The sequence below is a fragment of the Pseudolysinimonas sp. genome (assembly GCF_051954455.1).
Taxonomy (GTDB): domain Bacteria; phylum Actinomycetota; class Actinomycetes; order Actinomycetales; family Microbacteriaceae; genus Pseudolysinimonas.
Genome location: NZ_JBQCHS010000006.1, coordinates 57,114 through 112,403, shown reverse-complemented (window position 1 = coordinate 112,403; position 55,290 = coordinate 57,114). Strand labels below are relative to the sequence as shown.

Below are 55,290 nucleotides of genomic sequence, written 5' to 3'. Positions count from 1 at the left end.
GACCACGGGTCGCGACGTCCGGGCCGTCACCTGCCGCAGCAGGTCGAGGTTGGGGCCCTGGAGGGTGCCGTCCTTGGTGACGTCGGTCACGACGTAGCGGGCGCAGCCGGCGTCCTCGAGGCGGGCCAGCACCTCCCAGAGGTCGCCGCCCTCCTGGGTCCAGCCGCGCGCGGCGAGCGTCGTGCCGCGCACGTCGAGGCCGACCGCGATCCGCTCGCCGTGGTCGGCGATCGCGCGGGCAGCCCATTCGGGCTGCTCGAGCGCGGCGGTGCCGAGGTTGATCCGGGCGCAGCCGGTGCCGAGCGCCGCGTCCAGCGAGGCGTCGTCGCGGATGCCGCCCGACAGCTCGACCTGGACCCCCGCCGGCACGCTCGCGATCACCTCGCGGATGATGGCGCGGTTGTCGCCGCGACCGAAGGCGGCGTCGAGGTCGACGAGGTGGATCCACTCGGCGCCCTGATCGGTCCACGCGGCGGCGGCTTCGCGGGGATCGCCGTAGCCGGTCTCGCTCCCGGCCTCGCCCTGGGTGAGTCGCACGGCCTGCCCGTCCGCGACGTCGACGGCGGGCAGCAGGATCAGCTTGTCGGCGGTCACGTCTCCAGCGTAGGGGCGACGGCGATGACGAAGTCGATCGGTCGCCGGGTGCGGAAGCCGAGACGCTCGTACAGCGCGATCGCGCCCGTGTTGTTCCCCGCGACGTGCAGGAAAGGGACCTCGCCGCGCTCGACGATGCCCGCCGCGACCGCGCGCATGACCCGGGTCGCCAGGCCGCGGCCGCGGTGGGCGGGGTCGGTGCAGACCGCGCTGATCTCGGTCCAGCCCTCCGGGTGCATCCGCTCCCCCGCCATCGCCGCGAGGATGCCGTCGACGAGGATGCCGCGATAGCCGCCGAGCTCATGGGTGCGAGGCGCCCACGGCCCGGGGCGGGTGCGCTCGACGAGGTCGGCCATGGCGTCGGCGTGGGTCGCGTCGAGATCGACGACCTCGGGGTCGGTCCGCGGCTCGAACGCCTCCCCCGTCAGCTGGAACCCCGAGATCGCCGGGACGCTCTGCCAGGCGGCCGGCGGGGCCGCGGGGGCGCCGGCGTAGACGACCAGGCCCCCGGGGCCGGCGAGAGCCTCGAGGTCCTGCCAGGGGCCCGTCCCGAACACCGAGAACTCCGGCCGGTAGCGCAGCGCGCCGCCGTGGCGCTCGGCGAAGCGGGCGTCGGCGCCCTCGAGCGCGGAGCGGGCGGGATCGTCGAGCGGGTGCCCACTCACAGGGTGCCGATCCAGTTGCGCAGCAGCTGGATCCCGGCCTCCCCCGACTTCTCCGGGTGGAACTGGGTGGCCGACAGCGGTCCGTTCTCGACCGCCGCCACGAAGCGCTCGCCGTGCTGGGCCCAGCTCACCCGCGGCTGCTGCAAACGGCCGTAGGGGTCGAGCTCCCAGCCCCGGGCGGCGTAGGAGTGGACGAAGTAGAAGCGCTCGTCGTGCAGCCCCTCGAAGAGGACCGAGTCGCCCGGTGCCTCGACGGTGTTCCAGCCCATGTGCGGCAGCACCGGCGCCTCGAGCTCCTCCACGACGCCCGGCCACTCGCCGAGCCCCTCGGTGTCGGCGCCGCGTTCGAGGCCGCGCTCGAAGAGCACCTGCATGCCGACGCAGATGCCGAGCACCGGGCGCCCGCCGGCGAGGCGCCGGCCGACGATCTCGTCGCCGTGCGCACGGCGGAGCCCCTCGACGACCGCGGCGAAGGCGCCGACGCCCGGGACGAGCAGGCCGTCGGCCGCCATGGCCCGGTCACGGTCGGCGGTCAGCTCGACGTCGGCGCCCGCGGTCTCGAGGGCTTTCGCCGCCGAGTGCACGTTGCCGAAGCCGTAGTCGAAGACGACGACGGAGGGCCGCTGGCCGGTCATCGGGTGGCCGCCGACGTCACAGCGCGCCCTTGGTCGACGGGATGCCCTGGACCCGCGGGTCGCGGGCGACGGCCTGCCGGAAGGCGCGGGCGAAGGCTTTGAATTCGGCCTCGGCGATGTGGTGCGGGTCGCGGCCGGCGAGCACGCTGAGGTGGACGGTGAGGCCCGCGTTGACGGTGATGGCCTCGAAGACGTGCCGCACCATGGAGCCGGTGAAGTGCCCGCCGATGAGGTGGAACTCGAACCCGGCCGGCTCGCCGCCGTGCACGAGATACGGCCGGCCCGAGACGTCGACCACGGCCTGGGCGAGCGCCTCGTCGAGCGGCACGAGCGCGTCGCCGAAGCGCGCGATGCCCGCCTTGTCGCCGAGGGCCTGACGGATCGCCTGGCCCAGGACGATGCCGGTGTCCTCCACGGTGTGGTGCACGTCGATCTCGACGTCGCCCTCGGAGCGGACCATGAGGTCGACCACGGCGTGCTTCGCGAAGGCGGTCAGCAGGTGGTCGAAGAAGGGGACGGTCGTGCGGATGTCGGCGCGGCCGCTGCCGTCCAGATCCAGGACGAGCTCGACGCTCGACTCGCTCGTCTCCCGGCCCAGTCGCGCGACGCGCGCGCCGTCCGATGCGCTCTCTCCGCTCATGATCCGAGGGTAGTGGGCGACGCGGCGCCGAGCTCGGCGAGCGCGTCGAGGAAGAGCGTCGTCTCCTGCTCGGTGCCCGCCGTGACGCGGAGCGAGTTCGGCAGCCCGACGTCGCGGATGATGATGTCGCGCTCGAGAAGCGCCTCGAACGTCGCATGCGGGTCGGCAACCCGGTCGAAGAGGACGAAGTTGGCCCAGCTGTCGTAAGCCCGGAACCCGAGGACGGGCAGCTCCGCCAGCAGTCGGTCGCGCTGTCCGCGGATGTCGTCCACCATCGCGAGCATCTCGGGCGCATGCCGGAGCGCAGCGACCGCGGCCGCCTGCGTGAGGGCCGACAGGTGGTACGGGAGCCGCACGAGTCGCAGGGCGTCGATGACCGCCGGGTCCGCCGCGAGGTAGCCGACCCGCGCGCCCGCGAATGCGAACGCCTTGCTCATGGTGCGCGAGACGACGAGCCGGTGCCGGTCGGGCAGGAGCGAGACCGCGGTCGGGGTGCCCGACGGCATGAACTCGGCGTACGCCTCGTCGACGAACACCATCCCGGTGCTCGCCTCGTACGCGGCCTCGATGACGTCGAGGGCGACGGGGGTGCCCGTGGGGTTGTTCGGGGCGCAGAGGAAGACGAGGTCGGGCCGGTGCTGCTCGATGGCCGCGACGACCGTGTCGGCGCTGAGCGCGTAGTCGGCGTCGCGCTCCGCCGTCAGCCAGGTGGTGCCGGTGCCGCGCGTGATGATGCCGTGCATCGAGTAGGTGGGCGGGAACGCGAGCACGCTGCGACCCGGTCCGCCGAATGCCTGCAGCAGCTGCTGGATGATCTCGTTCGAGCCGTTCGCGGCCCAGATCTGCTCGGATCCGAGGCCCTGGCCGAGGTACGCGGCCAGGCTCTCGCGCAGCGCGGTGAACTCGCGGTCGGGATACCTGTTAAGCGTGAGGACCGCTCCGGCGAGCGACTCGACGATGTCGCGCGCGACGGCCTCGGGGATGGGGTGGCTGTTCTCGTTGACGTTCAGCTGCACGCGCACGTGCTTCTGCGGCGCACCGTAGGGCGACTGCCCTCTCAGATCGGCACGGAGGGGGAGGTCGTCGAGCGATGCCACCGTCCCAGCCTATTTCGACGCGACGCCCGCCCGACTCGCGGGTCGGCGGGCGTCCTACGGCGGATCAGCGGGCGTACTGCGGCGGGATCGCGAGGCGCTGGCCCGGCTGGATCACACCCGAGTCGAGTCCGTTCAGGCTCGAGATGTCGGCCACGACGTCGCGCGGGTCGGCCTTCGGCGCGATCTCCTGGGCGACCTGCCAGAGGGACTCCCCCGCCGTCACCGTCGTGTAGCTGTAGTGGCCCGTGCGGGCGGCGTCCGACCCGTCGGCCTTGACCGCGCCGATGCCGCCGACGATCGCCGCGAGGGCGAGCGGGACGGCGACCACGAGCGTCAGCACGGCCCGACCCCGGGGGGTGATGCGCAGCCGCGGCTGGGTGGGGCGGGTGTGGTACGAACCGCTGATGCTGATGGCGCTCATGTCGACTCCTCGATTAGAAGCTCTGTTCCGAACATACCTTCGATCGAACATCTGTTCAACCCTCGGCTCGGTCCGGGCCCTCGGATCCGCCGACACACTCGAACAGGTGTTTGTCGCGAGGCCCCGAGGCGGATACAGTTTCGATCGCTGGGACGATCAGACCAGCGACCACCGACATCGGGGAGGCAGCGGTGAGCGAGACCGAGGAGCGCGCGGCGACGACGCGGCGGCGCACGAGCCTGAGCGAGAAGCAGCAGGCGATCCTGGAGGTCATCCGGCGCTCGACCGCGACCCGCGGCTACCCGCCGAGCATGCGCGAGATCGGCGACGCGGTCGGCCTCTCCTCCCTGTCGAGCGTGACCCACCAGCTCAACCAGCTGGAGCTGAGCGGGTACCTCCGCCGCGACCCCAACCGTCCGCGCGCGCTCGAGATCCTCATCGACCTGCCCGCGAGCGACAGCCCGGAGAGTGGGCCGTCGGTCGGCGACGCCGCCATGGTGCCGCTCGTCGGACGGATCGCGGCGGGCATCCCGATCACGGCCGAGCAGCAGGTCGACGAGGTCTTTCCGCTCCCCCGCCAGCTGGTGGGCAAGGGCGAGCTGTTCATGCTCAAGGTCGTCGGCGAGTCGATGATCGACGCCGCGATCTGCGACGGCGACTGGGTCGTCGTCCGTGCCCAGAAGACCGCGGAGAACGGCGAGATCGTCGCCGCCATGCTCGACGGCGAGGCCACGGTCAAGGTCTTCCGCCAGCGCGACGGCCACACCTGGCTGCTGCCCCGCAACACGGCGTTCGAGCCCATCCTCGGCGACGACGCCGAGGTGCTCGGCAAGGTCGTCGCGGTGCTGCGCTCGGTCTAGCGCTCGGCCACGGTCGGTGCGACCCGCGCCAGCCAGCCCTCCACGACCGTCATGAAGTCGTGGTGCTCGTCGCGGAACACCGTGTGACCCGTCCCGGGGATCCGTGTCACGACCATCCCCTGCGCTGCGAGCCGGGCCGCGACGTCGTCGGAGATCAGCCAGCTGCGCTCGGCCAGCACGACGAGGCTCGGCGCGACGAGCCGCTCGGGCGGCATCAGCCGGCGGGTGTTCGCCAGGCCGAGGATCGTCCGCTTGTCCCAGTCGGCGAGCGTCGCCAGCTCGATCTCGACGTCGGCCGGATCCCACTTGGGATTCCAGCGCACGAGCGACGCGCGCGACGGGCGCGGCGCGAGCGCGAAGAGCGCCTTCAGCGCGACGCCGCGCGGGCCGCCCGGGAAGGCGAACGCCGGGTCGACGTAGACCGCGGCGCGGGGCGCGAGCCGCTCCGCGACCAGGCTCGCCACCAGTCCGCCCAGGGAGTGGCCCATGACCAGGTCCGGCGGGCCGGCGAGCACCGGCGCCACCGATTCGACGACGTCGTCCGCCCACGCCTGCGGGGAGTACCGGCTCGATCGCGGGCTGCGCCCGTGCCCGGCGAGGTCGACGGCCACGACCCGGTAGCCGAGCTCCCCCAACCGGGCGCTCACCCGGTGCCAGGCCCGATGGTCGGACATCAGCCCGTGGACGAGGAGCGCCGTGCGCGATCCGGTCCCGCTCTCGTGCACCGCCAGCCGCATGGGGCGAGGCTAGGTGGGGATGCTGAGCGCCGCCTCGGCGGAGCCTTGGGGATGTCCCCCACCCGCCTCGGCGCCCCCGTCAGACCCTGTCGGCGATCCGTCGAGCAGCGCGATGCCGAACTCGGCGACGACGGACCGCACCTCGGTGAGATACCGCAGCGCCTGCTCGGTGAGCGGGATCGCGGCGTGGCGGATCCAGCCGATCTCGATGCGGTCGTCGACGTCGAGCGGGATGGCCACGATCTCCGGATTCAGGTCGTCGCTGATGATGCCCGTGGAGATGGTGTAGCCGTCGAGGCCGATCATGAGGTTGAAGATGGTCGCGCGGTCGGAGACCCGGATCTCCTGCGCGCTGGACAGGGTCGAGAGGATCTCCTCGGCGAGATAGAAGGAGTTGTTCGCCCCCTGGTCGAACGTGAGGCGCGGCAGGTCGGCGAGGTCGGCGAGCGAGACGCGATCACGATCGACGAGCGGGTTCGTGCGGGAGATGAAGATGTGCGGCTCGGCGACGAAGAGCGGCTGGAAGACCAGCCCCGCATCCCGGAGCAGCTTGTCGACGACCTTGCGATTGAAGTCGTTCCGGTACAGGATCCCCAGCTCGCTGCGGAGCGAGCGGACGTCCTCGATGATGTCCCAGGTGCGGGTCTCGCGCAGCGAGAACTCGTACTCGACGGCATCCGTCGCGCGGACCATCCGCACGAACGCATCGACGGCGAACGAGTAGTGCTGCGTGGAGACGCCGAGCAGACGCCGGGAGGGCGGCCGGCCCAGGTAGCGGTGCTCGAGGAGCGCGACCTGCTCCACGACCTGGCGGGCATAGCCGAGGAACTCGGTCCCGTCGGCGGTGAGCGACACCCCGCGGGCGGAGCGGACGAGGAGGGGCAGGCCCACCCGCGCCTCGAGATCCTTCATGGCCGCCGACATGGTCGGCTGCGCCACGAACAGCACGTCGGCGGCGGCGCTGATCGACCCCTCCGCGGCGACCTCGACGAAGTACTGGAGCTGCTGGAGGGGGATGCCGCTCGACTCACGCGCCATAGGAAGAATCTATATCAGGACATAGATAGAGCGAGTTCCCCGATGGCCCGGGTCCCGCGGCAGCATGGTCACCACCACCGCCGCCGGCGCGATCGACCCCCGGGAGTATCTCCTCCATGACGAACGACTTCGACTATCGCATCACGACGACGCGATTCGACGAGGACTACGCGCCAGCCGAGACGTCTCGGATCACCACGAACTTCGCCAACCTCGCCCGCGGCGAGCACCGGCAGGAGAACCTCCGCAAGGCCCTGACGATGATCGACCACCGGTTCAACTCGCTCGCCGACTGGGACAACCCGAACGGCGACCGCTACGCCGTCGAGCTCGAGATCGTGTCGGCGAGCCTCCGATTCGTCGGTGCGGACGCCGATCAGGAGTTCCCGCTGCTCGAGGTGCTCGACATCCGGATCCTGGACGCCGCGACCGGACGGCGCACCCAGGGGATCGTGGGCAACAACTTCTCGTCGTACGTGCGCGACTACGACTTCAGCGTGCTGCTGCCCGCGCTCACGCAGGCCGCGCCCGACGATCCGGCGCCGGAGGACTTCGGCGCCCTGCACGGCAAGCTCTTCGACCACTTCCTCGACTCGGACGCGTACCGGGAGCGGTTCACGGCGCCGCCGGTGATCTGCATCAGCGTCTCGACCAGTAAGACGTACCGCCGCAGCGGCAATCGCCACCCGATCCTCGGCGTCGAGTACGAGAATGACGACGTCTCGTTGACGGACGAGTACTTCAGCAGGATGGGTCTGACGGTGCGCTTCTTCATGCCGCCCGGGAGCGTGGCGCCGCTGGCGTTCTACCACCGCGGCGATCTGCTGGGCGACTACACGAATCTGCAGCTGATCGGGACGATCAGCGTGATGGAGACGTTCCAGAAGATCTACCGGCCGGAGATCTACAGCGCGAACTCGCCGGCTCCGGCCGTCTACCGCCCGAGTCTGGAGTCGCAGGACTACTCGCGACCCGGGATCACCTACGACCGCGAGGAGCGCAGCCGGCTCGCGAAAACGCAGGGTCAGTACGCCGAGGAGCATCTCATGACACCGCACCGATCCACGCTCGAGGCGTGGGCGGCCGACTACCCCGCCCCCGTCGCATGACCGGCGGAGCAGCGCGCCCCGCGCCGGGACTACTGCCGACGTCGACCGCCGGCAGCCTGCCGAAGCCGTCCTGGCTCGCGGAGCCGGAGACGCTGTGGCCCGCCTGGCGGCTCGAGGGCGACGCCCTGCGCGAGGGCAAGCAGGACGCCCTGCGCATCACCATCGAGGAACAGGATCGCGCCGGCATCGACATCGTGAGCGACGGGGAGCAGACCCGCCAGCACTTCGTCACGACGTTCATCGAGCACCTCAGCGGGGTCGATTTCGCCGCACGCGAGACGGTCCGCATCCGCAACCGGTACGACGCCAGCGTGCCCACCGTGACCGGCCCGGTCCGCCGCGAGAAGCCGGTGTTCGTCGAGGACGCCGCCTTCCTCCGCGCGCAGACCGACCGCCCCCTCAAGTGGGCCCTCCCGGGACCGATGACGATGATCGACACGCTCTCCGACCGCTACTACGGCAGCCGGGAGAAGCTGGCGTGGGAGTTCGCGGCGATCCTCAACGAGGAGGCGCGGGAGCTCCAGGCCGCCGGGGTCGACATCGTCCAGTTCGACGAGCCCTCGTTCAACGTGTTCTTCGGCGAGGTGAAGGACTGGGGCGTGGCGGCGTTGGAGCGCGCCGCAGAGGGGCTGGAGATCGAGACCGCCGTGCACGTCTGCTACGGCTACGGGATCAAGGCCAACACCGACTGGAAGGCGACGCTCGGGCAGGAGTGGCGGCAGTACGAGGCGATCTTCCCCCTGATCCAGCAGTCCTCGATCGACATCGTCTCGCTGGAGTGCCAGCACTCGCACGTCCCCATGGACCTCATCGAGCTCATCCGCGGCAAGAAGGTCATGCTCGGCGCCATCGATGTGGCGAGCGAGACCATCGAGTCTCCCGACGAGGTCGCCGAGACCCTCCGGAAGGCTCTGGCCTTCGTCGACGCGGACAAGCTCATCCCGAGCACGAACTGCGGCATGGCGCCGCTGACCCGCGAGGTGGCGCGCGGCAAGCTCGGTGCGCTCAGCGCCGGCGCCGAGCTCGTCCGCCGGGAGCTGGCATGAGCATGCCGCACTCCGTGGCGCAGGTCGCGGACGAGCAGCGCGACCGACAGCTGGATGCCGGATTGAGCCCGACCGAGTTCAAGCGCGCCTTCCGCCACCACGCGGCCGGCGTCGCCGTGGTGACCGCCGACGCAGGCGACGGACCCGTGGGGATCACCGCGTCATCCCTGTTCTCGGTGAGCGCTGAGCCCCCGCTCATGGTGTTCTCCATCTCGAATCGCTCCTCGAGCGCGCCGACGATCCGTCGGGTCAACACCCTCGTCGTGCACCTGCTGGGGCGAGATCAAGTGGAGATCGCCCGCCTGTGCTCCACGAGCGGGATCGACCGGTTCGCCGACACATCGATCTGGCGGCGTCTGCCGACCGGCGAGCCGCACTTCCCGGGCGTTCCGGTGTGGATCCGGGCCCGGGTCGTCAATCGGATGGCCGCGGGCGAGTCGACCGTCATCGCGATGCATGCGCTCGAGGCGGTGTACACCGACAGCGGGTCGACCGAGCCGCTCGTCTATCACGATCGAACCTGGCACGGCCTCGGGACGGGCTCGCGCCTGCAGGCCTGACCGCGTCGGCTCAGCGGAGGGCGTGCAGAAGCTCGTCCGCCGCGCGTCGCGTGGCGAGGAGGTGCAGCCGCGTCCCGCCCTCGTCGTAGCCCGTCTCGAGCACCCGCGTGGTGCGGTGCGCGAGGGCGACCAGATCGCCGCGGTCGTACGGGACGACGACATCGAGCGCGACGTCCGGCTGCGGGAGCAGGTCGGCCATCCGGCGGGTGAGCTCCTCGATGCCCTCGCCGGTGCGCGCGCTCACGAAGAGCGCCTCCGGCTCGAGGCCGCGGAGCACGATCCGGGTGTCGGGGTCGATCAGGTCGGCCTTGTTGAAGACCACGATCTCGGGCAGGTCGCGTGCGCCCACCTCGCCGATGACGTCGCGCACCGTCGCGAGCTGCGCCGCGGGGTCGGGGTGCGCGCCGTCGACGACGTGCAGGACGACGTCGGCCTCGGCCACCTCCTCGAGGGTCGAGCGGAACGCCTCCACCAGCTGGTGCGGGAGGTTGCGGACGAAGCCCACCGTGTCCGCGATCGTGAACTCGCGGCCATCCGGTGTGCGTGCCCGGCGCACGGTCGGGTCCAGCGTCGCGAACAGAGCGTTCTCGACGAGGACACCCGCCCGGGTCAGCCGGTTCAGCAGGCTCGACTTGCCGGCGTTGGTGTATCCGGCGATCGCCACGGCCGGCACCTCGTACCGGTCGCGATTGGCGCGCTTCGCCTCGCGGGCGGGCGCGAAGCCCTTGATCTGCCGGCGCAGCTTCGCCATCCGGGAGTGGATGCGACGCCGGTCGAGCTCGATCTTCGTCTCACCCGGGCCACGCGATCCCATGCCCTGGCCGCCCGCCGCCTGACCGCCCGCCTGGCGCGACATCGACTCGCCCCAGCCGCGCAGACGCGGCAGCAGGTACTCGAGCTGCGCGAGCTCGACCTGCGCCTTGCCCTCGCGGCTCTTCGCGTGCTGGCTGAAGATGTCGAGGATCACGGCCGTGCGGTCGATGACCTTGACCTTGACCGCGTCCTCGAGGGCGCGGCGCTGGCTCGGCGCGAGCTCGGTGTCGGCGACGACGGTGTCGGCGCCGAGCGCGGCGACGATGCCCGCGAGCTCCTCGACCTTGCCGCGACCGAGGTAGGTCGACGGATCGGGGTGCGGCCGCCTCTGCAGCAGCCCGTCGAGCACGACGGCGCCCGCGGTCTCGGCGAGCGCGGCCAGCTCCCGCAGGGAGTTCTCCGCCTCCTCCAGGGAGCCGCCCGAGTAGACGCCGATCAGCACGACGTTCTCGAGACGCAGCTGGCGGTACTCGACCTCGGTGACGTCCTCGAGCTCGGTGCTGAGCCCGGCGACGCGACGGAGGGCCGCCCGCTCCTCGCGATCGAACTGCTCGCCGTCGGTGTCGGGTGTCAGCCCGGCGAGGTCGTCGTCCTGCAGCGCCGCGGCGCGACCGTCGAAACGGCGCACGGCGGCACGGGTCCCGTCGGTCGCGAGCACGCGGTCGAGGATGCGGTCGTCATCGGTCATATGGTCGTTCAGCCTAGTTTCTCGATAGGTTCGGTGGCATGGCCCCCGCGGAGCATTACTTCACTTCCGCGCCGGGGGGTGATCCGGGATACCGCCAGATCGCCGTCCGGCTCGCCGGGCGGGACGTCGAGGTCACCACCGGCAACGGCGTGTTCAGCCCGGACCGGGTCGATGTCGGCACCCAGGTGCTGCTCTCTCACGTGCCCGCCCCGCCGCCCGGGGGCGACCTGCTCGACCTCGGCTGCGGATGGGGCCCCGTCTCCCTCAGCCTCGCCCTCGAGTCGCCGCACGCGCAGGTGTGGGCGGTCGACGTCAACGAGCGCGCCCTCGATCTCGTGCGCCGCAACGCCGCGGCCCTCGGACTCACCAACGTCAACGCCGTGCTGCCGCAGGATGTTCCCGACCGCGTCCGGTTCATGACCATCTGGTCGAACCCCCCGATCCGCGTCGGCAAGAACGAACTGCACGCGATGCTGCAGCACTGGCTGCCGCGTCTCGAGCCGGGCACCGACGGTTGGCTCGTCGTCCAGCGGAACCTCGGCTCGGACTCCCTCCACCGCTGGCTGCAGGCCGAGTTCCCGTCCGACTTCGCGTTCCTCCGCGCCGCGACGAGCAAGGGCTACCGCGTGCTTCGCTGCCGTCGGCGGAGCGGCTCCACCGAGGCGATCGACGTCGTCGCCGGCTGAGCGGTCGGCGCGCCCGTGATGCACGAGCACGAGCTCGCGGTCGACGTCGAGCTGGTGCGGCGACTGGTCGCCACGCAGTTCCCCGCGTGGGCGGATCTGCCGGTGCGTCGCGTCGCGGGCACGGCGACCGTCAACGCGATCTTCCGCATCGGCGACGACCTCACGGCGCGGCTCCCGTTGCGCGCGGACGCGGTCGCCGACGTCGCGGAGCACCTGCGCGCGGAGGCGCGGGCGCTCGAGGCCTTTGCCGCCGTGTCACCGTTCCCGGCGCCCCGGCCGGTGGCGGTCGGTGCACCCGGTGCCGGCTACCCGCTCCCCTGGTCGGTGCAGACCTGGCTGCCGGGCACCGTGGCGACCCCGGACGGATCCGCCGGATCGACGGAACTGGCCGACGATCTGGCGATGCTGGTCGTCGAACTCCGGCGGGCTCCCGCCGACGGCCGCGTCTTCGCGGGATCGGGGCGCGGCGGGGTGCTGACGGACCACGACGACTGGATCGCGACCTGCTTCGCCGAGAGCGAGGACCTGCTCGACGCGCCCCGGCTCCGCCGACTGTGGGCGGCCCTGCGCGCACTCCCGCGTCGCGGGCCGGACGTCATGACGCACGGCGACCTGCATCCCGGCAACCTGCTGCTCGACGACCAGGGACGGCTCGCGGGCGTCCTCGACGGGGGCGGCTACGGTCCGGCGGACCCGGCGCTCGACCTCATCGTGCCGTGGACGCTCTTCGAGGAACCCGCGCGCGAGCGGTTCCGGGCCGCCGTGGGAGCCGACGACCTGGAGTGGGCGCGCGGCGCCGCGTGGGCGTTCCAGCAGGCGATGGGGCTGGTCTGGTACTACGCGGAGACCAACCCCGGCATGAGCGTGCTCGGTCGGCGCGTCCTGGGGCGGCTCCAGGACGATCTGTTCGTCCGGGGGCTGGTGCGCGGCCTCTAGAGCTCGTAATCGCCGTCGAAGACGAGCTCGGCGGGCCCGGTCAGCAACACCCGGCCGTCCTCGATGAGCACCTCGAGCTCGCCGCCCGGGACCTCGACGGTCCAGCGGTCCGGCGCCTGGTCGCCCGCGTAGTGATGGAACGCGATCGCCGACGCCGCCACGCCGGTGCCGCAGGAGAGCGTCTCGCCGACCCCGCGCTCGTGCACCCGCATCCGGATGCGGCCCACGCCGTTCTCGATGAGCGGGTCGCCGGGCACCACGAACTCGACGTTGGCGCCGTCCGGCGGCCTCGGGTGCACGACGGGAGCCTCGTTGAGGTCGAGCTCGTCCAGCTCGGCGGCGTCGTCGAGCACCACGACGACGTGCGGGTTGCCGACGCCGACCGGGAGCCCGGGCCGCGCCACCGCGAGGTCGCGAGCCGAGACGGTGACCTCGGCGTCGTCGAGGACGACGAACGGTCCGAGGTCCACCGTGAAGCCGCCGGCGTGCCGGGTGACCGGGTGCACACCGCCGCGGGTGCCGATCTTCACGGTCTCGCCGACCTCGAGTCGGAGGAGGCCCTGGTCGAGGAGGTACCGGACGTAGACGCGGATGCCGTTGCCGCACATCTCGGCGGCGCTGCCGTCGGCGTTGCGGTAGTCCATGAACCACTCGGCCGCAGGGTCGTCCGCGAGGGCGTCGTCGCCCTCCGGCAGATTCGCGGAACGGACGGCGCGGATCACGCCGTCGCCGCCGACGCCGAAATGCCGGTCGGCGATCGCGGCGATGCGCTCCTCGCCGAGCTCGATCCGCCCCTCGGGATCCGCGAAGAGGACGAAGTCGTTGCCCGTCCCGTGGCCCTTCGTGAACGGCAGCGAGGTCATGCGCCTCAGGCTATCGGGGCGCGGCCGTGCATCGCCGCGAGGGCGCGGTCGACGCGGTGGGCGTCGTCCGCGTCGATCCAGGCGGTGCCGGCGTACCGGCGGAACCACCCGACCTGGCGGCGGGCGTACCGCCGCGTGAGGGCGGCGGTCTGCTCGATCGCGGCCGCCACGTCGAGCAGACCGTCGAGCTGGGCGAGCGCCAGGGCGTACCCCATGGCGCGCGAGGCGGTGACGCCGAGTCCCGCCGGGCGGAGCGCGGCGACCTCGTCCAGGAGGCCGTCGCGCCACATGCCGGCGGCGCGCCGCTCGAGCCGCTCGACCAGCACCGACCTCTCGCTGCGCAGCCCGATCGTGACGGTCGGGCGCCACGTCGCACCCTCCTCCGGCAGCCCGGCGCCGAACGGCTCCCCCGTGATCTCGATGACCTCGAGGGCGCGGACGAGCCGGCGACCGTTGTGCGGGCCGATCCCGCTCGCCGCGGCCGGGTCGAGCCCCGAGAGTCGGGCGTGCAGGGCGCCGGGACCACGCTCCGCTAGCTCCGCCTCCAGGCGGGCCCGGATCCCGGCATCGGTGCCCGGGAACCGGAAGTCGTAGACGACGCTCGACACGTAGAGCCCGCTGCCGCCGACGAGGATCGGGATCGCGCCCCGGCCCGCGATGGCGTCGATGGTGTCGCGGGCGGCCGTCTGGTACGCGGCGACACTCGCCTCCTCGCTCGGGGCGAGCACGTCGAGCAGGTGGTGCGGGATGCCGCGGCGCTCCTCAGGGCGCAGCTTCGCGGTGCCGATGTCCATGCCGCGGTAGAGCTGCATCGCATCGGCGTTGACGATCTCCGCCGGGGTCCCCTCGGCGGCCAGGCGCTCCGCGAGGTCCAGCGAGAGCGCCGACTTGCCGGTGCCGGTAGCACCGACGACGGCGATCATCGGCGCGGCGGTCGCCACGCGGCTAGGCGCCGACCCGCAGGGTCGGCAGCCCGATGGAGACGGGGCCGCCGGCGGCGCCGCCGTGGCCGTGGTCGGAGTCGGCGTGCGGATCGAGCGCCATCGCCTGCGCGCGGTCCCACGCGTCGCCCGCACGGGTGCGCCGCACCGGCAGGATCGCGCCGGCCGGTCCGGCGATGAGGAAGTGCGGAGTCGCCCGCGTCACGACGGCGCTCACGACGTCGCCGGGACGCGGTGCCTCGGCCCCGGCCGGGAGGTCGACGTGGACGAGACGGTTGTCCTCCGCACGCCCGGAGATGCGGGCGGTCTCGCTGTCGCGCCGCCCCTCGCCGGGCGCGACGAGCACCTCGATCGACGTGCCGACGAGCTTCTGCGACTCCTCGCCGGAGATCCGCTCCTGCAGCTCGATGAGCCGGTCGTAGCGCTCCTGCACGACCTCCTTGGGCACCTGCGCGTCCATGGTGGCCGCCGGGGTGCCCGGACGGATCGAGTACTGGAAGGTGAAGGCGGAGGCGAAGCGCGCCTGCTCGACGACCCGCAGGGTCTCGGCGAAGTCCTCCTCCGTCTCGCCGGGGAAGCCGACGATGATGTCGGTCGAGATCGCGGCGTGCGGGATCCGATCACGGACCCGGTCGAGGATGCCGAGGAAGCGCTCGGATCGGTACGAGCGGCGCATGGCCTTGAGGATGCGGTCGGAGCCGGACTGCAGCGGCATGTGGAGCTGCGGCATGACGTTCGGGGTCTCGGCCATCGCGTCGACGACGTCGTCGGTGAACGCCGCCGGGTGCGGGCTGGTGAAGCGCACGCGCTCCAGCCCCTCGATCTCGCCCGTCGCCCGCAGCAGCTTGCCGAACGCCAGCCGGTCGCCGAACTCGACGCCGTACGAGTTCACGTTCTGCCCGAGCAGCGTGACCTCGATGGCGCCATCGTCGACGAGCATCCGGATCTCGCTGAGGATGTCGCCCGGGCGGCGGTCGCGCTCCTTGCCGCGCAGTGACGGGACGATGCAGAAGGTGCAGGTGTTGTTGCACCCGACGGAGATCGACACCCAGCCGCTCGCGGCCGACTCCCGCCGGGTGGGGAGGGTCGACGGGAACACCTCGAGCGCCTCGAGGATCTCGACCTGCGCCTCCTCATTATGGCGAGCCCGCTCGAGGAGCGTGGGCAGGGATCCCATGTTGTGGGTTCCGAAGACGACGTCGACCCACGGCGCCTTCTGGACGATGACGCCCTTGTCCTTCTGAGCGAGGCAGCCGCCGACCGCGATCTGCATGTCGGCGTTGAGGCGCTTGGACGCCGCGAGGTGGCCGAGGGTGCCGTAGAGCTTGTTGTCGGCGTTCTCGCGCACGGCGCAGGTGTTGATGACGACGATGTCGGCGTCGGATCCCGCGTCCGCCCGCACGTAGCCCGCCGCCTCGAGCGAACCCGAGAGCCGCTCCGAGTCGTGCACGTTCATCTGACAGCCGAAGGTGCGCACCTCGTAGGTGCGCGGGCGTGCGGTGACGTCGGTCATGGTGCCGAAAGTCTACGTTCGTGCGGCGGCACGAGATCTCAGCGGAAGGTGACGCGCGACGCCGCTCCCGACGGTAACGCGGCCTCCACGGCGGCGCGCAGCGTGCTGCCGCTGTAGCCGCGTCGCATGAGGAAGCCGCTGAGGCGTCGGACCGCGGTGGCGTGGTCGTAGGAGCTCAGCTGGCCGGCCCGCTTGATCGCGATCTCGCGGGCGCGGGCGAGCTCGTCGCTCGTGTCGATGAGCTCGAGCGCGTATTCGATGGCGGCCGGGGAGAGCAGACGTCGGGTCAACTCGGCCGCGACGGCCTGCCGGCCGTAGCCCTTGCGCTCCTGCAGCACGCCGACGAGGTTCTGCGCGAGCGCCATGTCGTCGATGAGGCCCGACGCCTCGAGCCGCTCGACCTCGGCCGTGATCGTCTCCTCGTCGAGATCGCGCGACCGCAGCGTCCGCTCGATCTCGCGCCGTGACATCCCGCGGCGGGTCAGCGCGTGCAGCGAGACGTTGTGGGCCCGGGTCGTATCGACCGTCGCCGCGATCTCCGCATCCGGCTCGTCGCCGAGGGCGAGTCGGGCCGGGACCGCGGCCGCGCGGTCCTGGCTCGACGCCCCGCTCGACAGGGTCGGGCGCTCCGACGGCGGCTGCACGCCGGGCAGGTAGGTGACCGGTGCCAGACCGTCGGAGCGCTCGGCCATTACTGCCCGACCGCCTTCTTGGCGGGCAGCTCGGTCACGTTGTCGGCCGCGGCCGCCTTCGCCTCCGCGCCGATGCCCAGCTTCACGAGGATCTTGCGCTCGATCTCGGCCGCCACATCCGGGTTCTCGAGGAGGAAGTTGCGGGCGTTCTCCTTGCCCTGACCGAGCTGGTCGCCGTCGTAGGTGTACCAGGCGCCCGACTTGCGGACGATCTCGTGCTCCACGCCGTAGTCGATCAGGCTGCCCTCGCGGGAGATGCCGACGCCGTAGAGGATGTCGAACTCGGCCTGCTTGAAGGGCGGTGCCATCTTGTTCTTGACGACCTTGACGCGGGTGCGGTTGCCCACCGCCTCCGTGCCGTCCTTCAGGGTCTCGATGCGACGGATGTCGAGGCGGACCGAGGCGTAGAACTTGAGCGCCTTGCCGCCCGCGGTGGTCTCGGGCGAGCCGAAGAACACACCGATCTTCTCGCGCAGCTGGTTGATGAAGATCATCGTGGTCTGGGTCTGGTTGAGACCGCCGGTGAGCTTGCGGAGCGCCTGCGACATGAGGCGGGCCTGGAGGCCGACGTGGCTGTCGCCCATCTCGCCCTCGATCTCGGCCTTCGGCACGAGCGCCGCGACGGAGTCGACGACGATGAGGTCGATCGAGCCCGAGCGGACGAGCATGTCGGCGATCTCGAGCGCCTGCTCCCCCGTGTCGGGCTGCGACACGAGCAGCGCGTCGATGTCGACCCCGAGCTTCTTGGCGTACTCGGGGTCGAGCGCGTGCTCCGCGTCGATGAATGCCGCGATGCCGCCGGCGCGCTGGGCGTTGGCGATCGCGTGCAGCGTGAGCGTCGTCTTCCCCGACGACTCCGGGCCGTAGATCTCGACGATGCGGCCGCGCGGCAGCCCCCCGATGCCGAGGGCGACATCCAGGGCGATGGAGCCCGTGGGGATGATGGCGACCGGCGCACGCTCGTCCGAGCCGAGCCGCATCACCGTGCCCTTGCCGAACTGACGATCGATCTGGGCGAGTGCGGTCTCGAGGGCCTTCTCGCGTTCCTGCGGTGTGGGCATTGCGGTCTCCTTCTGCGTCGTGTGCTGCCGCCCATCGGCTGCCGTTCCTGACCGGACCGATGAAGCAAGGTCCGAACTCTCCCGGCAGGGCTTTCGTCGTGGACGCTACGCCCGGGGTCCGACATCGCATCGGATCGACAGGCGGAACGGCGCACAACTCGCGTTCGAAGAACGCTGTGAAGGAGACTACGCGCGTTCGAACGGATATTCGACGAGAGACGCGCGGCGTGTCGTGCGGCTCAGCGGTCGCGCGGGTCGGGCCGACCGGCCCCGTACCAGCGCGACGGCGGCACCTGCTCGGCCCGACAGAGCGCGAGCCAGACGTCGCGCGCGGGCACCCCCGCCGCGAGCGCCTCGTCGGGGGTGCGGTTGCCGAGCTCGACGACGACGCTGTCGCGCATGAGCACCGGGCCCATCGGCCCGAACTCGTCGTCGATCGCCCGGCGGAACTCCTGGAGCTTCATCGAGATCCATCCTGACAAGAAGAAGGAGCCCCGACCGACCGGCCGGGGCTCCCCACGTCTGAGATCTAGCGCACCGCGAGGTCCGCGTCGAACTCGGCCACGAGCTCGTCGGGCAGCGTGTCGGGAACCGACGTCACGCCCTCGAGGACCGCGAGGCGGTCGCCCACCTCGCGCATGATGACCGAGATCGGAGTGTCGAGCGCGTCGGCCACCGAGGCGAGGATCTCGGAGCTGGCCTCCTTCTGACCGCGCTCCACCTCGCTCAGGTATCCGAGGGCTACACTCGCCCGGCTGGCGACCTGACGCAGGGTCATGGCCTTCTGCAGCCGGAAGTCGCGGAGGACGTCGCCGATCTCCTGTCGAACCAGAACCATGGTGTCCTCCATCTCCCCGATCAACCGGGCTGGCCACGTTACGCCATCCGGTATCGGAACTCTAAGCCGCGTCGCCTGCGCATCCGCTGAGGCGACACGATCTGTAACAGGATCGGAACACCCGCTATTCCGGTGCTCCGGCCCGCAGCTCCTCGCGCAGCCACGACAGGGATTCGGAGACGGCGGCCGCCCGGATGGCCGCCCGGTCGCCGGTCAGATCGAGGCGCCGCGCCCGCACCTCGTCGCCGAGCGCGAGCCCCACCCAGACCTCGCCGACCGGGTGGCCGTCCTGCGGATCCGGGCCCGCCACTCCCGTCGTGGCGAGACCGACCGCGGCGGGGTCGTCGTCGACGGCGAGCCGCTCGCGGACTCCGGCGGCCATCTGGCGGGCGACCTCGGGATCCACCGCCCCGTTCGCGGCGAGGAGGGCGGCGTCCACGCCGAGCAGCGAACGCTTCAACGGCGTCGCGTAGGCGACGACGCCGCCGCGCACCACCGCGGATGCTCCCGGCACCGAGACGAGCTCGGCGACGAGCAGCCCGCCGGTCAGCGACTCCGCGACGGCGATCGACCATCGGCGCTCGACGAGGAGGCCGACGACGTCCGCCGCGAGCGTCACGCCTTCGCGGCCCGGCCGGCCCGCGAGGCGGCCACCAGATACGAGGCGCCGCTGACGAGCGTGAGCACGAGCGCGGCCCCGAGGAGGACCCAGACCACCCACGAGTACCAGGGGCCGACGACGCGGTCGAGCGGCAGGAGTGCCAGCGTGACCGCGATCGACTGCACCCAGGTCTTGATCTTGCCGAGCAGATCGGCGGGCACCACCCGGCTGCGGATGACGACGAAGCGGTAGACCGTGATCCCGACCTCGCGGACGAGGATGACGATGGTCACCCACCACCACACCTCGCCGAGTATCGACAGCGCGACGAGGGCTCCCCCGACCAGCACCTTGTCGGCGATCGGGTCGAGGATCTTGCCCGCGTCGGTGACGAGGTTGCGACCGCGGGCGAGGAAGCCGTCGACCGAGTCGGTGAGGATCGCGACGACGAACAGCGCCGCGGCCAGCCAGCGCACCCATCCGTCCCGGCCGCCGTCCTCGAGCAGCAGCCAGATGAACACCGGGGCCAGCAGGATGCGGACGACCGTGATGATGTTCGCGATGTTGCCCCAGCTCGCCGGGGTCTCGCCCCGCGCGGTGACCCGGCCGCGCATGGGATTGGGACGCGCAGCGCTCATGCCCTACTCCCTGCCCGTCAGCCCCCAGGCATCCTCGTCCGAGGGCCCCTCATCGACAGGATATCCGTCGAACTGGGCCTCGACGGGGTCGCCGGGCACCTTCCCAGCGCCGGCCGGCGCAGCGCCGGAGGCGGGGACGTCGCCGCGCAGCTGCGCGAGGACGCCGGCGAGCTGCTCCGGCGCGACGAGCACGTCGCGCGCCTTCGAGCCCTCGGACGGGCCGACGATCTCGCGCGACTCGAGGAGGTCCATGAGCCGCCCGGCCTTGGCGAATCCGACGCGCAGCTTGCGCTGCAGCATCGACGTCGAGCCGAACTGCGTGTTCACGACGAGCTCGGCCGCCTGCAGCAGCAACTCGAGGTCGTCGCCGATGTCGGCGTCGATCTCGCGCTTCTCGGCCACCGCCTCCACGTCGTCCCGGTATTCGGGGCGGGCCTGGGCCGTGACGAACTTCACGACCGCCTCGATCTCGTCCTCCTTGACCCACGCGCCCTGCACGCGGATCGCCTTGGAGGCGCCCATCGGGAGGAAGAGCCCGTCGCCCTGGCCGATCAGCTTCTCGGCGCCGGCCTGGTCGAGGATGACGCGGGAGTCGGTCATGCTCGACACCGCGAAGGCGAGGCGCGACGGCACGTTGGCCTTGATGAGCCCGGTGACGACGTCGACCGAGGGTCGCTGCGTCGCGAGCACGAGGTGGATGCCGGACGCGCGCGCGAGCTGCGTGATGCGCACGATCGAGTCCTCGACGTCGCGCGGGGCGACCATCATGAGGTCGGCGAGCTCGTCCACGACGACGAGGAGATAGGGATACGGCTGCAGCACCCGCTCCGAGCCCTGCGGCAGCACGATCTCGTTCGCGAGCACGGCGCGGTTGAAGTCGTCGATGTGGCGGAAGCCGAACGACGCGAGGTCGTCGTACCGCATGTCCATCTCCTTGACGACCCACTGGAGCGCCTCGGCGGCCTTCTTGGGGTTCGTGATGATGGGCGTGATGAGGTGCGGCACGCCCTGATAGGCGGAGAGCTCGACGCGCTTCGGGTCGACGAGCACCATCCGGACCTCGGCGGGCTTCGCCCGCATGAGCACCGAGGTGATCATCGAGTTGATGAAGGACGACTTGCCGGATCCGGTGGAGCCGGCGACCAGCAGGTGCGGCATCTTGGCGAGGTTCGCGACCACGAAGCCGCCCTCGACGTCCTTGCCGAGGCCGATCGGCAGCGGGTGCACGGAGCGCGTCGCCGCGGGCGAGCGGAGCACGTCGCCGAGGGAGACGATCTCGCGGTCCTTGTTGGGGATCTCGACGCCGATCGCCGACTTGCCGGGGATCGGCGAGAGGATCTGGACCTCGTTCGAGGCGACGGCGTAGGCGAGGTTCTTCGCGAGGGCCGTCACGCGCTCGACCTTCACGCCGTGGCCGAGCTCGATCTCGTAGCGGGTGACCGACGGCCCGCGGGAGAAGCCGGTGACCTTCGCGTCGACGCCGAACTGGGTGAGCACGCTCGTGATGGAGGCGATCGCCTCGACGTTCGCGGGGGTCTTGGTCTTCGGCGGATCGCCCGCCTCGAGGAGCGACACGGCGGGGAGCCGGTAGGGCCGCTTCGACGCGGCGGGAGCGGGGACCGCGGGGGGCAGCGCCACGTCGTCGGCGGCGTCGAAGAGCGTGACCGGCCCGTCGTCGCGGAGGGACGTCGGCGGGATCGCGGGGGCCTCGCCCGTGAAGCGGCGGACGGCGTCCTCGGCCTTGGCGAGCTCGGCCAGGAGGTCGGCGTCGTCGTGCACGGGCGAGTGCGCGATGACCTCGGTCGCCTCGGTCGGGTTCTCGAGCGCGGAGTCGTACGCGGGCTCGCTGGACTTCTTGCCGCGACGCCACCACGGCATCGTGGACGGGTCGTCCATCTCGAGGCCGAGGTCGGTGAGCGAGCCGAGCTCCGGCTCCTCCGGCTCCTCGACCGTCGTCTTCGCCGGCCGCTCGCCGATCTCCGCGCCGAAGAGGTAGGCGTAGGCCTCGCGCAGCCGGTCGCCGGTGCGGTTCGGCGGCGTCTTGCTGATGATGAACAGCGAGAGGATCCCGACGGCGCCCACGATCGGGACGGCGAGCCACGCCGCGCCGATCGCCACGAACGGCTGGCCGATCACCCACCCGACGACCCCGCCCGCGTGGGAGAGGGCCGGCATCCCCTGCGACGGCTGCGGGTGATCGCTGAAGACGTGGCAGAAGGCGCTGATGCACGCGATGAGCAGAGCGAGCCCGATGCCGACGCGCGTGTTGTCGTGGACGCTCGACGGGTGGCGGAACAGCCACACCGCGAAGATCAGCATGATGACCGGGAGGCTGAACGCGACCCGGCCGAGCAGCCCGCCGAACGTGTAGGCGTCGAGAGCCTGGGCGATGTCCGACGAGGGGTTGAACCACTCGACGACGGCCCCGGCGATCGCGAGGACGACGAGCAGCATCGGGAAGCCGTCGCGCCGCTCCTCCTTGGCCAGGGTCTCCTTGCCGAAGACGCGGGCCCCTCCCCCGACGATGTGCGCGAGGCCGAGCCACGCCGACGTGAGAGCGCCGGGACGGTCGTCCTGGAAGACCGGCTGCTTGCCCTTCGGGTAGCGCTTGGTCGGGGTCGCCTTGGTGCTGTGCGCGCGCGGGCCCTGCACCTTGGTGGCGTTCCGGCTCGATGCGCGGGCGCGCGTGCTCGACGACCGGGTGCTCGTGGCCATGACGCGACGGTACCCGCGCGGGCGGACGACGGCGGGGAGGCGGGGCGGGGTGTCCGGATCGAGCGGCGTCAGACCGGGCAGCCGAGCAGGCCGTCGCCCGGGATCAGGGCGAAGGGTGCGGTCCCCGGCGGGACCACGCTCATCAGGGCGACTTCCGACCGACCGCCGGCGTCCTCGGACCCGTCGTAAGCTTCGATGAGGAGCCGGCCGGACGGTCCATCGACCGCGTAGACGTCGGTGTCGTAGCCGTGGCGGTGATCCGCGAATCCGCCGGGGTAGGCCGCCTCCAGCTCGGACACCGAGCTGCCGATATGGACACCTGTCGTAGTCCGGATCTGCGGAGAGAACACCTGGACCGCGCTCACCGCGCCGCCCTGCTGCGCATCGATCGTCGCGATACGGAACGGATCCTGCTGGATCGGGCCGCTCGGATCGTCGGGATAGGTGGTGATCCACAGACCGTGGGTGGGCGGGGCTCCCTCAGGAGCGACGTTGGCCTCGCAAGCGTCGGCGTGCCACGCGACGAGCGCAGTTCGGGAGGGTTCGGCCGGCACCGGTTCTCCGAGAACGACGGAGCCGAGGCCGGCGGGTCCCACCACCAGTGCATCCAGCGCGGGGCGCGTCGGGGCCGGGGCCGCAGCGGGATTCGATGTCGATGTCGATGTCGACGAGGCCGAGGGATGCGAGTGGATCGTGGTGTCGGTGCAGCCCGCGAGGGCTCCCGACAGGATGACCCCGACGAGGATCCAGGCGGCGCGAGGGGATCTCATGATCCGATGATCCCAGATCGCGTCCGTCCGGCGGGCTGGAGACGGTCACGATGCCGTCACGGCTGGATCGCGTCACCCCGGCCGGTCCGGCGGAGGAGCACCACGAGTGCGATCGACACCGCGGCCACGGCGAGCGCCGCCACCGCGAGCACCACCCCCGGCCACCCGGCTCCGACGAATGCCAGCCCGACCCCCCAACCGACGATGCTCGAGCCGGCGTAGTACGCGAGGTTGTAGAGCGACGACGCCTGCGCCCGGCCGCCCGGGGCGATGACGGGAGCCCAGCCGGCCGCCGTCGAGTGCGCCGCGAAGAACCCGGCCGTCAGCACGAGGAGCCCGACCACGATCACGGGGAGCGACGGGACGAGCGTGAGCAGGACGCCGACCGCCAGCAGCACGGTCGCCCCGACCAGGACGGGGAGTCGGCCCCGCCGCGCCGCGAGGGCCCCCGCCCGCGCCGAGGCGACCGTCCCGGCGAGGTAGGCCAGGAACAGCAGGCCGAGAAGGATCGGCGGCACGGAGAACGGCGGCTCCGCCAGCCGGAAGCCGAGGTAGTTGTAGACGGCGACGAACCCGCCCATGAGCAGCAGCCCCTGCGCGTAGAGGGCGAGCTGGCGCGGCGAGCGCAGGTCGTCGACGAGGCGTCGCGCCACCCCGCCTCGCTCGGGGCGGGGTGCCCGCGCCGGGGGGACGAGCACGACGAAGAGCACCGCGGACGCCGCGCACAGGAGCGCGACGGAGAGGACCCCGACGGGCCAGCCGACGAGGTCGGCGATCGGCGCCGCGACGATCCGCCCCACCAGGCCGCCGACGGAGGTGCCGGCGATGTAGACCCCCGCGGCGCGCGCGGTGTGCGCGGGGGCGACCTCCTCGCTCACGTACGCCATCGCGATCGCCGGGACGGCGCCGGCCATCGCCCCCTCGACGAGGCGGGCGCCGAGGAGCGCGGCGAAGTCCGGCAGGAAGGGCACTGCGATGCCGACGACGGTCGCCACCGCGATCCCGACCGCCATCGCGGGCACGCGCCCGACCCGGTCGGCCACGATCGACCAGGGGATCACGCCGATCGCGAGCCCGAGGGTCGCGGCCGAGACGGTGAGCGCCGCGGCCGCCGCGTCGACATGGAACGTCCGGCTGACCTGCGGCAGCACCGCCTGGAACGAGTAGAGCTGCGCGAACATCGCGATGCCCGCGAAGAACAGGGCGACGAGCAGCCGTCGGTAGGAGCGCTCCCCCGGAGCGTGCCCCTCGACCATCCCTCCCATCGTCGCACGGGCGGGGATGGTCGCCGCTCAGTACCGGATCGCGTCGATCGGCCGCACCCGGACCGCCACGAGCGCCGGGAGGAGACCGGCGAGCGCGCCGACACCGACCGCCACCAGCATCCCGAACCCGGCCGCCGAGAGCGGGAACGCGGGGACGTCCTGCAGCCCGGCCCGATGCAGGAACCCGGCCACGAGGGGGTTCTCGAGGGCGAGGATCGCGACCATCACGCCGACCACGCCCGCGGCCGCGGTCGCGACGACGCTCTCCATCATCACGCCGGCGAAGACCCGGCCGGCGGTCGCGCCGAAGCTGCGCCGGATCCCGATCTCGCGGATGCGTGCCCGCACCGTCACCATCGAGATGTTGAGCAGCCCGAGGGCGCCGAGCACAAGGATGAGGCCGGCCGCCGCGCCGCCGATGATCTTGAGGAAGAGCAGGGGATCCGGCCCGTTGAACGCCTCGTAGTCCTGCCGGTGCACCTCGACGTGCGCGCCTTGCCCGATCGTCCGCGACAGATCGGAGCCGATGCGCGCGGAAAGGGCCTCCGACTGCGGGGTCGGTACCCACGCAACCCACTGGGTCGACCCCTGCTGTTGCGAGGTGTCGCCCGCGGGCACGAGCGCCTGGTAGGCGTCGTAGAGCATCCAGAGCTGCGCCGATTGGGCGTCGCCGCCCGAGGAGACGCCGATGACGACCGCGTCGACGCTCGACGGCGCGACGAGGTGGACCACGGGATGCGTCCGGAGATCCGGGCTCCCGAGGGCGTTCCAGAGCCCCTCGTTGACGACCACGGCGGGGACCAGCCGGCGGGTGTCGCGGTCCGAGAACCAGGAGCCGTGCAGGATGCGGGTGCGGAACATCACCCCGTAGGACGGGTCGACGAGCTGCGCGCTGAGGTTCGCCTCCGGCGACAGACCGCGGATCGCGGGGGTCGCGTATCCCTGACGGCTCCAGTAGCGCACGTCGTAGCGGCCGAGCTCCGCCCTGAGGGCGGCGCCGAACTCGGCGTCCGAGGCGAGCTGCTGCCCGTTGTCGGAGTAGGGCGCGCTGATGCCGAGCATGGCCGGCCGACCCTGGCCGCGCTCCATCTGCTCCACGACGCCCTGCTGCGCGACCGCGGAGAGCGCGGCGATGGCGGTGAGCGCCATGATGGCGACCGCGACACCGATGATCGACATGAGCACGCGCGCCCGGTAGACCCGGAACTCCGCCCAGGCCTCGACGAGGACGCTGGAGGCGGCGGTGACCGCCTTCACCGGAGGGCCTCCGCCGCGACCGGGTGCAGCACGCCGCCGTCGAGGCGGTACCGGCGGTCCGCGAGCGCGGCGATGTCCGGGTCGTGCGTGATCGTCACGAGCGCCGCGCCGGTGTCGTGCGCGACCCCGTCCAGGAGCTCCATCACGGCTCGGCCGGTGTCGACGTCGAGCGCGCCGGTCGGCTCGTCCGCGAGGATCACTCGCGGGCCGCGGACGAGCGCCCGCGCGATCGCCACGCGCTGCTGCTCGCCGCCCGACAGCCGACTCGGGAGGCCGTCGGCGCGGTCCGCGAGGCCGACGCGGTCGAGCATCTGGAGCGCCAGCCGGCGCCGACGCCAGAAGCGCGCGGGTTCGGCGTAGAGCAGCGGCGTCGCGACGTTCTCGGCCGCCGTGCGCCCCGGGAGCAGATTGAACTGCTGGAAGATGAAGCCCACCTCCCGGCCGCGCCGCTTGTCGCGCGCGGCGGCGGACATGCGTTCGACGGGGACGCCGTCGAAGACGAGACGGCCCCCGCTCGGCTCGTCGAGCAGCCCGAGGATGTTGAGCAGCGTCGACTTGCCCGATCCGCTCCTCCCGACGATCGAGACGTGCTCCCCCGCGTCGACGAGGAGGTCGACGCCGCGCAGGATGTGCAGCGGCTCGTCGTCGGGGATCGGGACCACCCGGGTGACGCCCTCGAGCTCGAGGATCGCCATCAGCGGGTCGACCCGGTGGCCTGCGCCGCCTGCTCGTCGGCCTTGGAGGGCACGAACTGCAGGATCTGGTCGCCCTTCTTCAGGCCCGACACGATCTGGACGCGGCGCCCGTCGAAGATGCCGAGCTGCACCGGGACGGCCTTCGGCGCGCCCCCGGACGCCGCCGGCTGGTAGACGGTGCCGTTCGCGCCGGAGCCCTCGACCGCCGTCGCCGGGACGAGGAGGGCGTCCGCCGCGGAGCCGGCGGAGATCGTGACCTTCGCCGCGAGGCCCGCGAACACAGTGACCCCAGCGGGGACCGCGCAGCGGACCGTGGGACCGCCGCTCGCCCCCTGGCCGCTGCCGGAAGCGGTACCGGACCCGGTCGACGGATCGGCGCCGGTGGAGTCACCGGTCGAGCCCGCCCCGGCGAGCGGCGCGCTGATCGTGAGGCCGGTGCAGGTGAACGGCGCGGGCCCTCCGGCGATGGTGACGGTCGCCTCCGTCGGCTTCGAGAGGAGCCGGTACTGGTCGACGGCGGCGATCGACCCCGAGACGTTGAACGTCGGCGGCGCGACCTGCGCGATCACGTCGCCGACCGCGACCTGCTGGCCGACGAGCGCGTTCAGGGCCGAGACCGTGCCCGCGGCACCGGCAGTGATCGTCACCGATCGGAAGCCGGGGGCCGCGGCGGGGTCGGTCGAGGTGAGCGGGTGCTTCACGACGACGACCGGGGTGCCGGAGTCGGCGCCCGCGCCCACCGCGATTGCGACCTTCGTGATCTCCCCCGCAACGGTCGCGCGGACGGGGACCGCCGGGTCCGCGTAGACGGTCGCGTCCAGCGCGACGTCGTTCCTGATCGAGCCGGTCTCGACGACGGCGAGCGGGTCGCTGACCGCCCCGGTCGGCGTCACGCCGTCGCTGCCCGCCGTGGCGCCGCTGAAGAAGGCGAGCTTGACGAGGGCGATGCCGATCGCGGCGAAGACGACGATGCGGAGGATGGGGAGGACCCAGCGGCGGCCGATGCCGGGGGAAGCAGCGCTCATGCCCGCCAGTCTTCCTCACGGGGTGAGCAGACCTCGTCATCGTCGCTGAGGATCAGGGGACGATCCGGGAGAACCCCGACCCGGCCACGGGGTGGATGGCGCGAGCGCGACGTCGGCGTCGCCGAGACCGCGCGCTCGTCCCGCGCTACGCCTCGATCACGACCGGGATGATCATGGGGCGCCGGCGGTGCTGCGTGTTCACCCAGCGGCCCACGGTGCGGCGCACGACCTGGCTGAAGCCGTGCTGATCGCGTGTGCCGTTGGCGGCGGCGTCGGCGAGCGCCTTCACGATCTGCGGACGCACGCTGTCGAAGACCGACTCGTCCTCGGCGAAGCCCCGCGCCTGGATCTCGGGGCCGACGATGACGCGCCCGGACTGGGTGTCGATCGCCACGAAGATCGAGATGAACCCCTCCTCGGCGAGGATGCGGCGGTCCTTGAGGTCGGCGTCGGTGATCTCGCCCACGGTCGAGCCGTCGACGTAGACGTAGCCCAGGTCGAGCTGACCGACGACGCGGGCGACGCCGTCTACGAGGTCGACGACCACGCCGTTCTCGCCGATGAGGGTCTGGGCCGCGGGAACCCCGGTGTCGATCGCGAGGGCCGCGCTCGCCACCAGGTGCCGCGCCTCGCCGTGCACCGGGAGCACGTTGCGCGGCTTCACGATGTTGTAGCAGTAGAGCAGCTCGCCCGCGGCCGCGTGCCCGGAGACGTGCACCCGGGCGTTGCCCTTGTGCACGACGAGCGCGCCGAGCTTGGTGAGCCCGTTGATGACGCGGTACACGGCGTTCTCGTTGCCCGGGATGAGGCTCGAGGCGAGGATGACCGTGTCGCCCTCGCCGACCTCGATCTGGTGGTCCTGGTTCGCCATGCGCGCGAGGACCGCCATCGGCTCCCCCTGCGATCCGGTCGACATGTAGACGACCCGGTCGTCGGGCAGGTCGAGGGCGCGCTTGAGGTCGACGAGCACCCCCTCGGGCACCTGCAGGTAGCCGAGATCGGCCGCGATGGTCATGTTGCGGAGCATCGAGCGACCCACCAGGGCGACCTGGCGGCCGTTCTTGTGCGCGGCGTCGAGCACCTGCTGCACGCGGTGCACGTGGCTCGAGAAGCTCGCGACGATGACCCGCCGCTTCGCCTTCGCGATGACGCTCTCCAGCACCGGGCCGATGTCGCGCTCGAGGGCCGTGAAGCCGGGGACGTCGGCGTTCGTCGAGTCGGGGAGGAAGAGGTCCACTCCCTCCTCGCCGAGCCGGGCGAACGCGCGCAGGTCGGTGATGCGACCGTCGAGCGGCAGCTGGTCCATGTTGAAGTCGCCGGTGTGCAGCGCCGTGCCCGCGGGCGTGCGGATCGCGACCGCGAGCGCGTCGGGGATCGAGTGGTTGACGGCGATGAACTCGAGCTCGAACGGCCCGAGCCGCTCCTGCCGCCCCTCCTTGACCGCCATCGAGTACGGCTGGATGCGGTGCTCCTTGAGCTTCGCCTCGACGAACGCGAGCGTGAGCTGCGATCCGATCAGCGGGATGTCGCGCTTCAGCTTCAGGAGGTAGGGCACGGCACCGATGTGATCCTCGTGCCCGTGCGTCAGCACGACCCCCACGACGTCGTCGAGGCGGTCGCGGATGGGCGCGAAGTCCGGGAGGATCAGGTCGACGCCCGGCTGGTGCTCCTCCGGGAACAGCACGCCGGCGTCGACGATGAGGAGCTTGCCCTCGAACTCGTAGACCGTCATGTTGCGGCCGATCTCGCCGAGACCGCCGAGCGGGACGACGCGGAGCGTCCCCGGGGCGAGGGCGGGCGGAGCGACGACGTCGCGCTGGGAGCTCATCGGATGGTTCCTGTCATCGGGTGGTGCCGGCGACCTTCGGGAGGGCGCCGCCGGCGGCCGCGTTGCGGTCGGGGCGGAAGTTGGAGAAGTCGACGTCGGCGCCGGGACCCACGAGGGCGATCTCGTCCTCGATCAGCGCGGCCTCCGACTCCTCGGGCCCCACCAGCGGCAGGCGAACGCGCGGGCTCGAGATGCGGCCGAGGCCGTGGAGGATGTACTTGGTCGCGACGGTGCCGGGCACGTGCGTCATGGTCGCGCGCACGAGCGGCTCGAGCGCCTGGTGCGCAGCGGTCGCGGTCGCGAGGTCGTTGCCGTTCACGGCGTCCACCATGCGGCGGTAAGGCGCGGCCGTGATGTTCGCGGTGACGCCGATGAGGCCGGAGCCGCCGATCGCGAGGGTGGGGAGGGCGTTCGCGTCGTCGCCCGCGAAGTAGAGCAGGTCGGTCTGGTTCATAACGCGGCTCACCTCGCTGAGATCGCCCTTCGCGTCCTTGACCGCCCGGATGTTGGGATGCTTCGCGGCGCGCAGCAGCGTCTCGTAGCGGATCGGCACGCCCGTGCGGCCGGGGATGTCGTACAGGATGACCGGCAGGTCGGTCGCGTCGGCGACCATGCGGAAGTGCGTGAGGATGCCCGCCTGCGTGGGCTTGTTGTAGTACGGGGTCACGATCATGATCCCGTCGGCGCCCGCCTTCTCGGAGTGCTTGTAGAGCTCGATCGCGTGCGCGGTCTCGTTGCTGCCGCCGCCGGTGATGACCTTGGCGCGGCCGTCGGCGACCGACTTCGCGACCTCGACCAGGCGGATCTTCTCCGGGTCGGTCAGCGTGCTGGTCTCGCCGGTCGTGCCGGTGACGACGATGCCGTCGGCCCCCTGGCGGATCACCGAGTCGATGTGCTTCTCGACGTCGTCCCAGTCGACCTCGCCGTCGGCCGTGAACGGGGTCACGAGCGCGACGAGCACCTGTCCGAACGGGTTCGCAGGTCTGGCCACGGGTGCAAGGCTACCGGGGCCGCGTGATCCGGCGTGCGACCACCGGGACCACTCGTAGGGCGGGCGGGACTTGAACCCGCGACCGAGGGATTATGAGTCCCCTGCTCTAACCGGCTGAGCTACCGCCCCGTGCCGGCTCAGGCTACCGCCCGCGCCGTGCGCCCCCGCGGCCATCAGGCACAGAAGCACGGTCCGAGGACACCGGCACAGGGCTTGTCCGCCCACCGAGCGCGTGGGATTCGGGACACGCCACGCCCATCGGGCGCAGAGACACGGTGCGGCGGCGCCGCCACAGGGCTTTTGTGCCCGACGGGGCGACGCGGGAGCGGGGCGGTCAGCGGGAGGTGCGGTCCGAGTCCGCGGCGGGTTCGGCGGACGCCGCGGGAGGGATCGGCGCCGACGGGATCGCCTGATCCAGGTAGATCGCCTCGAACACGTCGAGCGTGTGGGCCATCGAGTGCTCGGCGACGATCGCGAGCGACGCCCGCTTCATCGCGTCGAGGCGCTCCGGCGTCGCCGTGAGCACGTCGGTCAGGCCGCGAACGAAGCCGTCGATGTCACCGGGCTCGTAGAGGTGGCCGTTGACACCGTCGCGCACGAGGTGCGGGAGCGCCATGGCGTTGGCCGCGACGACCGGCAGCGCGGACGCCTCCGCCTCCATGGCGGCGATGCACTGGAGCTCGGCGCGCGACGGCATCGCGAACACGGTCGCCGAGGTGAGGGTGCGACGCAGCTCGGCGTCGGAGACCTTGCCGAGGAAGTGGATGCGCTCCGCGATCCCGAGCTCGCGTGCCTGCGCCTGCAGCTTCTCGCGCGCCTCCCCGGCGCCGATGATGTCCACCTGCACGTCGAGCGCCGGGTCGAGCCGGGCGGTCGCCTCGACCAGCTCGTCGATGTGCTTCTCGTCGTCGAGGCGCCCGACGAAGACGATGCGGTTGCCGGTGCGGGGCGCGAACGAGGGGGTGTAGTCGGAGGTCTCGATGCCGTTGGAGACCGCGATCACGTCGGTCAGGCCGGTCATCTTCTCGAAGTAGTCGGCCGAGCTCTGGGTGGGACTCGTGACGACGTCGGCCATGCCGAAGAGCTTCCGGGCGGAACGCCACTGGGCTCCGACCACGAAGTCCACGAACCACTGCGGCGTGTGCGGCGGGGCGTGCTGGACGATGTTCTCCGGCATCGAGTGGCTCGTGCCGGCGAGGCGGATGCCGGCCTTCTTCGCGACCGGGAACAGCCCGCGGCCCGCGACGATGTGCGACTGCACGTGCACGACGTCGGGTTTCGCGGTCCGGACGGCCTGCTTCGCGTGACGTCGGATCGTGAACGGCATCATGAACCGGAACCACGGGTGCGTCGGCCACGAGTAGCTCGGGATGCGGTGCACCGTCATCGATTGGCCCTCATGCTCCTCGGCGAAGACGCCGGGGCCGGCCTCCCTCGTCGCGGGGGCGAGCACGTGCACCTCGTGGCCGCGCTGCACCATCCCCGCACCGAGCCGCTTGGCGAAGGCCGCCGCCCCGTTCAGGTCGGGGGCGAACGTGTCGCAGCCGATGAGTATGCGCATCGGAGGCACCCTACCCGAGGGGCCCGCGAGACCGGCCTCGACAGGCGGTCAGCGGACGGTCTGCGGGTGGTGGCGGGCGAGCTGGATGACGCCCGCGATCGCGATCGCCGCGCTCACGAGCCAGACGAAGAGCACCCACACCGGGGTCCGTGCGCCCTCTCCCAGCACCGTGAGGCCGATGACCACCGCGACGATCGGGTCGACGACGGTGAGGCCCGCGATCACGAGGTCCGGCGCGCCGATCGAGTAGGCGTTCTGCACGAAGTACGCGCCGAGGCCGCCGGACGCGAGGATCCCGAGCAGCGCGAGGATCACCAGCCAGTCGACGTCGCCGGCCAGGAACCGGTTGATGGTGACCTTCGCGATCGTCGCCACGAAGCCGAAGCAGACGCCCGCCGCGATGACGTAGAAGATCGCCCGGAACTGCCGACGGAACAGCAGGTAGGCGAGCCCCAGCAGGAAGACGACGATGACGAGGATCGACAGGACGATGATCATCTGGCCCTGGTCGATCCCGGGGTCGTCGGTGTTGGCCGCAGCGAACCCGACGAAGATGCCGACCCCGAGGACGCAGAGCACGATCGCGCGGATGGTGGGCCGGGTGAGCTCGATGCGCGACATCCGCGAGTTCACGATCGAGGTGATGACGAGCGCGACGACGCCGATCGGCTGGACCACGGTGATCGGCGCGAAGCCGAGGCTCGTGAGCTGGCACAGGATCGCGATCGCGTAGAGCACCGTGCCGAGCAGCCACCAGGGGCTCTTCAGCAGGCGGAGCGTGCCGGCGAGGATCGCGCCGAGCCCCTTCGCGGTCGTCGGCAGGTCGTCGCCCGCGTCGTGCACGCGCTCCTGGTGCCGGGCCTCCGCCCGCTGCACCCCGCGGTGCTGGAACTGGGCGCCGAGCGCGAGGAACAGGCCGCCGACCAGCGCGATGGCGATGCCGACGATCGGCAGGCGACCGGGGAGGCTCAACGCCGAGAATGCGTCGAGGCTCGGATGCACCCGTGCAATCTACCCGGCGGTTGCGCCGATACCCTGGCCGGATGGCCGTGTTGCCCATCCGGATCACAGGAGAGCCCGTCCTCCACACCGTCGCCGCGCCGGTCGAGGCCGTGGACGACGAGCTGCGCACCCTCGTCGCCGACATGGTGGAGACGATGCACGCCGCCCCCGGCGTGGGCCTCGCGGCGCCCCAGGTCGGGGTCGGGCTGCGTCTCTTCGTGTGGTCCTTCGAGGTCGCGGACGGCGAGCTGAGCGAGGGTGTCGCGATCAACCCGCGACTGTGGATCGCACCGATGCCGCTCGGCCCGCTCGACGAGGAGGTCGAGTCGGAGGGCTGCCTCTCGATCCCCGGCGAGCGCTTCCCCCTGCGCCGCTCCCCCGCCGCGATCCTGGAGGCCACGGACCTCGACGGGCAGGCCTTCGAGATCCGCACCTCGGGCTGGCTCGCGCGCATCTTCCAGCACGAGTACGACCACCTCGACGGCGTCCTCTACGCCGATCGCCTCGCCTTCGACGAGGCGCGCTCGCTCGGCAAGGTCGTCAAGAGGAAGGCGTGGGGCATCCCCGGCCGGTCGTGGACCCCGGGGGTCGACCAGATCGAACCGTGAGGCCGGGGTCGCGGCGGCGTGTCACGCCATCCAGCCCAGGAGCCGCAGGACCGCCGCCACGACGGCCGCCGCCAGCACCACGACGATGAACGGCGCCCGCACCGCGAGCAGCAGCGCCGCGACGCCGAGGGCCGGGAGCCGCGCGTCGATCGACACCGGGTGCCCTCCGTTCCCCTGGATCGTCTGGGTCACGACGAGCGCCGACAAGAGCGCGACGGTCAGGAGCGTCGCGACCCGGGCCGGCGTCGGCTTCTCGAGGAGCCGCGCGGGCACGAGGTAGCCGGCGATCTTCAGCGCGAGCACGAGGATCGACGCGAGCAGGACGACGTTCCAGGCGGTCACAGGCCCGCATCCCGATCGAGGACCGACTCCGCCGCCGGGTCGCCGGGCCGCGGGCCGAGCCAGTTCGTCATCCCGACCACGACCGCGACGGCCGCCGCGAGCAGCACCGGCACGCCGGGCGGCAGGAACGGGAGCGTCAGGGCCGCGACCACCGCCGCAGCGGCCGCGACGGCGATCGGCTGACGCGATCGCAGGCGCGGCCAGAGCAGCCCGAGGAAGGCGGCGGCCGCGGCGGCGTCGAGCCCGTACATCCGGACGTCGCCGAGCAGGTCGCCGACGAGCGCGCCGATCAGGGTGGTGAGGTTCCAGCCGACGTAGATCACGGCCCCGGTCATCCAGAAGCCGATCCGCTGCCCGCGGAGCGTCGGCTGCGCCGTGCCGACCGCGGTCGACTCGTCGATCGTCCACTGCGCCGCGAGGAGCCGACGCCACCACGGTCCGCCGATGATCGGCGCCATGCGCATCGAGTAGAGCGCGTTGCGGGCGCCGAGAAGGGTCGAGCCGGCGATCGCGGCGGGCGCGGCGGCGAGGCCGCCGGTGGCGAGCACGCCGATCACGGCGAACTGCGATCCGCCCGAGAACATGAACAGGCTCAGCACGCAGGTCTGCCACACGTCGAGACCGGAGGCCGTGGCGAGCGCGCCGAACGACAGGCCGTAGGCGGCCACCGCGATCCCGACGGCGAGCGCCGCCCGCACGGCGCGCGACCGCTCGGGATCCCGGGCCGCGGGCGACTCAGCGCGCATCGCGGGCGGGCGCCGGGATCACAGGGGCACGCCGTGCACGCCGTTGTGGTGGGCGAGCGCGGGGAACACGGCCGAGACCGAGAAGCCGATGCCGGGCACGGCGTAGGCGCGGAAGACGCCGCCGTAGATCTCGGTGCGCTCCCGCATCTCGGTGATGCCGCGCCCGACCGGCTCCCCCGTGAGCGCGGCGAGGTCGTCGTCCTGGCCGTAGCCCCGGCCGTCGGACGCGGCGTCGCGGCGCGCCCCGTCGTCGTCGACGAGGACCTCGAGGCCGCGGTCGGTCCAGCGGAGCGTCACCTTCGCCTCCGTGCCCGCTCCCCCGTGGGCGAGCGCGTTGGCGAGCGCCTCCTGCAGGATCCGGTACACGGCGAGCTCGGCGCCGGGCGTGAGCGAGAGCCGCTCTCCCGACTCCTCGACGCGGATCCCGAGCCCGGCATCGCGCATCACTGCGAAGAGGTCGCCGAGGCTGTCCAGCCCCGGCTGCGGGCCGGCCTCCTCCTCGCCGTCGCGCGCCACGTCGACCACGCGGCGCAGGTCGCCGAGCGTCGTGCGCGCCGACTCCGCGATGCCGGCGGCGGTGCGCGCGGCCACGGCGGGGTCGGCGGTGGCCGCGAAGCGGGCGCCGTCGGCCTGGGCGACGATCGCGGTGAGCGACGGGACGATCAGCTCGTGCAGTTCGCGGATGATGCGGAGCCGGCTGGTCTGCTCGGCCGCCAGCAGCTCGAAGTCGAGGCGGTCGCGGTCGGCCTCGACCCGCTCGCGGAGCGCCCGGCGGTACCGGCGGCGCGTGACCAGCCAGAGGACGAGGAGCACGAGGGCCGCGAGGAGCAGCCCCCCGACGACCACGGCGAGCGCCGGGACGAGGAGCGCCGAGTTCTCGCGCAGCCACCCGTTCACGCGATCGAGACTAGCGGGAGGGCCGCTCGCTCCCCGACCCGGGCGGGGTGCGGGGAGCGGGCGATTCAGGACGCGGGGTTAGCCCTGCGGCGGCGTCGGCCCATTGGCGGCGCGGAGCACCTCGAGGCGCGCGCGGTACTCCTTCTCGTCGATGTCGCCGTTGGCGTAGCGCAGCGCGAGGGTCGCCTCGGCGCTCCGCGTGCCGGCGCTGCCGTGGCCCCACGGGCCGCCCCACGGGCCGTAGCCGCCTCGGGCCCAGGCGCGCCGGCGGCCGCGCGTCACCAGCACGACGATGAGCGCGATCACGAGGATCCAGAACACCGGGATCAGGAAGAAGAGCGGGAAGAACGCCAGGTGCCACGACGGCCCGTGGGCGAACAGGGCGGCGCTGGCCAGCGCGGGCGAAGCCGCGGCGGACGAGATGAGTGCGGTGAGCACGGGCGGATCCTTTCGACGGGGGCTCCCTCCGGAACCCGATGACCCGACTCTCCTCGGATGGCGCGGCGCGGGGATCTGCCCGGCGGAGCGAACCGCGTACTCCGTTCGGAGCAGGATCCGGCGCTCGGGTACTCCCGCCGAGCCGGTCAGCGACCGGGGGCGACCAGACCCGTCTCGTAGGCGACGACCACGAGCTGCACCCGGTCGCGCGCGAGGAGCTTCGACATGATCCGCGAGACGTGCGTCTTCGCGGTGAGCGGGCTCAGGAAGAGCCGCCCGCCGATCTCCTCGTTCGTGAGGCCCTGCCCGACGAGCGCCAGCACCTCGCGCTCACGGTCGGTGAGCACGGCGAGCGCGGAGTCGTCGGCCGGGGCGGAGAGCGAGCCGGCCACGCGCTCCAGCAGACGCTTCGTCACGCGGGGGCTGAGCAGCGCGTCGCCGGCCGCGACCACGTGGACCGCGCGGATCAGCTCGACGGGTTCCGTGTCCTTGACGAGGAATCCGCTCGCCCCCGCGCGGATCGCCTCCGCGACGTACTCGTCGAGCTCGAAGGTCGTGACGACGATGACGTGCGTACCGTCGAGGGCGGGATCGGCCGCGATCCGCTCCGTCGCCCACAGCCCGTCGCCGTCGGGCATGCGGATGTCCATGAGCACCACGTCGGGCTTCTCGCGGGTCACGAGTGCGACGGCTTCGCGTCCGGTCGCGGCTTCGCCGACGACCTCGAGGTCGGGTTCCGCCTCGAGGAGGCTGCGGAAGCCCGCGCGGATCAGCTGCTGGTCGTCGGCGAGGGCGACGCGGATGGTCATGAGGGGGCTCCGATCCGGGCGGGGAGTTCGGCGACGACCTCGAAGCCGCCGCCCGCGGCCGGCCCCGCCGTGAGCCGGCCGCCGAGCAGCTCGGCGCGCTCCCGCATCCCGAGGACGCCGCGGCCGCCCGACTCCGCGGCGACGCCGCTCGCGGGGGCCGCGTGCCCGTCGTCGCGCACCGCGACGCGGTAGCCGTCGTCGTCGCGCCGCAGCGCGACCCGCGCGACCGAGGCCCCCGCGGCGTGTCGGCCGACGTTGGTGAGCGACTCCTGCACGATCCGGTAGATCGCGAACTGCACCGGCTGCGGCACGTCGGCGTGGTCGAGTCGGTCGTCGAGCTCCACGCGCACCCCCGGCACGGTCAACGCGCCGAGGCGGTCGAGCCCGGGCTCCGGCACGAGCGGGGCGGAGGGGTCGGCGCCGTTCTCGGCCCGCAGCACGCCGAGCACCGACCGCACCTCCTCGAGCGCGGTCTTGGAGGTGTCCTTGATGCTGGCGAGCGCCTCCGCCGCCTTCTCCGGCTGCTTCTGCATGAGGTGCAGCCCGACGCCCGCCTGCACGTTGATCTGGCTGAGGGAGTGCGCGAGGACGTCGTGGAGTTCGCGAGCGATGCGCACGCGCTCGGCCTGCAGCTCGCTCTGCCGGGCCTCCGTGGCGCGGCGGCGGAACTCCGCGTAGCGCTCGCGCCGGGCGCGCAGCCCCTCCGCCAGCCCGACGACGATGAGGATGCCGAGGGTCGTCGCGACCAGCCGCGGGCCTTCGAAGCGGGGTCCGCCGAAGTGGAGCGCGACGATGATGCTCGCGCTCCAGGCGACGGAGATCGAGACCCATGCCCACACGCGGGCGCCGCGCACGATGGCGCCGACGATCGCGAACGCGAGGGCGATGTACGGCGGGCCGCCCGTCTGGTTCACCACCACGTCGGCGGAGGCGGCGACCGCGGTGATCGCGACGACCGGCCCCGGCCAGCGCCGGGCGGCGATGAGCGCGAGCGGCCCCACGAGCGCGATACCGACGAGGAGCAGCAGCATCGCGTGCGAGCCGCCCTGCGACGCGGCGATCCAGACGGCGGACGGCACCTGCACGGCGAACGACGCCAGCACCGGCGCCCAGAGCGTGAACGCGCGCGGCAGGCGGACGTGGGGCCCATGCCATCCCGGGCCGCCCTCCGCCCAGGCGGGAGGACCGCCGGGCCCGCGCCCGCGAGGGACGTCGGGGCCGGGCATGCCCCGATGCTACGCGGCGGGGTGCGAGCGGGCGTCGGCCCGCGGGATGCCGCCGGTACTCCCGGAGGAGTACGACATCGGCACCCCGACAAACCGCGAGCCGTTCACCATCTGGTCGCCCGCGTCTGCTTCGATGTTCGCCATGGTCGTGCGCGACGCCGAGTACCCGAGGCCGGATCACACGCTGGTCCACATCAGCGACACCCATCTTCTCGGCGGCGGCCGACGGCTCTACGGCCGCGTCGACGCGGAGCAGCACCTCCGCGAGCTGATGTCCCGGCTCGAGGAGACCGGGCGCCGGCCGGACGCCCTCGTCTTCACCGGCGACCTCGCCGACCTCGGCGAGCCGGAGGCGTATGCGCGGATCCGGCGCATTGTGGAGCCGGCGGCCGAGCGCCTCGGCGCCGCGATCGTGTGGGCCATGGGCAACCACGACGACCGCGCCGCGTTCCGTGCGGGTCTCCTCGGCGAGCCGGGCGACGCCCCCGTCGACCGGGTGCTGCACCTCGACGGCCTGCGCATCATCACGCTCGACACCTCGGTCCCCGGCGCGCACCACGGGGAGCTCTCCCGGTCCCAACTGGAGTGGCTGGCGGCGGAGCTCGCCACGCCCGCGCTCGACGGCACGATCCTGGCCCTGCACCACCCGCCGATCCCGAGCGTGCTCGACCTCGCCGCCTCGGTCGAGCTGCGCGACCAGCCGTCCCTCGCGCGGGTGCTCACCGGCACCGACGTGCGCGCGATCCTCGGCGGCCACCTGCACTACTCCTCGACGGCGACGTTCGCCGGCATCCCCGTGTCAGTCGCCTCGGCGAGCTGCTACACGCAGGACCTCCTCGTCGACGCGGGCGGCACCCGCGGCCGCGACGGCGCCCGATCGTTCAACCTCGTGCAGGTGTACCCGACGACCGTGCTCCACGCGGTCGTGCCGATCGAGCGGACCGAGGCGCTCACGCACGTCGACGCGGTCGAGAGCGCGCGGCGGCTCGCGGCGCTCGGCATCCGGATCCCGGGCGACCCGCTCGGGCCGGACGACGACACCCGCACCCGGCCGATCGACCTCGTCGGCGCCGGACGCTGACACCGCCGCTCAGCGGCCGGGGATCTCCCACGGCGCGCGGACCGGGAAGTACCGCTCGAGGAACCGGGTCACGAGCCGCACGCGGGTCTCGTCCGGGATCTCCGGCACGCTGCCGTCGTTGAGGCAGAACATGTCCTCGCGGCGGTGGCGCTGGATGTCCCGGAGCGATGCGGCGGTCGCCGCGAGGGTGGTCTCCACGTAGCGCACGCGCGCGTCGGTCTGCGGCACCGCGCGCCCGGTCAGCAGTGCGTAGTAGTGGTAGAGCGAGTTCGTCACCGAGATGTCGGTCGCGGAGCGGAAGCGGGTCGCGGCGGTGCGCGCGAAGTCCTCCGGGAACTCGGCCTCCAGCTCCTCGAGCACGCTGCGGCGGAGCGGGGCGGCCGCGTGCTCCAGGTGACGCGTGATCGTGCGTCCGAAGCGCCGCTGGAGGAGGGCGCGGTTGACGCGCATCGCGTTGTCGTGCCCCGTGCGGTCCGGGTGGGCCGCGCCGAGTCCGATGCGGGAGGTGGCCTCGATGAAGCGCGAGACGCCGCCGGGCGAGAAGAAGGTGATGGGCGCGAGCGGGCGACCGAAGAACATGTCGTCGTTCGAGTAGAGGAAGTGCTCCGACAGCCCCGGGATCCGGTGCAGCTGCGCCTCGATGGCGTGCGAGTTGAAGGTCGGCAGCACCGCGGGGTCGGCGAAGAAGTCCGCACTGCGGACGATCCGGATGTCGGGGTGGTCGACGTCGAGCCAGGCGGGCGGCGTGGAGTCGGTGACCAGGTGGATCCGGCGCAGCCACGGCGCGTAGGCGCGCGCGCTGCGCATCGCGTAGCGGAGCTCGTCGATCTGCCGGTAGCGCGCCGCGCCCTCGTCGGGCGGCCGGACCCCGGCCTCCTCCATGTAGCGACGGCGTTCGGCGAGGTAGCCGGGCTCCGTGCCGTCGACCCAGGAGAAGACGATGTCGATGTCGAAGTCGATGTCGTCGACCTGCTCGTCGAACATCCCGGCGAGGGTCGGCCACTGCTCGCCGTAGCGCTCGGTCGTCGCGACGACCGCGTCGTCGCGACGGATGTACGGGCGGGTCAGTGCGCTCGGGCGGGGAGCGACGATCTCGGTGTCGCCGAAGTGCCAGAGCTCGAGGCGAACGGCCGCGTCGGCGGCCCGCCACACCCCGCGCATGGCGCGCTCGCGCGGTCGATAGAGGAGGAAGACGTCGGCGTCGTCGCCGGGCAGGCGCCCCCGCCCGAGCAGCCGCTCCGCGCGCTTGCCGGCGCCGAGCTCGCGCGCGTACATCGGTTCGGTGGCGAATCCTTCCGCGAACGCGCGCGCGAGGTCGTCACGCCGCGCGCGGTCGACGGCGAGCACCGCGATGTCGCGCTCGCCCCGAATGAGCAGGTAGTCGATGTCGGCCGCGTCGAGCGCGGCGCGGACGAGCCGCAGATCCTCGATCGTCGCCTGCTCGCGCGTGATCGGTTCCCCCGTCAGCACGAGGCGGCGGCCGTCGCGCACGACGTCGCGGTTCGCGGCGAGGATGCGGTCGACGGCGCCCGCTCCGGGCGGAGCGGGACGGTCGTCGGGCGGTGTCATTTCGGCACGTCCCCCTGTTGCTCCCCGACTTGGACTCGAACCAAGAACCTGCCGGTTAACAGCCGGCTGCTCTGCCAATTGAGCTATCGAGGAATGCGGTGATCAGCCGGATTAGCTTAGCAGCAGCAGTCAGCGTCGCGTGACCTCGGCGAGCGCGGCGACGTAGGGGTGGAGGGGCGCGGCGAGCACGGCGTCGACCTGGCCGTAGCCGACGAACAGCCCACCGTGCATGATCGCGATCTGCTCGGTCATGGTGCGCAGCTCGCGGATGTCGTGACCGATCACCAGCGCCGAGAAGCGGCGCTCGCGCTGCAGGTCCGCGATCACCGTGAGGATGCGTCCGCGCACGAGCACGTCGACGCCCATCGTCGGGTCGTCGGCGACGAGCAGTTCCGGCTCGAGGATGAGCGAGCGCGCCAGGGCGATGCGCTGGCGCTGTCCGCGGCTCAGCTCGTGCGGGAACTTCGACATCACCGAGAGAGGCAGCCGCACCGCGTCGACGAGCGAGGCGACGGCGGCGCCGGCCTGCGTCCGATCGAATCTCCGGTCGCGCTGGTAGATCGGCGCGGCCACGTTCTCGCCGACCGTCAGGTGCGGCACGAGCGTGGAGCCGCCATCCTGCGGCAGGTAGCCGACGCGGAGCGCGAGCCCCGCCTGCTGCCGCGCCGGCGTGCGGGTGATGTCGTGACCGAGGACTTCGAGCCGACCGCCCTGCACGTGCGGGTTCTCGCCCTCGCCGAAGACGGACTGCGCCGCGACGGCGCGCGCGAGGGTGCTCTTGCCCGAGCCCGCCTCGCCGACGACCCCGAGGATCCCGCCGACCGGGATCTCGAACGTCGCCCCGGAGACGGCGACGTCGTCGGCCCCGTAGGCGAGCGTCAGATCGTCCGCATGGACCGCCACGCGCGGCTCGGAGCGAGCGGATGCCATTCGACGACCCTACCGATCCGCCGGGGCGGTCACGGCATCCGCAGCGAGCCGAAGCGGAGGGTCAGGGAGCCGTCGAACACGACCCCGGTCACGCCGCTCGCGGTGGCCGCGAGCTGACGGTGCTGCACGAGCGGCAGGACGGGCAGGTCGGTCGCGAGCTGCTGCTGCACGAGCAGGAGGTCGGCCGCGCGCTTCGTGGGGTCCGACTCGGTCGCGGGGCGCGCGAGCAGCCCGAGAGCGACGGGGTTGGTGTAGTGCGAGCCGAGGTGCGCGTCGTCGACGAGGTACGGTGCGCGGTAGGTCTCGGGGTCACGGCCGCGGGGCGACCAGCCGCCCTGATACGCGGCGACGTCGCCCTTCTCGCGCCCGGTTGCGAGAACGGCCGGCGAGACCTTCGACAGGACGATGTTGAAGAGGCCGCCGACCTGCAGCTGGCTCTGGAGCGCCTCGTACTCCGCGAGCGTGCCGGTCGCGGCGTCGTCGGGGACGACGGTGATGGTCAGCGAGACCGGGGTGTCGACGCCGGCCGCCCGCAGCACGCGCCCGGCCTCCGCGGAGTCCGGTCCGCCTCGGCCGTCGCCGAACATCGAGCGCAGCACCGGCGAGGCGCCCGGCAGGTCGTCGGAGGTGAAGCCGTACAGCGGGGAGGTCGCCCCCGCGTCGACCCGGTCGGCGAGGTCCTGGCGGTCGACGAGGTCGGCGAGGGCCGTCCGAACCGCGAGCGCCCGCTTCGGGTCGTTGCTGTGCTTGGTGCCGTAGGGCATCTCGGCGAAGTCGAAGACGAGGTACCGGAGGGACCCGCCGGGCTCCGAGATCAGATCGAGCCGGTCGTCGCGCAGGCGGCCCGTCTGAGCAGGCCCGAGACCGCCGTAGGCGAGGTCGATCGCGCGGTCGGCGACGTCGGCAGCGAGGCTGTCCGCGTCGGAGTACAGCTTGAGTGTGATGTCGGGGCTGACCGGCGCGCCCAGCGCGCCCGCATAGGCGGGGTCGGCCCGGAACGTGAGCAGCTCCCCCGGATTGAGGCTCTGCAGGACGTACGGCCCCGCGAACGGGCGCGCCGACAGGATCTCGCGGTCGGTCGCGAGCCGCGTCGCGGGGAAGGTCTGCTCGTCGACGATCGCCCCCGCGGGGCTCGCGAGGATCGCGGGGAAGCCCTGGTCGCCGGGCTTCTTCAGCTGGAACACGACGGTGCGGGCGTCGCGCATGGTGATGCTCGCGATGCCGGCGAGGAGCGGCGCCGGGCCGCCCTTCGCCGCGATCGCGGTCTGGCGCCGGAAGCTGTGGACGACGTCCCGCGCGTCGAGCACGTCGCCGTTCGCGAACAGCAGGTCCTTCTTCAGCGTCACGACGTAGGCGCCGGCGGCGTCGAACCGGGCCGACCGGGCGATGTCGGGGACCAGCTCGTCGCCGCCCGGCTTCGTGGTGAGGAGGTGCGGGTAGATCTGCTCGGCGACCAGCTCGCCGCCCGCCCCCTGGTCGGCGGCGGGGTCGAGCGCGGTGACCGGGAGCGCGGTCCCGATGACGATTCCGGTGCTGCCGAGCGACGGTCCGGCCGCGCAGCCCGCGAGCAGAGCGGCGACCGCGACGAGCACGATGGGCAGCCCCCAGCGCCGTCCCCCCGTCATGCCGTCCACTCTGACACAGGCCCCTGAGAGGATCCGCCCGGCGCGGTCGTCACACCGGCGTGTCGAGGATCATTCACGGCGAAGTCGTCGGCGCTCCATCTCCAGCTCCGCCGACTGGCGCGACAGGGACTCCCATCGCGCCCGGTCTCCCTCGGACTGCGCGCGCTGCATGGCACCGACCAGCTCCCCGCGCCGACGGAGCAGATCGCGCACGACGAGGTCGGCGACGACCGACTCGCAGTACGCCGCGAGGCGGTCGGGGCGCGTCGGGATCGGCGCCACCGCGAGCTGGCGGACGAGCGACGCGAACTCGGCGGGCACCGCCTCGGCGACCCGGTCGACGAAGGCGGCGTCGGCCGGCAGGCTCACCGCGATGCCGTCTCGCACGACGCCCAGCGTGGCGTTCGTGAACCGGACCTCGCTGAGCCGCTGCAGCAGCTCCTCGCCCACCGGGTCCGGGTGCTGCAGCACCGCCATGAGCGCGTCGCGCTCCCCCCGGGTCGCGGGATCGGTGGGCAGGTCCATGAGCCCGGCGCTCGGGCGGGCGGGAGGCTGCTCCGGTGCCGCGCCCCGGGAGATGTCGCCCGCGGGCCGGCGTTCGTCGGTCTTCGGCGTCGCGCGCGCGGCCGATTTCACGGCCCGGCCGACGTCGACGGGATCGAGGCCCAGCCACCCGGCCAGGCTGCGCACGTAGCCGTCCTTGAGGGCCGGATCCCGGATGTCGGCCACGACCGGCGCCGACGCCCGCAGCGCCGCCGACCGGCCCTCGACCGTCTCGAGGTCGTGGCCGGCGAGCCGCCGCTTGATCATGAACTCGAACATGGGCCGTCGCATCGTGATGAGCGTCCGCACCGCGTCCTCGCCGCGGTTGAGGCGCAGGTCGCAGGGGTCGAGCCCCTCGGGCGCGATCGCGACGAACGTCTGCGCCGTGAACCGCTGCTCCTCGGCGAACGCGCGGGAGGCCGCGCGCTGGCCCGCCTCGTCGGGGTCGAAGGTGAAGATCACCTCGCCGCGGCCGGCGAGCTCCGTGCCCTCGGAATCCCCGAGCACCCGCCGGATCACCTTGATGTGCTCGACCGTCAGCGCCGTTCCGCAGGTGGCGATGGCGGTCGCGACGCCCGCGAGATGGCAGGCCATGACGTCGGTGTAGCCCTCGACCACCACGACCTGCTTGCCGCTCGCGATCGCCCGGCGGGCGAGGTCGAGACCGTAGAGCACCTGGCTCTTGCGGTAGATCGGGGTCTCGGGGGTGTTGAGGTACTTGGGGCCCTTGTCGTCGTCGTCGGAGAGCAGCTTGCGGGCGCCGAACCCGACCGTCTGGCCGGTCACGTCGCGGATCGGCCAGACCAGCCGGCCGCGGAAGCGGTCATAGGCGTTGCCGCGGTCGTTCGTGGAGAGGAGGCCGGCCTCGATCAGCTCGGCTTGCGTGAATCCCTGCCCCTTCAGCGCGTCGCCGAGTGCGGAGAAGGACCTGGGCGCGAATCCCACCCCGAAGCGGTCGGCGGCGGCCCTGTCGAAGCCGCGGCCGCCGAGGAAGTCGCGGCCGAGCTGCGCCTCGGGGGTGGCGAGCTGGGAGCGGAAGAACTCCTCGGCCGCCTTGTTGGCCGCGAGGAGCCGGGCGCGGTTGCCGTGGTCGGAGGACGGGCCACCGCCCTCCTCGTAGTGCAGCTCGATCCCGACCCGGGCTGCGAGCCGCTCGACCGCCTCCTGGAAGCTGACCTGATCCATCTTGACCAGGAACTCGAAGACGTCACCGCCCTCGCCGCAGCCGAAGCAGTGGTAGCGGTTGATGGGCGGGAGCCGCACGTTGAAGCTCGGGCTGCGCTCGTCGTGGAAGGGGCACAGGCCCTTCAGGGAACCGACGCCGCCGGTCTTGAGCGTCACGTAGTCGCCGATCACGTCGGCGATGTTCACGCGGGCCCGGACCTCGTCGATGTCGCGTCGCGAGATCCGGCCGGGCATGGGTCAGATCCTACGGTCGGGCTGCACCGCCCCGCCGGGCCGCGTGCCCCACCTGTCGAAACCGCGGCGGAGCTCACTCGGCGGGGAGCTCGAGCGCCTTGCTGAGGAGCGACCGCCGCCGCGTCGCGTTGCCGGCGAGGTCCGCCGCGCGCAGCAGCTCCGCCCGCGCCTCCGCGCCCCGGCCGAGGCGCGCGAGCAGCTCGCCTCGCACCGCCGGGAGGAGGTGCGAGCTCGTGAGCGCCCCCTCCGCGACGAGCCGGTCGACGATCGCGAGCGCCCGCTCCGGTCCCGCCGCCATCGACACCGCGACCGCGCGGTTGAGCTCGACCACCGGGCTCGGCGCGACCCGGCCGAGGGCCTCGTACAGCAGCGCGATGCGCTCCCAGTCGGTGTCGTCGGAGCGCGGGGCGACGGCGTGTGCCTCCGCGATCGCGGCCTGCAGGCCGTAGGCGCCGCGGCCGCGTCCGAGCGCGTCGACGGCCCGCAGCGCCGCGCGTCCGCGCCGGATCGCCGAGCGGTCGAAGCGGCGCCGGTCCTGGTCCGGCAGGAGGACGGGCTCCCCCGCGGCGTCGGTCCGCGCCGGGAGGCGCGCCGCCTGCAGCTCCAGCAGTGCGAGCAGACCCAGCGCCTCCGGCTCGCGTGGCACGAGCTGCGCCACGATGCGCGCCAGCCGGATGGCCTCGCGGGCGAGGTCGTCGCGAACCCACGACTCGCCCGTCGTCGCGGCGTATCCCTCGGTGAAGATCGAGTAGAGCACCGCGAGGACCGACCCGAGCCGGGGCTGCCACTCCGAGGGGTCGGGCACCTCGAAGGGCACGCCCGCGGCCGAGAGGGTCTTCTTGGCGCGGGTGATGCGCGCCTGGATCGTCGGGACGCCGACCAGGAACGCCGCCGCGATCTCCTCGCTCGACAGCCCCGCGACCACCCGCAGCGTGAGCGCGACCTGCGCCTCGCGGGCGAGCACCGGGTGGCAGGCCGTGAAGATGAGTCGCAGCACGTCGTCGGGGATCGGCTTCCACTCGTCGTCGGCGGTCTCCGAGAGGTCGTGCGCGATGGCGGCGTAGCGTTCGTCGAGGCGGGAGCGCCGGCGCCATCCGTCGATCGCGCGCCGCTTGGCGACCGCGGTCAGCCAGGCGCCCGGGTTCTCGGGCACCCCGTCGCGCGGCCAGGCGACGAGCGCCTCGGCGAGCGCGTCCTGCGCCAGATCCTCCGCGACCGAGAAGTCGCCCACGACGCGCGCGAGGGTCGCGACGATGCGGGCGGACTCGGTCCGCCACACCGCCGCGACGCTCCCGTGCGCGTCCACGGGCCGCTGCCCCTGCCGGCCTCAGAGGTTGCCGGTGCGCTCGCGCCAGGCCCGCTCGGCGCGCGTGTAGCCGTCGTCCGGGAACTCGTCGAGCGACGGCACCCGGCGCACCTCGATCTTCACGCCGGCGCCCACCGGGATGCGGCGCGCCCAGGCGACGGCCTCCTCCTGGTTCGCGACGTCGACGATCCAGAAGCCGTCGAAGAGCTCGTGGGTCTCGCCGTAGGGGCCGTCGGTGACGACGGGCGGCGTCGACGAGAAGTCGAGCACGACGCTCTCGACCGCGGGCGCGAGCCCCTCGGCGGCGACGAGCACGCCCGCCTCGATGAGCTCGTTGTTGTAGCGGCCCATCGTCTCGAGCATCTCGGCGAAGTCGACGTCGGCGTTCGCCGCGTTCGCCTCGTCGCTGGACCGCAGGATGAACATGTACTTCGACATCTCGGAATCTCCTCCGTCACGGGGCGCGAGGTGCGCCCTCACACCTGCGTCGAACGAGGATCCCGCAGATCGACAGCCCGCCGGAAGACCGCCCCGGTTTCCGTCTCCCGCCGACGTGCACCCGGCGCCCCTTCCGTCCGCCCGCCGCCCCTCGTCCGGCGCCCACCCCCTGCCTCCCGTCTCTCTCTCCCGGCGAAAGTTCAGGCAGCCGCTGCGCGCGGCGCCTTTTCGCGAAGCGGCGCGCCGTGAGCGCCCTGAACTTTCGACCACGGGGGCGGGGCGGGCCCGGAGATCCGAGGTTCGCTGCCGATCCTCAGCCGACGAGGCGCTCGTGCCAGGCGACCGCGGAGACGTCGGTGAGCGATGCGACCTGGTCGACGACGACCCGGCGGCGCGCGGTGTCGTCGGGGGCCTCCGCCCAGTCCTCCCGGAATCCCGGGTCGAGGTGCTGGTCGCCGGTGGCCCAGAGCCGATCGGCGAGCTCGGTGAGGATGCCGCGCTGCCGCGAGTAGATCGGCTTGCGCGCGTTGGTCGACATGACGTTCGCGGCGACGATGCCCTTCAGCACCGAGATCTCGGCGCGCGTCTCGGGCGGCACGACCACATCGGCCCCGAACCGGGCGAGGGAACCCGCCCCCGCGGCCGCCGCGCGCGTCGCGCTCGCCGCCGACCCGGCGAACCGGCCGATGAGCTGCGAGGTCAGGTTCTTCAGCCGCGCCAGGTCGCGCCGGCCGCCGTCCCAGGTCTCCAGCCACGACCCGAGGGAGTCGAGCCGGTCGAACGCGGCGATGAGCGCGTCCTGCGGCACCTCCTCGCCGATCCAGTCGACCATCGCGCCCACGAGGTCCTCGTGGTCGACCCGCGAGCTCAGCGCCGCCACGTCGATGAAGCCGTTGACGATCGCGTCCTCGAAGTCGTGCACCGAGTAGGCGATGTCGTCGGCGAGGTCCATGACCTGCGCCTCGATGCAGCGCCGGCGCTCGGGCGCGCCCTCGCGCAGCCAGCGGAAGGTCTCGGCGTCGTCGGCGTAGAAGCCGAACTTGCTGCGGCCGGACGGGTCGAGCTCGCCCGACGCCTGCGGCCAGGGGTACTTGCAGCTCGCGTCGAGGGTCGCGCGGGTGAGGTTGAGGCCGTAGCCGCGGCCCTCCGCGTCGAACACCTTCGGCTCGAGCCGCACGAGCAGTCGCAGGGTCTGCGCGTTGCCCTCGAAGCCGCCGATCGGCTCGGCCCAGGAGTTGAGCGCCCGCTCGCCGTTGTGCCCGAACGGCGGGTGGCCGAGGTCGTGGGCGAGGCAGGCGGTGTCGACGACGTCGGGGTCGAGGCCGAGCAGGATCGCGGTCTCCCGCCCGATCTGGGCCACCTCGAGCGAGTGGGTGAGCCGGTTGCGGGCGAAGTCGAGGCCCGCGGTGGGGCTCAGCACCTGGGTCTTCTGCGACAGCCGGCGCAGTGCGCTGGAGTGGATGACGCGGCCGCGGTCGCGCACGAAGTCGCCGCGGGCGTTGTGGTGCTGCTCGGGCAGCCGGCGGGCGGCGTCGTGCTCCCCGTACCCCGGGGTCAGCTCGGCCACGCGGTCAGCCGCCGCTGTGGTGCAGCTCGGCGGCGGCGATCTCGGCGCGATGGTCGGCCCCGACCTCGCGGCTCTCGAGCCAGCGGTCGGGCAGCGACGGGGTCTTGGGCGTGCCGGCCCGGCCGCGCTGGCCCTCCGCCGCCTCGCCCGGGTAGGGCTGGTCGGCGTCGAGCCGGCCGAGCAGCTCGTCGATCTCGGCGAGGCTGGAGCTCATCGCGAGTGCCGCGCGCAGCTCCCCGCCGACGGCGTAGCCCTTGAAGTACCAGGCGACGTGCTTGCGGATGTCGCGACAGGCGCGCTCCTCGGAGTCGAAGAACTCGACGAGCAGCTCCGCGTGCCGGCGGAACGCGGCGGCGACCTCGCCGAGCGTCGGCTCCGCCTTGACGACACCCTCGGTGAACGCAGCGGCGAGGTCGCCGAACAGCCACGGCTTGCCGAGGCAACCACGGCCGACGACGACACCGTCCGCACCGGTCTCGTCGACCATCCGCAGCGCGTCCTCCGCGCTCCAGATGTCGCCGTTGCCGAGCACCGGGACGCTCGTCACGGTCTCCTTGAGCTTCGCGATCGCCGACCAGTCGGCGTGCCCGCTGTAGAATTCGGAGGCCGTGCGCGCGTGCAGCGCGATCGATGAGACGCCCGCGCCCTCCGCGACCCGCCCCGCCTCGAGATAGGTCAGATGGTCGGCGTCGATGCCCTTGCGCATCTTGATGGTGAGCGGCAGCGGCCCGGCGGCCTCGACGGCGGCCTCCACGATCTCCCGGAACAAGTCGAGCTTCCAGGGCAGGGCCGCTCCCCCGCCCTTGCGCGTGACCTTGGGCACGGGGCAGCCGAAGTTGAGGTCGATGTGGTCGGCGCGATCCTCGGCGACGAGCATCGTCACGGCGTCGCGGATGGTCGCCGGGTCGACGCCGTAGAGCTGGATGCTGCGCGGCGTCTCCGACTCGTGGTGGCGGATGAGGCGCATGGACTCGGGGGTGCGCTCGACGAGCGCGCGGCTCGTGATCATCTCGCTGACGTAGAGCCCGGCTCCGTACTCGCGGCACAGCCGACGGAATGCCGTGTTGGTGATCCCCGCCATGGGCGCGAGCACGACGGGGACGTCGAGCGCGAGCGGTCCGATGCGCAACGGCGCGGGAGCGGTGGTGAGCGACATGACCCGTCCAGTCTCTCAAACCCCGCCCCCACTCTGCCGAGGAGTCGCGTGACGGGGCCTTCGCGGCGCGGAGGGCCCGCGAAGCGACTCCTCGAGATGAGATGGTGGTGGGGTGAGTGGGGTGAGCGGGATGAGCGGGGTGAGTGGGGAGAGCGCAGCGACGGGACGCGCGCGGGTCGAGGTGGATGCAGCGTCGCGCGGCATCCCCGTGGAGATCGTGGCGCGGCCCGCGGCGGGCTCGCTCGAGGAGGCCGCCGAGCTCCTCGGGATCACCCCGGCGGACATCGTGAAGTCGCTCGTCGTGAAGCGCCACGACGGGACGTTCCTGTTCGCCGAGATCCCCGGCGACCGGCAGATCTCATGGGCGAAGCTGCGCTCCGTGGTCGGGGTGAACAAGCTGCAGCTGCCCGACAAGGACGTCGCGCTCGACGCGACCGGCTACGAGCGCGGCACCATCACCCCGCTCGGCTCGACGACGGCGTGGCCCGTGTTCGTCGACGAGCGGGTCGTGGGGCGCCGCGTCTCGATGGGTGCGGGCGAGCACGGGTTCTCGCTGTTCGTCGAGGCCGACGAGCTCATCCGCGGGCTCGGGGCGACCGTCGCCGATATCAGCGAGCCGATCCCTCCGCGGTAGTCGCCGCCGGGATCTCGCACACGCCGTCGACGCATACCTCCGCGTCGGGCGTGGCGAGCGGCACGATCCGCTCCGGCCTGATCGAGGTCACGACGCGACCTCCGGGCGCTTCTCGCTCACCTGCCGCAGCACGTCCGCGAACGTCGCCGGATCCTGCGCGCCGGAGACGCCGTACTGTCCGTCGAAGACGAAGAACGGCACCCCTTGGATGCCGAGCTGCTGGGCGAGGGCCTGGTCCTCGCGCACGTCGGCGAGGAAGCGGTCCTCGCGGAGCGCGGAGAGCGCGTCCTCGCGGTCGAGGCCGATCTCGGCGGCCAGGTCGGCGAGGTCCTCCTCGCGTCCCACGTGACGCCCCTCCTCGAAGTAGGCGGCGAGCAGCCGCTCCTTCATCTCGAGCTGGTGCCCCTGCGCCTTCGCCCAGTGGATGAGCTGGTGCGCCTTCACCGTGTTGGTGTGCTGGAGCGCGTCGTAGTCGTAGCGCAGGCCCACGGTCTCGGCGATCCCCGTCACGCGCGCGAGCATCTGCGGGATCTGCTCGGCCGGGAACCCGCGGCTCGTGAGGTAGTCCTGCTCGCTGCCGTCGAAGTCGACCGGGGTGTCGGGCGCGAGCTCGAAGGAGTGGTACTCGACCTCGACCGGGATGCCGGCCTCCGCCGCCCCCAGCTCGAACTTGCGCTTGCCGATGAAGCACCACGGGCACGCGATGTCCGACCACACGTCGACCTTGATGGGATCCGCCACACCAGGGACAAGCCGCGCGCGACGCCGACTATTCCGAGGTCACCGGATCGCGGGCTGCCGGAGGCTCGCCGGATCCGGCGGCGGCACGGGCGCGGAGGCGGTCGCGCCGGGCAGCGGCTCGAGCACGACGGCGAGCGGCTCGCGGCGTCGGCGCAGCAGCAGCTCCACGATGCCGACGTAGATGCCCATGGTGACGACGGTGACGAGGACCGAGAGCGGATCGCCGGCGGTCGGGTGCTCCGTGTCGACGGCCTGCGTGCTCCCGAGCGAACCGGTCGCCTGCAGCAGGAACGCGAGCGTGTTGTTGACGGCGTGGAGCGCGATCCCCGCCTCCAGCCCCCCGGTGCGCCAGGTGAGGAACGCGGCGACCCCGCCGAAGACGGCGACGTCGAGGGTCGCCCAGCCGAAGTACTGCGTGTGGGCGAGGGCGAACAGCACGGTGCTGCCGAGGATCGCGACCCAGACCGGCTTGACCCAGCCGCCGATCGCCTGCTGCACGAGCCCGCGGAACCCGAACTCCTCCGCCGCCGCCTGCACGGGCGTCACGACGAGGAAGGCGATCGCGCTGACCACGAAGGTTCCGATCGGCACCGTCGGGGCCTGCACGGGCTCGGAGAGCCCGACGGCGGGCAGCAGGAACGCGCCGACCGCGAGCGCGAGCGCGGTGATGCCCGTCGCCGGCAGCAGGCAGAGGAGCATCCAGCGCCACCGGAGCCGGAACCGGACCGAGCGCAGCACGGAGAGCGGGCGGATGCCGACGCACAGGCACGCGAGCAGCACCGCCGGCAGCATCGTGGCGACGCCCCCGACCGCCGCGACGATCGACAGCGGATTCGTGGTGTCGATCGACAGGAACCGCGTGATGCTCTGCAGGAGCTGGTCCTGATCGAGCGTCACCGTCACGCTGCCCGCGAAGATGCCGACGACGAGGAACACGATGCTCCACACCGACTGGAACACCAGCCAGTAGATCGCGGCCAGCACGACCGCGACGAGCGACCGCCACCAGCGGTAGCGCGGCAGCGCCCGGAACAGCCGGTGGAACCGCAACGCCGGCAGCGGCGCGGAAGCCGGGATCGCGGGCGCCGCCGGGGATGTCACTAGGCGCCCAGCAGCCGCTCGGCGAGGTAGCCCTGGAGCCGGTCGAGCCCCACTCGCTCCTGCGACATCGTGTCGCGCTCGCGCACGGTGACCGCGCGGTCCTCGAGCGTGTCGAAGTCGACCGTGACCGCGAACGGGGTGCCGATCTCGTCCTGGCGGCGGTACCGGCGACCGATCGCGCCCGCGTCGTCGTACTCGATCGCCCAGTGCCGGCGCAGGTCGTCGGCGAGCTCGCGCGCCACGGGCGAAAGCTGCTCGTTGCGCGACAGCGGCAGCACGGCCGCCTTGACCGGGGCGAGCCGGCGGTCGAGCCGCAGCACGGTCCGCTTGTCGACGCCGCCCTTCGTGTTCGGCGCCTCGTCCTCGGCGTAGGCGTCGACGAGGAACGCCATCATCGCGCGGGTCAGGCCGAAGGACGGCTCGATGACGTACGGCACGTACCGCTCGCCGGTCGCCTGGTCGAAGTAGCGCAGGTCGGAGCCCGAGGCCTCCATGTGGTTCGTGAGGTCGAAGTCGGTCCGGTTCGCGATGCCCATGAGCTCGCCCCAGCCGTCGCCGCCGGCGAACCCGAAGCGGTACTCGATGTCGGCGGTGGCGGCCGAGTAGTGGGCGCGCTCCCCGTCCGGCACGTCGAGCCGGCGGAGGTTCTCCTCGCTGATGCCGAGGCCCGTGAACCACGCCCAGCAGTCGGCGATCCACTGCTCGTACCGGGTCGCCGCCTCCTCGGGCGGCGTGAAGTACTCGATCTCCATCTGCTCGAACTCGCGGGTCCGGAAGATGAAGTTTCCCGGCGTGATCTCGTTGCGGAACGCCTTGCCGATCTGGCCGATGCCGAACGGCGGCTTCTTGCGCGTGGTCTGCAGCACGTTGGCGAAGTCGACGAAGATGCCCTGCGCGGTCTCCGGGCGGAGATAGTGCAGGCCCTCCTCGTTGTCGACCGGGCCGAGGTACGTCTTCATGAGGCCGGAGAACTGCTGCGGCTCGGTCCACTGGCCGCGGGTGCCGCAGTTCGGGCAGACGATGTCGGCCATGCCGTTCTCGGGTGCGCGGCCCTTCTTCGCCTCGAAGTCCTCGAGCAGGTGGTCGCCGCGGAAGCGGTTGTGGCAGACCAGGCACTCGACGAGCGGATCGGTGAAGGTCGCCACGTGGCCGGACGCCTCCCAGACCCGCTTCGGCAGGATCACCGCGGAGTCGAGGCCCACCATGTCGGAGCGACCGCGGACGAACGTCTGCCACCACTGGCGGCGGATGTTCTCCTTGAGCTCCACTCCGAGCGGGCCGTAATCCCAGGCCGAGCGCGAACCGCCGTAGATCTCGCCGGACTGGAAGACGAAGCCGCGACGCTTCGCGAGCGAGATGATCGAGTCGAGCGAGGACGGCGAGGCCACGGTTCTCCTGGGGTCGGTGGGGAGCGACCAGCCTATCGAGTCGGCGTCAGCGGCCCAGCGCGCGGAGCACGGCGGCCACCTCGTCCTCCGTGTTCCACAGGTGGAAGCTGGCGCGGATGCGTCCGGCGCGACCGGAGATCCGGATCCCGTCGTCGATGAGCGTGCGCACCTGCTCGCCGTCCGGGTCCGGCCACGCGACGATCGCCTGGTGCTGCTCCGGGATCCCGAGGCCGTCGCAGAGCAGGTCGCCGAGGCGGCTCGTGCGCTCCCAGATCTCGGCGATGTCGAGGCCGGCGAACAGGCCGATCGCCTGCTCGGCGCCGATCCACGCCTGCCAGGCCGGCGAGACGTCGAAGCGGCGGGCGTCGTGGGCGAGGTTCATCGTCGGGCCGTAGACGCTGCGCCAGACGTCCTCGCCGGCGTACCAGCCGGCCTGGATCGGGCGGAGCCGGTCTTGGATCCGCTCGGACACGGTCAGGAACGCGACCCCGCGCGGCGAGCACAGCCACTTGTAGCTGTGGCAGACCGTGAGATCGTAGCGCGCGGCGTCGACGGGGTGGACCCCGGCCGCCTGCGTGGTGTCGCAGAACGTGTGCGCGCCGTGCCGCGCGGCGGCGTCGAGGATCGCGTCCTGGTCGGCGACGGTGCCGACCGACGACTGCACGAGCGAGAACGCCACGAGCCAGGTCTCGTCGGTGACGGCCTCGGCGTGCTCGTCGAGCGGGACGACCCGCACGCGGATGCGCGGCTCCTGCTGCAGGAACGGGAAGACGATGGAGCTGAAGTCGCCGTGCGGCAGCACGACCTCGGCGCCGTCCGGGACGGCGGCCGCCACCACGGCGGCGAACGTCGACGTCTGCGATCCCGTCGCGACGCGCGAGACGTCGACCCCGACGAGGCGGGCGTACGACTCCCGGGTGCGCGCGATGACGGGGTCGTAACCCTGCGGATCGCGATCCGCCGCCTCCCAGGCGGCGAGATCGGCGCGGATCGCGGTGAGCGCGGAGGTGGGCGGGAGTCCGATGGAGGCGACGGCGAGGTATCCGTGAGGGTGGCGGAACTCGTCGATCGCCGACTGCAGGGCGGCGGTGACCATCCGTCCAGCATCTCCTCCGCGGCCGCCGGCGTCCAGCGACGCGCCTAGGATCGCCCCGTGACGCCGCGCCGGTTCCCGATCGCACGGGCGGCGGCGGTCGCCCTCCCCGCCCTGCTCACCCTCGTGGTCGGGCTCACGCATCCCGCTTCCCTCACGAACGCGAGCGCCGAGTGGTGGCGCGACCTGCACGTCGTGCTGCTGCCGGTGTTCCCGCTGATCGGGGCGGCCCCGTGGCTCGCCTCCCGCGGCGCTGCGCGCGGCTGGCGCGTCGTCGCCGCGCTCGGCGGGTTCGTGTTCGCGGTGTTCTACGACGGCCTCGACGTGCTGGCCGGGATCGGCGCGGGCAGCGTGCAGCTCGCCGGCCATCCCCGAGGCGAAGTCGGCCCTCTACGCGGTCGCGAACGTGCTGGGGCCGATCGGGTGCGTCGGCCTCGCGGTCGGCTGGATCGCGGCGACGGTCGGCAGCCTCCGCACCCGGGGGCCGTGGGCCCTGCTCGGCCTGCTGGGCGCGGCGGCCGCGGCGCTCGTCCAGCGGTCGCACGTGTACTTCCCGGTCGGCACGGCAGGACTCGCCGCCCTCATCGTCGCCGGCGTCGCCCTGGTCGCGCTGCCCGCGCGGCAGCCGCTCCGCTAGACCGACGGCGCGTCGATCGCGCCGCCGAACCGGCGATTGCGCGAGGCGTAGAGATCGATCGCGTGCCACAGGTCGGTGCGCCGGAAGTCGGGCCAGAGCGTGTCGAGGAACACCATCTCGGCGTACGCCGCCTGCCAGAGCTGGAAGTTGCTGGTCCGCTGCTCGCCGGAGCTGCGCACGAACAGGTCGACGTCGGGCAGGTCGGGGATGTACAG

General features: G+C 72.4%; 57 protein-coding genes and 2 tRNA genes (2 of these 59 running past the window's edge). 10 read left to right on the top strand and 49 right to left on the bottom strand.

From position 1 onward, the window contains the following. The 6 genes from priA to ACTHM3_RS02880 form a co-directional block, all read right to left on the bottom strand. Positions 1-594 carry the 5' portion of a bifunctional 1-(5-phosphoribosyl)-5-((5-phosphoribosylamino)methylideneamino)imidazole-4-carboxamide isomerase/phosphoribosylanthranilate isomerase PriA gene (gene priA, locus ACTHM3_RS02905; RefSeq protein WP_440404584.1) on the bottom strand. Its footprint begins 144 nt before the window's first position, so only the first 594 of its 738 coding nucleotides appear in the window; it begins with the start codon at positions 592-594; its stop codon lies off the left edge, out of view. Then, entirely contained in the window at positions 591-1,259 is a 669-nt protein-coding gene (locus ACTHM3_RS02900; protein ID WP_440404583.1) for a GNAT family N-acetyltransferase, read from the bottom strand. Before ACTHM3_RS02900 ends, priA begins: the two co-directional genes overlap by 4 nt. Next, positions 1,256-1,894 (bottom strand): imidazole glycerol phosphate synthase subunit HisH, encoded by a 639-nt coding sequence (hisH, locus tag ACTHM3_RS02895; RefSeq protein WP_440404582.1) that lies wholly within the window; start codon positions 1,892-1,894, stop codon positions 1,256-1,258. Before hisH ends, ACTHM3_RS02900 begins: the two co-directional genes overlap by 4 nt. A 16-nt stretch (positions 1,895-1,910) precedes the next feature. Continuing rightward, on the bottom strand, positions 1,911-2,534 hold the full coding sequence (hisB, locus tag ACTHM3_RS02890) for an imidazoleglycerol-phosphate dehydratase HisB (protein ID WP_440404581.1): 624 nt from the start codon (positions 2,532-2,534) through the stop codon (positions 1,911-1,913). Next, entirely contained in the window at positions 2,531-3,631 is a 1,101-nt protein-coding gene (locus ACTHM3_RS02885) for a histidinol-phosphate transaminase (protein WP_440404580.1), read from the bottom strand. The genes hisB and ACTHM3_RS02885 overlap by 4 nt, the downstream gene beginning before the upstream one ends. A 64-nt stretch (positions 3,632-3,695) precedes the next feature. Further along, the gene (locus ACTHM3_RS02880; protein WP_440404579.1) at positions 3,696-4,052 is read right to left on the bottom strand and encodes a LysM peptidoglycan-binding domain-containing protein; all 357 of its coding nucleotides are present in this window, start codon (positions 4,050-4,052) and stop codon (positions 3,696-3,698) included. 191 nt (positions 4,053-4,243) lie between these two features. Here ACTHM3_RS02880 and lexA point away from each other — a divergent pair, with 191 nt between their 5' ends. After that, the gene (lexA, locus tag ACTHM3_RS02875; RefSeq protein ID WP_440404578.1) at positions 4,244-4,912 is read left to right on the top strand and encodes a transcriptional repressor LexA; all 669 of its coding nucleotides are present in this window, start codon (positions 4,244-4,246) and stop codon (positions 4,910-4,912) included. On the opposite strand, the gene ACTHM3_RS02870 is transcribed toward lexA, so the two are convergent. Together ACTHM3_RS02870 and ACTHM3_RS02865 are read right to left on the bottom strand one after the other, a co-directional pair. Beyond that, positions 4,909-5,649 carry an alpha/beta fold hydrolase gene (locus ACTHM3_RS02870; protein ID WP_440404577.1) on the bottom strand — a complete coding sequence of 247 codons (741 nt, stop codon included), beginning with the start codon at positions 5,647-5,649 and terminating at the stop codon, positions 4,909-4,911. The two genes, lexA and ACTHM3_RS02870, sit on opposite strands and share 4 nt — an antisense overlap. 9 nt (positions 5,650-5,658) lie before the next feature. Then, complete coding sequence (locus ACTHM3_RS02865) at positions 5,659-6,687, bottom strand: LysR family transcriptional regulator (protein WP_440404576.1); 1,029 nt, start codon at positions 6,685-6,687, stop codon at positions 5,659-5,661. A 116-nt stretch (positions 6,688-6,803) separates the two neighbouring features. Between ACTHM3_RS02865 and ACTHM3_RS02860 the strand changes: the two genes are divergently transcribed. The 3 genes from ACTHM3_RS02860 to ACTHM3_RS02850 are packed head-to-tail and all read left to right on the top strand — an operon-like array spanning position 6,804 to position 9,402. Next, positions 6,804-7,796 (top strand): putative oxygenase MesX, encoded by a 993-nt coding sequence (locus ACTHM3_RS02860; RefSeq protein ID WP_440404575.1) that lies wholly within the window; start codon positions 6,804-6,806, stop codon positions 7,794-7,796. Then, positions 7,793-8,842, top strand: coding sequence for a methionine synthase (locus ACTHM3_RS02855; RefSeq protein WP_440404574.1), 1,050 nt, complete (start codon positions 7,793-7,795; stop codon positions 8,840-8,842). The genes ACTHM3_RS02860 and ACTHM3_RS02855 overlap by 4 nt, the downstream gene beginning before the upstream one ends. After that, positions 8,839-9,402 (top strand): flavin reductase family protein, encoded by a 564-nt coding sequence (locus ACTHM3_RS02850; protein WP_440404573.1) that lies wholly within the window; start codon positions 8,839-8,841, stop codon positions 9,400-9,402. Before ACTHM3_RS02855 ends, ACTHM3_RS02850 begins: the two co-directional genes overlap by 4 nt. 10 nt (positions 9,403-9,412) lie before the next feature. Here ACTHM3_RS02850 and hflX read toward each other — a convergent pair whose 3' ends face one another. Next, positions 9,413-10,903, bottom strand: coding sequence for a GTPase HflX (gene hflX, locus ACTHM3_RS02845; RefSeq protein WP_440404572.1), 1,491 nt, complete (start codon positions 10,901-10,903; stop codon positions 9,413-9,415). 38 nt (positions 10,904-10,941) lie between these two features. On the opposite strand from hflX, the gene ACTHM3_RS02840 reads away from it, so the two are divergent. Both ACTHM3_RS02840 and ACTHM3_RS02835 read left to right on the top strand, forming a co-directional pair. Continuing rightward, positions 10,942-11,589, top strand: a complete 648-nt coding sequence (locus tag ACTHM3_RS02840) for a class I SAM-dependent methyltransferase (RefSeq protein ID WP_440404571.1) — start codon at positions 10,942-10,944, stop codon at positions 11,587-11,589. An 18-nt stretch (positions 11,590-11,607) separates the two neighbouring features. Further along, positions 11,608-12,525: an aminoglycoside phosphotransferase family protein gene (locus ACTHM3_RS02835; protein WP_440404570.1), complete on the top strand. Its 918-nt coding sequence runs from the start codon at positions 11,608-11,610 to the stop codon at positions 12,523-12,525. On the opposite strand, the gene dapF is transcribed toward ACTHM3_RS02835, so the two are convergent. The 20 genes from dapF to ACTHM3_RS02735 all read right to left on the bottom strand — a co-directional run bounded on the left by dapF (position 12,522) and on the right by ACTHM3_RS02735 (position 32,781). Continuing rightward, complete coding sequence (gene dapF, locus ACTHM3_RS02830; protein WP_440404569.1) at positions 12,522-13,388, bottom strand: diaminopimelate epimerase; 867 nt, start codon at positions 13,386-13,388, stop codon at positions 12,522-12,524. The genes ACTHM3_RS02835 and dapF overlap by 4 nt on opposite strands. Before the next feature lie 5 nt (positions 13,389-13,393). Continuing rightward, complete coding sequence (gene miaA, locus ACTHM3_RS02825) at positions 13,394-14,311, bottom strand: tRNA (adenosine(37)-N6)-dimethylallyltransferase MiaA (RefSeq protein ID WP_440404613.1); 918 nt, start codon at positions 14,309-14,311, stop codon at positions 13,394-13,396. Between the two features lie 22 nt (positions 14,312-14,333). Next, positions 14,334-15,842 carry a tRNA (N6-isopentenyl adenosine(37)-C2)-methylthiotransferase MiaB gene (gene miaB / locus ACTHM3_RS02820; protein ID WP_440404568.1) on the bottom strand — a complete coding sequence of 503 codons (1,509 nt, stop codon included), beginning with the start codon at positions 15,840-15,842 and terminating at the stop codon, positions 14,334-14,336. 38 nt (positions 15,843-15,880) lie between these two features. Further along, positions 15,881-16,534 carry a regulatory protein RecX gene (locus ACTHM3_RS02815; protein ID WP_440404567.1) on the bottom strand — a complete coding sequence of 218 codons (654 nt, stop codon included), beginning with the start codon at positions 16,532-16,534 and terminating at the stop codon, positions 15,881-15,883. Continuing rightward, positions 16,534-17,595, bottom strand: coding sequence for a recombinase RecA (recA, locus tag ACTHM3_RS02810; protein WP_440404566.1), 1,062 nt, complete (start codon positions 17,593-17,595; stop codon positions 16,534-16,536). Before recA ends, ACTHM3_RS02815 begins: the two co-directional genes overlap by 1 nt. Positions 17,596-17,834: 239 nt before the next feature. Next, positions 17,835-18,059 carry a DUF3046 domain-containing protein gene (locus tag ACTHM3_RS02805; protein ID WP_440404565.1) on the bottom strand — a complete coding sequence of 75 codons (225 nt, stop codon included), beginning with the start codon at positions 18,057-18,059 and terminating at the stop codon, positions 17,835-17,837. A 65-nt stretch (positions 18,060-18,124) separates the two neighbouring features. Further along, on the bottom strand, positions 18,125-18,433 hold the full coding sequence (locus ACTHM3_RS02800) for a helix-turn-helix domain-containing protein (protein WP_440404612.1): 309 nt from the start codon (positions 18,431-18,433) through the stop codon (positions 18,125-18,127). A 124-nt stretch (positions 18,434-18,557) separates the two neighbouring features. Next, positions 18,558-19,052, bottom strand: coding sequence for a CinA family protein (locus tag ACTHM3_RS02795; protein WP_440404564.1), 495 nt, complete (start codon positions 19,050-19,052; stop codon positions 18,558-18,560). Then, complete coding sequence (gene pgsA, locus ACTHM3_RS02790) at positions 19,049-19,672, bottom strand: CDP-diacylglycerol--glycerol-3-phosphate 3-phosphatidyltransferase (RefSeq protein ID WP_440404563.1); 624 nt, start codon at positions 19,670-19,672, stop codon at positions 19,049-19,051. Before pgsA ends, ACTHM3_RS02795 begins: the two co-directional genes overlap by 4 nt. A gap of 3 nt (positions 19,673-19,675) precedes the next feature. Continuing rightward, positions 19,676-22,387, bottom strand: coding sequence for a DNA translocase FtsK (locus ACTHM3_RS02785; RefSeq protein WP_440404562.1), 2,712 nt, complete (start codon positions 22,385-22,387; stop codon positions 19,676-19,678). A gap of 68 nt (positions 22,388-22,455) precedes the next feature. Continuing rightward, a complete protein-coding gene (locus ACTHM3_RS02780; RefSeq protein ID WP_440404561.1) occupies positions 22,456-22,941 on the bottom strand; it encodes a hypothetical protein in 486 nt (161 codons plus the stop codon). A 272-nt stretch (positions 22,942-23,213) separates the two neighbouring features. Further along, complete coding sequence (locus tag ACTHM3_RS02775) at positions 23,214-24,413, bottom strand: MFS transporter (protein WP_440404560.1); 1,200 nt, start codon at positions 24,411-24,413, stop codon at positions 23,214-23,216. A 36-nt stretch (positions 24,414-24,449) separates the two neighbouring features. Beyond that, complete coding sequence (locus ACTHM3_RS02770; protein WP_440404559.1) at positions 24,450-25,679, bottom strand: ABC transporter permease; 1,230 nt, start codon at positions 25,677-25,679, stop codon at positions 24,450-24,452. After that, a complete protein-coding gene (locus ACTHM3_RS02765) occupies positions 25,676-26,374 on the bottom strand; it encodes an ABC transporter ATP-binding protein (protein WP_440404558.1) in 699 nt (232 codons plus the stop codon). Before ACTHM3_RS02765 ends, ACTHM3_RS02770 begins: the two co-directional genes overlap by 4 nt. Beyond that, positions 26,374-27,399, bottom strand: a complete 1,026-nt coding sequence (locus tag ACTHM3_RS02760; RefSeq protein WP_440404557.1) for a hypothetical protein — start codon at positions 27,397-27,399, stop codon at positions 26,374-26,376. Before ACTHM3_RS02760 ends, ACTHM3_RS02765 begins: the two co-directional genes overlap by 1 nt. Positions 27,400-27,544: 145 nt before the next feature. Next, on the bottom strand, positions 27,545-29,227 hold the full coding sequence (locus tag ACTHM3_RS02755) for a ribonuclease J (protein ID WP_440404556.1): 1,683 nt from the start codon (positions 29,225-29,227) through the stop codon (positions 27,545-27,547). Positions 29,228-29,240: 13 nt separating this feature from the next. Next, positions 29,241-30,218: a 4-hydroxy-tetrahydrodipicolinate synthase gene (gene dapA / locus ACTHM3_RS02750; protein WP_440404555.1), complete on the bottom strand. Its 978-nt coding sequence runs from the start codon at positions 30,216-30,218 to the stop codon at positions 29,241-29,243. A 55-nt stretch (positions 30,219-30,273) separates the two neighbouring features. Then, positions 30,274-30,347: transfer RNA gene (locus ACTHM3_RS02745), tRNA-Ile, on the bottom strand. Between the two features lie 205 nt (positions 30,348-30,552). Then, complete coding sequence (locus ACTHM3_RS02740; protein ID WP_440404554.1) at positions 30,553-31,779, bottom strand: glycosyltransferase; 1,227 nt, start codon at positions 31,777-31,779, stop codon at positions 30,553-30,555. 48 nt (positions 31,780-31,827) lie between these two features. After that, complete coding sequence (locus ACTHM3_RS02735; RefSeq protein WP_440404553.1) at positions 31,828-32,781, bottom strand: DMT family transporter; 954 nt, start codon at positions 32,779-32,781, stop codon at positions 31,828-31,830. Positions 32,782-32,822: 41 nt separating this feature from the next. Between ACTHM3_RS02735 and def the strand changes: the two genes are divergently transcribed. Next, a complete protein-coding gene (gene def, locus ACTHM3_RS02730; RefSeq protein ID WP_440404552.1) occupies positions 32,823-33,389 on the top strand; it encodes a peptide deformylase in 567 nt (188 codons plus the stop codon). Between the two features lie 21 nt (positions 33,390-33,410). Here def and ACTHM3_RS02725 read toward each other — a convergent pair whose 3' ends face one another. The 6 genes from ACTHM3_RS02725 to ACTHM3_RS02700 all read right to left on the bottom strand — a co-directional run bounded on the left by ACTHM3_RS02725 (position 33,411) and on the right by ACTHM3_RS02700 (position 37,847). Further along, entirely contained in the window at positions 33,411-33,731 is a 321-nt protein-coding gene (locus tag ACTHM3_RS02725; protein ID WP_440404551.1) for an AzlD domain-containing protein, read from the bottom strand. After that, on the bottom strand, positions 33,728-34,477 hold the full coding sequence (locus tag ACTHM3_RS02720) for an AzlC family ABC transporter permease (protein ID WP_440404550.1): 750 nt from the start codon (positions 34,475-34,477) through the stop codon (positions 33,728-33,730). The genes ACTHM3_RS02725 and ACTHM3_RS02720 overlap by 4 nt, the downstream gene beginning before the upstream one ends. Positions 34,478-34,495: 18 nt before the next feature. Next, on the bottom strand, positions 34,496-35,374 hold the full coding sequence (locus ACTHM3_RS02715) for a sensor histidine kinase (protein ID WP_440404549.1): 879 nt from the start codon (positions 35,372-35,374) through the stop codon (positions 34,496-34,498). A gap of 78 nt (positions 35,375-35,452) precedes the next feature. Further along, complete coding sequence (locus ACTHM3_RS02710; RefSeq protein ID WP_440404548.1) at positions 35,453-35,812, bottom strand: SHOCT domain-containing protein; 360 nt, start codon at positions 35,810-35,812, stop codon at positions 35,453-35,455. 146 nt (positions 35,813-35,958) lie between these two features. Continuing rightward, entirely contained in the window at positions 35,959-36,621 is a 663-nt protein-coding gene (locus tag ACTHM3_RS02705) for a response regulator (protein ID WP_440404547.1), read from the bottom strand. Beyond that, the gene (locus ACTHM3_RS02700) at positions 36,618-37,847 is read right to left on the bottom strand and encodes a sensor histidine kinase (protein ID WP_440404546.1); all 1,230 of its coding nucleotides are present in this window, start codon (positions 37,845-37,847) and stop codon (positions 36,618-36,620) included. Before ACTHM3_RS02700 ends, ACTHM3_RS02705 begins: the two co-directional genes overlap by 4 nt. A 142-nt stretch (positions 37,848-37,989) precedes the next feature. Here ACTHM3_RS02700 and ACTHM3_RS02695 point away from each other — a divergent pair, with 142 nt between their 5' ends. Next, positions 37,990-38,928, top strand: a complete 939-nt coding sequence (locus ACTHM3_RS02695) for a phosphodiesterase (protein ID WP_440404611.1) — start codon at positions 37,990-37,992, stop codon at positions 38,926-38,928. A 9-nt stretch (positions 38,929-38,937) separates the two neighbouring features. On the opposite strand, the gene ACTHM3_RS02690 is transcribed toward ACTHM3_RS02695, so the two are convergent. From ACTHM3_RS02690 to dusB, 9 genes are all read right to left on the bottom strand, one after another. Then, the gene (locus tag ACTHM3_RS02690) at positions 38,938-40,497 is read right to left on the bottom strand and encodes a stealth conserved region 3 domain-containing protein (RefSeq protein WP_440404545.1); all 1,560 of its coding nucleotides are present in this window, start codon (positions 40,495-40,497) and stop codon (positions 38,938-38,940) included. A gap of 20 nt (positions 40,498-40,517) precedes the next feature. Then, positions 40,518-40,590: transfer RNA gene (locus ACTHM3_RS02685), tRNA-Asn, on the bottom strand. Between the two features lie 36 nt (positions 40,591-40,626). Next, the gene (locus tag ACTHM3_RS02680; RefSeq protein ID WP_440404544.1) at positions 40,627-41,427 is read right to left on the bottom strand and encodes an ATP-binding cassette domain-containing protein; all 801 of its coding nucleotides are present in this window, start codon (positions 41,425-41,427) and stop codon (positions 40,627-40,629) included. Between the two features lie 29 nt (positions 41,428-41,456). Next, positions 41,457-43,052: an ABC transporter substrate-binding protein gene (locus ACTHM3_RS02675; RefSeq protein ID WP_440404543.1), complete on the bottom strand. Its 1,596-nt coding sequence runs from the start codon at positions 43,050-43,052 to the stop codon at positions 41,457-41,459. Between the two features lie 69 nt (positions 43,053-43,121). Then, positions 43,122-45,014: a DNA primase gene (gene dnaG / locus ACTHM3_RS02670; RefSeq protein ID WP_440404542.1), complete on the bottom strand. Its 1,893-nt coding sequence runs from the start codon at positions 45,012-45,014 to the stop codon at positions 43,122-43,124. A gap of 73 nt (positions 45,015-45,087) precedes the next feature. Next, positions 45,088-46,320: an RNA polymerase sigma factor gene (locus ACTHM3_RS02665; RefSeq protein ID WP_440404541.1), complete on the bottom strand. Its 1,233-nt coding sequence runs from the start codon at positions 46,318-46,320 to the stop codon at positions 45,088-45,090. A gap of 21 nt (positions 46,321-46,341) precedes the next feature. Continuing rightward, positions 46,342-46,758, bottom strand: coding sequence for a YciI family protein (locus ACTHM3_RS02660; RefSeq protein WP_440404540.1), 417 nt, complete (start codon positions 46,756-46,758; stop codon positions 46,342-46,344). 313 nt (positions 46,759-47,071) lie between these two features. Then, positions 47,072-48,325: a deoxyguanosinetriphosphate triphosphohydrolase gene (locus tag ACTHM3_RS02655; protein WP_440404539.1), complete on the bottom strand. Its 1,254-nt coding sequence runs from the start codon at positions 48,323-48,325 to the stop codon at positions 47,072-47,074. A 4-nt stretch (positions 48,326-48,329) separates the two neighbouring features. Next, positions 48,330-49,481, bottom strand: a complete 1,152-nt coding sequence (gene dusB / locus ACTHM3_RS02650) for a tRNA dihydrouridine synthase DusB (protein ID WP_440404538.1) — start codon at positions 49,479-49,481, stop codon at positions 48,330-48,332. Positions 49,482-49,611: 130 nt separating this feature from the next. Here dusB and ACTHM3_RS02645 point away from each other — a divergent pair, with 130 nt between their 5' ends. After that, on the top strand, positions 49,612-50,115 hold the full coding sequence (locus ACTHM3_RS02645) for an aminoacyl-tRNA deacylase (protein ID WP_440404537.1): 504 nt from the start codon (positions 49,612-49,614) through the stop codon (positions 50,113-50,115). 87 nt (positions 50,116-50,202) lie between these two features. Here ACTHM3_RS02645 and ACTHM3_RS02640 read toward each other — a convergent pair whose 3' ends face one another. The 4 genes from ACTHM3_RS02640 to ACTHM3_RS02625 are packed head-to-tail and all read right to left on the bottom strand — an operon-like array spanning position 50,203 to position 54,441. Then, the gene (locus ACTHM3_RS02640; RefSeq protein WP_440404536.1) at positions 50,203-50,856 is read right to left on the bottom strand and encodes a DsbA family oxidoreductase; all 654 of its coding nucleotides are present in this window, start codon (positions 50,854-50,856) and stop codon (positions 50,203-50,205) included. A gap of 39 nt (positions 50,857-50,895) precedes the next feature. Next, positions 50,896-51,957 carry a lysostaphin resistance A-like protein gene (locus tag ACTHM3_RS02635; protein WP_440404535.1) on the bottom strand — a complete coding sequence of 354 codons (1,062 nt, stop codon included), beginning with the start codon at positions 51,955-51,957 and terminating at the stop codon, positions 50,896-50,898. Then, positions 51,957-53,345: a glycine--tRNA ligase gene (locus ACTHM3_RS02630; RefSeq protein ID WP_440404534.1), complete on the bottom strand. Its 1,389-nt coding sequence runs from the start codon at positions 53,343-53,345 to the stop codon at positions 51,957-51,959. The genes ACTHM3_RS02635 and ACTHM3_RS02630 overlap by 1 nt, the downstream gene beginning before the upstream one ends. A 46-nt stretch (positions 53,346-53,391) precedes the next feature. Further along, a complete protein-coding gene (locus ACTHM3_RS02625) occupies positions 53,392-54,441 on the bottom strand; it encodes an aminotransferase class V-fold PLP-dependent enzyme (RefSeq protein ID WP_440404533.1) in 1,050 nt (349 codons plus the stop codon). Positions 54,442-54,844: 403 nt separating this feature from the next. Here ACTHM3_RS02625 and ACTHM3_RS02620 point away from each other — a divergent pair, with 403 nt between their 5' ends. Then, positions 54,845-55,075: a hypothetical protein gene (locus ACTHM3_RS02620; protein WP_440404532.1), complete on the top strand. Its 231-nt coding sequence runs from the start codon at positions 54,845-54,847 to the stop codon at positions 55,073-55,075. On the opposite strand, the gene ACTHM3_RS02615 is transcribed toward ACTHM3_RS02620, so the two are convergent. Beyond that, positions 55,072-55,290 carry the final stretch of an isoprenyl transferase gene (locus ACTHM3_RS02615; protein ID WP_440404531.1) on the bottom strand. 585 nt of this gene lie beyond the right edge of the window, so only the last 219 of its 804 coding nucleotides appear in the window; its start codon lies off the right edge, out of view; its stop codon occupies positions 55,072-55,074. The genes ACTHM3_RS02620 and ACTHM3_RS02615 overlap by 4 nt on opposite strands.

Bases quoted from the DNA above. Each gene is read 5' to 3' on its own strand.
- dusB (WP_440404538.1), bottom strand. From the start codon at position 49,481: ATGTCGCTCACCACCGCTCCCGCGCCGTTGCGCATCGGACCGCTCGCG.
- ACTHM3_RS02870 (WP_440404577.1), bottom strand. From the start codon at position 5,649: ATGCGGCTGGCGGTGCACGAGAGCGGGACCGGATCGCGCACGGCGCTC.
- hisB (WP_440404581.1), bottom strand. From the start codon at position 2,534: ATGAGCGGAGAGAGCGCATCGGACGGCGCGCGCGTCGCGCGACTGGGC.
- ACTHM3_RS02855 (WP_440404574.1), top strand. From the start codon at position 7,793: ATGACCGGCGGAGCAGCGCGCCCCGCGCCGGGACTACTGCCGACGTCG.
- ACTHM3_RS02690 (WP_440404545.1), bottom strand. From the start codon at position 40,497: ATGACACCGCCCGACGACCGTCCCGCTCCGCCCGGAGCGGGCGCCGTC.
- ACTHM3_RS02765 (WP_440404558.1), bottom strand. From the start codon at position 26,374: ATGGCGATCCTCGAGCTCGAGGGCGTCACCCGGGTGGTCCCGATCCCC.
- ACTHM3_RS02660 (WP_440404540.1), bottom strand. From the start codon at position 46,758: ATGTCGAAGTACATGTTCATCCTGCGGTCCAGCGACGAGGCGAACGCG.
- ACTHM3_RS02760 (WP_440404557.1), bottom strand. From the start codon at position 27,399: ATGAGCGCTGCTTCCCCCGGCATCGGCCGCCGCTGGGTCCTCCCCATC.
- ACTHM3_RS02675 (WP_440404543.1), bottom strand. From the start codon at position 43,052: ATGACGGGGGGACGGCGCTGGGGGCTGCCCATCGTGCTCGTCGCGGTC.
- ACTHM3_RS02850 (WP_440404573.1), top strand. From the start codon at position 8,839: ATGAGCATGCCGCACTCCGTGGCGCAGGTCGCGGACGAGCAGCGCGAC.
- ACTHM3_RS02755 (WP_440404556.1), bottom strand. From the start codon at position 29,227: ATGAGCTCCCAGCGCGACGTCGTCGCTCCGCCCGCCCTCGCCCCGGGG.
- dnaG (WP_440404542.1), bottom strand. From the start codon at position 45,014: ATGCCCGGCCGGATCTCGCGACGCGACATCGACGAGGTCCGGGCCCGC.
- ACTHM3_RS02775 (WP_440404560.1), bottom strand. From the start codon at position 24,413: ATGGTCGAGGGGCACGCTCCGGGGGAGCGCTCCTACCGACGGCTGCTC.
- ACTHM3_RS02805 (WP_440404565.1), bottom strand. From the start codon at position 18,059: ATGAAGCTCCAGGAGTTCCGCCGGGCGATCGACGACGAGTTCGGGCCG.
- ACTHM3_RS02815 (WP_440404567.1), bottom strand. From the start codon at position 16,534: ATGGCCGAGCGCTCCGACGGTCTGGCACCGGTCACCTACCTGCCCGGC.
- recA (WP_440404566.1), bottom strand. From the start codon at position 17,595: ATGCCCACACCGCAGGAACGCGAGAAGGCCCTCGAGACCGCACTCGCC.
- ACTHM3_RS02645 (WP_440404537.1), top strand. From the start codon at position 49,612: ATGAGCGGGGTGAGTGGGGAGAGCGCAGCGACGGGACGCGCGCGGGTC.
- ACTHM3_RS02860 (WP_440404575.1), top strand. From the start codon at position 6,804: ATGACGAACGACTTCGACTATCGCATCACGACGACGCGATTCGACGAG.
- ACTHM3_RS02835 (WP_440404570.1), top strand. From the start codon at position 11,608: ATGCACGAGCACGAGCTCGCGGTCGACGTCGAGCTGGTGCGGCGACTG.
- ACTHM3_RS02800 (WP_440404612.1), bottom strand. From the start codon at position 18,433: ATGGTTCTGGTTCGACAGGAGATCGGCGACGTCCTCCGCGACTTCCGG.
- ACTHM3_RS02720 (WP_440404550.1), bottom strand. From the start codon at position 34,477: ATGCGCGCTGAGTCGCCCGCGGCCCGGGATCCCGAGCGGTCGCGCGCC.
- dapF (WP_440404569.1), bottom strand. From the start codon at position 13,388: ATGACCTCGCTGCCGTTCACGAAGGGCCACGGGACGGGCAACGACTTC.
- hisH (WP_440404582.1), bottom strand. From the start codon at position 1,894: ATGACCGGCCAGCGGCCCTCCGTCGTCGTCTTCGACTACGGCTTCGGC.
- ACTHM3_RS02705 (WP_440404547.1), bottom strand. From the start codon at position 36,621: ATGACCATCCGCGTCGCCCTCGCCGACGACCAGCAGCTGATCCGCGCG.
- pgsA (WP_440404563.1), bottom strand. From the start codon at position 19,672: ATGAGCGCTGCGCGTCCCAATCCCATGCGCGGCCGGGTCACCGCGCGG.
- ACTHM3_RS02680 (WP_440404544.1), bottom strand. From the start codon at position 41,427: ATGGCATCCGCTCGCTCCGAGCCGCGCGTGGCGGTCCATGCGGACGAT.
- ACTHM3_RS02695 (WP_440404611.1), top strand. From the start codon at position 37,990: ATGGTCGTGCGCGACGCCGAGTACCCGAGGCCGGATCACACGCTGGTC.
- miaA (WP_440404613.1), bottom strand. From the start codon at position 14,311: ATGATCGCCGTCGTCGGTGCTACCGGCACCGGCAAGTCGGCGCTCTCG.
- ACTHM3_RS02740 (WP_440404554.1), bottom strand. From the start codon at position 31,779: ATGCGCATACTCATCGGCTGCGACACGTTCGCCCCCGACCTGAACGGG.
- ACTHM3_RS02700 (WP_440404546.1), bottom strand. From the start codon at position 37,847: ATGCCCGGCCCCGACGTCCCTCGCGGGCGCGGGCCCGGCGGTCCTCCC.
- miaB (WP_440404568.1), bottom strand. From the start codon at position 15,842: ATGACCGACGTCACCGCACGCCCGCGCACCTACGAGGTGCGCACCTTC.
- ACTHM3_RS02840 (WP_440404571.1), top strand. From the start codon at position 10,942: ATGGCCCCCGCGGAGCATTACTTCACTTCCGCGCCGGGGGGTGATCCG.
- def (WP_440404552.1), top strand. From the start codon at position 32,823: ATGGCCGTGTTGCCCATCCGGATCACAGGAGAGCCCGTCCTCCACACC.
- hflX (WP_440404572.1), bottom strand. From the start codon at position 10,903: ATGACCGATGACGACCGCATCCTCGACCGCGTGCTCGCGACCGACGGG.
- ACTHM3_RS02625 (WP_440404533.1), bottom strand. From the start codon at position 54,441: ATGGTCACCGCCGCCCTGCAGTCGGCGATCGACGAGTTCCGCCACCCT.
- ACTHM3_RS02880 (WP_440404579.1), bottom strand. From the start codon at position 4,052: ATGAGCGCCATCAGCATCAGCGGTTCGTACCACACCCGCCCCACCCAG.
- ACTHM3_RS02785 (WP_440404562.1), bottom strand. From the start codon at position 22,387: ATGGCCACGAGCACCCGGTCGTCGAGCACGCGCGCCCGCGCATCGAGC.
- ACTHM3_RS02865 (WP_440404576.1), bottom strand. From the start codon at position 6,687: ATGGCGCGTGAGTCGAGCGGCATCCCCCTCCAGCAGCTCCAGTACTTC.